50 protein-coding genes and 2 pseudogenes (1 of these 52 running past the window's edge) are annotated in these 57,671 nt (G+C 51.6%); 18 read left to right on the forward strand and 34 right to left on the reverse strand.

The window, feature by feature from the left end:
* Positions 1-92: 92 nt before the first annotated feature.
* Positions 93-209, reverse strand: a pseudogene (locus C8D90_RS18090) (transposase); the annotation flags it as partial.
* An 80-nt stretch (positions 210-289) separates the two neighbouring features.
* Between C8D90_RS18090 and C8D90_RS22280 the strand changes: the two are divergent.
* Positions 290-440 (forward strand): annotated as a pseudogene (locus tag C8D90_RS22280) (tyrosine-type recombinase/integrase); the annotation flags it as partial.
* A 31-nt stretch (positions 441-471) separates the two neighbouring features.
* On the opposite strand, the gene C8D90_RS18100 reads toward C8D90_RS22280, so the two are convergent.
* Together C8D90_RS18100 and C8D90_RS22530 are read right to left on the reverse strand one after the other, a co-directional pair.
* A complete protein-coding gene (locus C8D90_RS18100; protein WP_115459875.1) occupies positions 472-2,238 on the reverse strand; it encodes a DUF262 domain-containing protein in 1,767 nt (588 codons plus the stop codon).
* 446 nt (positions 2,239-2,684) lie between these two features.
* Positions 2,685-3,221, reverse strand: a complete 537-nt coding sequence (locus C8D90_RS22530; protein ID WP_196238524.1) for a phage polarity suppression protein — start codon at positions 3,219-3,221, stop codon at positions 2,685-2,687.
* On the opposite strand from C8D90_RS22530, the gene C8D90_RS18110 reads away from it, so the two are divergent.
* Positions 3,211-4,149, forward strand: a complete 939-nt coding sequence (locus tag C8D90_RS18110) for a hypothetical protein (RefSeq protein ID WP_312026911.1) — start codon at positions 3,211-3,213, stop codon at positions 4,147-4,149. The genes C8D90_RS22530 and C8D90_RS18110 overlap by 11 nt on opposite strands.
* Positions 4,146-4,544, forward strand: coding sequence for a hypothetical protein (locus tag C8D90_RS18115; RefSeq protein WP_115459877.1), 399 nt, complete (start codon positions 4,146-4,148; stop codon positions 4,542-4,544). Before C8D90_RS18110 ends, C8D90_RS18115 begins: the two co-directional genes overlap by 4 nt.
* Positions 4,545-4,561: 17 nt before the next feature.
* Here the strand turns inward: C8D90_RS18115 and C8D90_RS18120 are convergent, their stop codons facing one another.
* Positions 4,562-4,927, reverse strand: a complete 366-nt coding sequence (locus C8D90_RS18120) for a hypothetical protein (protein ID WP_115459878.1) — start codon at positions 4,925-4,927, stop codon at positions 4,562-4,564.
* A 314-nt stretch (positions 4,928-5,241) separates the two neighbouring features.
* Here C8D90_RS18120 and C8D90_RS18125 point away from each other — a divergent pair, with 314 nt between their 5' ends.
* Positions 5,242-6,117, forward strand: a complete 876-nt coding sequence (locus C8D90_RS18125) for a phosphorothioated DNA-binding restriction endonuclease (RefSeq protein WP_115459879.1) — start codon at positions 5,242-5,244, stop codon at positions 6,115-6,117.
* Positions 6,118-6,308: 191 nt separating this feature from the next.
* On the opposite strand, the gene C8D90_RS18130 is transcribed toward C8D90_RS18125, so the two are convergent.
* The 4 genes from C8D90_RS18130 to C8D90_RS18145 all read right to left on the reverse strand — a co-directional run bounded on the left by C8D90_RS18130 (position 6,309) and on the right by C8D90_RS18145 (position 10,929).
* A complete protein-coding gene (locus C8D90_RS18130) occupies positions 6,309-7,598 on the reverse strand; it encodes an anaerobic C4-dicarboxylate transporter family protein (protein WP_115459880.1) in 1,290 nt (429 codons plus the stop codon).
* A 126-nt stretch (positions 7,599-7,724) separates the two neighbouring features.
* Positions 7,725-8,573, reverse strand: a complete 849-nt coding sequence (locus tag C8D90_RS18135; protein WP_115459881.1) for a fumarylacetoacetate hydrolase family protein — start codon at positions 8,571-8,573, stop codon at positions 7,725-7,727.
* A 143-nt stretch (positions 8,574-8,716) separates the two neighbouring features.
* Positions 8,717-9,646, reverse strand: coding sequence for a dihydrodipicolinate synthase family protein (locus C8D90_RS18140; RefSeq protein WP_221810602.1), 930 nt, complete (start codon positions 9,644-9,646; stop codon positions 8,717-8,719).
* A 251-nt stretch (positions 9,647-9,897) separates the two neighbouring features.
* Positions 9,898-10,929, reverse strand: coding sequence for a LacI family DNA-binding transcriptional regulator (locus C8D90_RS18145; RefSeq protein WP_115459966.1), 1,032 nt, complete (start codon positions 10,927-10,929; stop codon positions 9,898-9,900).
* Positions 10,930-11,368: 439 nt separating this feature from the next.
* Here C8D90_RS18145 and C8D90_RS18150 point away from each other — a divergent pair, with 439 nt between their 5' ends.
* Complete coding sequence (locus C8D90_RS18150) at positions 11,369-12,766, forward strand: MFS transporter (protein WP_115459882.1); 1,398 nt, start codon at positions 11,369-11,371, stop codon at positions 12,764-12,766.
* A gap of 114 nt (positions 12,767-12,880) precedes the next feature.
* Positions 12,881-14,221, forward strand: a complete 1,341-nt coding sequence (locus C8D90_RS18155; protein WP_115459967.1) for a carbohydrate porin — start codon at positions 12,881-12,883, stop codon at positions 14,219-14,221.
* 454 nt (positions 14,222-14,675) lie between these two features.
* Here C8D90_RS18155 and C8D90_RS18160 read toward each other — a convergent pair whose 3' ends face one another.
* The 12 genes from C8D90_RS18160 to C8D90_RS18220 all read right to left on the reverse strand — a co-directional run bounded on the left by C8D90_RS18160 (position 14,676) and on the right by C8D90_RS18220 (position 25,322).
* The gene (locus C8D90_RS18160; RefSeq protein WP_115459883.1) at positions 14,676-15,335 is read right to left on the reverse strand and encodes a response regulator transcription factor; all 660 of its coding nucleotides are present in this window, start codon (positions 15,333-15,335) and stop codon (positions 14,676-14,678) included.
* Positions 15,319-15,981, reverse strand: coding sequence for a helix-turn-helix transcriptional regulator (locus C8D90_RS18165; protein WP_115459884.1), 663 nt, complete (start codon positions 15,979-15,981; stop codon positions 15,319-15,321). Before C8D90_RS18165 ends, C8D90_RS18160 begins: the two co-directional genes overlap by 17 nt.
* Positions 15,982-16,037: 56 nt before the next feature.
* Positions 16,038-16,574, reverse strand: coding sequence for a fimbrial protein (locus C8D90_RS18170; protein ID WP_162844421.1), 537 nt, complete (start codon positions 16,572-16,574; stop codon positions 16,038-16,040).
* Positions 16,575-16,603: 29 nt separating this feature from the next.
* Positions 16,604-17,128 (reverse strand): fimbrial protein, encoded by a 525-nt coding sequence (locus C8D90_RS18175; RefSeq protein WP_115459886.1) that lies wholly within the window; start codon positions 17,126-17,128, stop codon positions 16,604-16,606.
* A 45-nt stretch (positions 17,129-17,173) separates the two neighbouring features.
* On the reverse strand, positions 17,174-18,157 hold the full coding sequence (locus C8D90_RS18180; protein WP_147291384.1) for a fimbrial protein: 984 nt from the start codon (positions 18,155-18,157) through the stop codon (positions 17,174-17,176).
* 8 nt (positions 18,158-18,165) lie between these two features.
* A complete protein-coding gene (locus tag C8D90_RS18185) occupies positions 18,166-20,745 on the reverse strand; it encodes a fimbria/pilus outer membrane usher protein (protein ID WP_115459888.1) in 2,580 nt (859 codons plus the stop codon).
* Positions 20,746-20,842: 97 nt separating this feature from the next.
* Positions 20,843-21,523, reverse strand: coding sequence for a fimbrial biogenesis chaperone (locus C8D90_RS18190; protein ID WP_115459968.1), 681 nt, complete (start codon positions 21,521-21,523; stop codon positions 20,843-20,845).
* A gap of 94 nt (positions 21,524-21,617) precedes the next feature.
* Complete coding sequence (locus C8D90_RS18195) at positions 21,618-22,148, reverse strand: fimbrial protein (protein WP_115459889.1); 531 nt, start codon at positions 22,146-22,148, stop codon at positions 21,618-21,620.
* 495 nt (positions 22,149-22,643) lie between these two features.
* Positions 22,644-23,192 carry a tyrosine-type DNA invertase gene (locus C8D90_RS18205; protein ID WP_115459891.1) on the reverse strand — a complete coding sequence of 183 codons (549 nt, stop codon included), beginning with the start codon at positions 23,190-23,192 and terminating at the stop codon, positions 22,644-22,646.
* Positions 23,193-23,697: 505 nt separating this feature from the next.
* On the reverse strand, positions 23,698-23,997 hold the full coding sequence (locus C8D90_RS18210; protein WP_115459892.1) for a bacteriocin immunity protein: 300 nt from the start codon (positions 23,995-23,997) through the stop codon (positions 23,698-23,700).
* A gap of 219 nt (positions 23,998-24,216) precedes the next feature.
* On the reverse strand, positions 24,217-24,963 hold the full coding sequence (locus tag C8D90_RS18215; protein WP_115459893.1) for an SAM-dependent methyltransferase: 747 nt from the start codon (positions 24,961-24,963) through the stop codon (positions 24,217-24,219).
* A gap of 101 nt (positions 24,964-25,064) precedes the next feature.
* A complete protein-coding gene (locus C8D90_RS18220) occupies positions 25,065-25,322 on the reverse strand; it encodes a YjhX family toxin (protein WP_115459894.1) in 258 nt (85 codons plus the stop codon).
* Between the two features lie 448 nt (positions 25,323-25,770).
* On the opposite strand from C8D90_RS18220, the gene C8D90_RS18230 reads away from it, so the two are divergent.
* Positions 25,771-26,241 (forward strand): DUF6795 domain-containing protein, encoded by a 471-nt coding sequence (locus C8D90_RS18230; RefSeq protein ID WP_230473051.1) that lies wholly within the window; start codon positions 25,771-25,773, stop codon positions 26,239-26,241.
* 63 nt (positions 26,242-26,304) lie between these two features.
* On the opposite strand, the gene C8D90_RS18235 is transcribed toward C8D90_RS18230, so the two are convergent.
* From C8D90_RS18235 to ecpA, 5 genes are all read right to left on the reverse strand, one after another.
* Positions 26,305-26,991, reverse strand: a complete 687-nt coding sequence (locus C8D90_RS18235; RefSeq protein WP_115459896.1) for a fimbrial biogenesis chaperone — start codon at positions 26,989-26,991, stop codon at positions 26,305-26,307.
* A 19-nt stretch (positions 26,992-27,010) separates the two neighbouring features.
* On the reverse strand, positions 27,011-28,618 hold the full coding sequence (locus C8D90_RS18240; protein WP_115459897.1) for a fimbrial protein: 1,608 nt from the start codon (positions 28,616-28,618) through the stop codon (positions 27,011-27,013).
* Positions 28,608-31,139 carry a TcfC E-set like domain-containing protein gene (locus tag C8D90_RS18245; protein WP_115459898.1) on the reverse strand — a complete coding sequence of 844 codons (2,532 nt, stop codon included), beginning with the start codon at positions 31,137-31,139 and terminating at the stop codon, positions 28,608-28,610. Before C8D90_RS18245 ends, C8D90_RS18240 begins: the two co-directional genes overlap by 11 nt.
* A 10-nt stretch (positions 31,140-31,149) precedes the next feature.
* Positions 31,150-31,827: an EcpB family pilus assembly chaperone gene (locus C8D90_RS18250; RefSeq protein WP_115459899.1), complete on the reverse strand. Its 678-nt coding sequence runs from the start codon at positions 31,825-31,827 to the stop codon at positions 31,150-31,152.
* Between the two features lie 66 nt (positions 31,828-31,893).
* Positions 31,894-32,472 carry a common pilus major fimbrillin subunit EcpA gene (ecpA, locus tag C8D90_RS18255; protein ID WP_115459900.1) on the reverse strand — a complete coding sequence of 193 codons (579 nt, stop codon included), beginning with the start codon at positions 32,470-32,472 and terminating at the stop codon, positions 31,894-31,896.
* 1,101 nt (positions 32,473-33,573) lie between these two features.
* Here ecpA and C8D90_RS18260 point away from each other — a divergent pair.
* The 9 genes from C8D90_RS18260 (at position 33,574) to C8D90_RS18300 (ending at position 43,965) form a co-directional block, all read left to right on the forward strand.
* On the forward strand, positions 33,574-34,233 hold the full coding sequence (locus C8D90_RS18260) for a helix-turn-helix transcriptional regulator (protein WP_115459901.1): 660 nt from the start codon (positions 33,574-33,576) through the stop codon (positions 34,231-34,233).
* A gap of 624 nt (positions 34,234-34,857) precedes the next feature.
* The gene (locus tag C8D90_RS18265; RefSeq protein ID WP_115459902.1) at positions 34,858-35,913 is read left to right on the forward strand and encodes a TAXI family TRAP transporter solute-binding subunit; all 1,056 of its coding nucleotides are present in this window, start codon (positions 34,858-34,860) and stop codon (positions 35,911-35,913) included.
* A 19-nt stretch (positions 35,914-35,932) separates the two neighbouring features.
* Complete coding sequence (locus C8D90_RS18270; RefSeq protein WP_115459903.1) at positions 35,933-37,903, forward strand: TRAP transporter permease; 1,971 nt, start codon at positions 35,933-35,935, stop codon at positions 37,901-37,903.
* Complete coding sequence (locus C8D90_RS18275) at positions 37,896-38,603, forward strand: FadR/GntR family transcriptional regulator (RefSeq protein WP_115459904.1); 708 nt, start codon at positions 37,896-37,898, stop codon at positions 38,601-38,603. The genes C8D90_RS18270 and C8D90_RS18275 overlap by 8 nt, the downstream gene beginning before the upstream one ends.
* Positions 38,604-38,617: 14 nt before the next feature.
* Positions 38,618-39,802 carry an L-2-hydroxyglutarate oxidase gene (gene lhgO, locus C8D90_RS18280; RefSeq protein WP_115459905.1) on the forward strand — a complete coding sequence of 395 codons (1,185 nt, stop codon included), beginning with the start codon at positions 38,618-38,620 and terminating at the stop codon, positions 39,800-39,802.
* 483 nt (positions 39,803-40,285) lie between these two features.
* Complete coding sequence (locus C8D90_RS18285) at positions 40,286-40,606, forward strand: hypothetical protein (RefSeq protein WP_115459906.1); 321 nt, start codon at positions 40,286-40,288, stop codon at positions 40,604-40,606.
* 371 nt (positions 40,607-40,977) lie between these two features.
* On the forward strand, positions 40,978-42,597 hold the full coding sequence (locus tag C8D90_RS18290) for a methyl-accepting chemotaxis protein (protein WP_115459907.1): 1,620 nt from the start codon (positions 40,978-40,980) through the stop codon (positions 42,595-42,597).
* Positions 42,598-43,410: 813 nt separating this feature from the next.
* Positions 43,411-43,620, forward strand: coding sequence for a hypothetical protein (locus tag C8D90_RS18295; protein WP_115459908.1), 210 nt, complete (start codon positions 43,411-43,413; stop codon positions 43,618-43,620).
* A 27-nt stretch (positions 43,621-43,647) separates the two neighbouring features.
* Positions 43,648-43,965: a hypothetical protein gene (locus tag C8D90_RS18300; protein ID WP_115459909.1), complete on the forward strand. Its 318-nt coding sequence runs from the start codon at positions 43,648-43,650 to the stop codon at positions 43,963-43,965.
* Positions 43,966-44,059: 94 nt separating this feature from the next.
* Here the strand turns inward: C8D90_RS18300 and C8D90_RS18305 are convergent, their stop codons facing one another.
* The 4 genes from C8D90_RS18305 to C8D90_RS18320 form a co-directional block, all read right to left on the reverse strand.
* Positions 44,060-44,905 (reverse strand): 5'-methylthioadenosine/S-adenosylhomocysteine nucleosidase, encoded by an 846-nt coding sequence (locus C8D90_RS18305; protein WP_115459910.1) that lies wholly within the window; start codon positions 44,903-44,905, stop codon positions 44,060-44,062.
* A 175-nt stretch (positions 44,906-45,080) separates the two neighbouring features.
* Positions 45,081-46,664, reverse strand: a complete 1,584-nt coding sequence (locus tag C8D90_RS18310; protein ID WP_162844422.1) for a ShlB/FhaC/HecB family hemolysin secretion/activation protein — start codon at positions 46,662-46,664, stop codon at positions 45,081-45,083.
* Positions 46,665-46,847: 183 nt separating this feature from the next.
* Positions 46,848-48,980, reverse strand: a complete 2,133-nt coding sequence (locus C8D90_RS18315) for a filamentous hemagglutinin N-terminal domain-containing protein (RefSeq protein WP_162844423.1) — start codon at positions 48,978-48,980, stop codon at positions 46,848-46,850.
* A 715-nt stretch (positions 48,981-49,695) separates the two neighbouring features.
* Entirely contained in the window at positions 49,696-49,968 is a 273-nt protein-coding gene (locus C8D90_RS18320; protein ID WP_115459913.1) for a DUF3811 domain-containing protein, read from the reverse strand.
* A 404-nt stretch (positions 49,969-50,372) separates the two neighbouring features.
* Between C8D90_RS18320 and C8D90_RS18325 the strand changes: the two genes are divergently transcribed.
* Positions 50,373-51,293, forward strand: coding sequence for an endonuclease/exonuclease/phosphatase family protein (locus tag C8D90_RS18325; RefSeq protein WP_147291385.1), 921 nt, complete (start codon positions 50,373-50,375; stop codon positions 51,291-51,293).
* A 176-nt stretch (positions 51,294-51,469) separates the two neighbouring features.
* Here C8D90_RS18325 and C8D90_RS18330 read toward each other — a convergent pair whose 3' ends face one another.
* Complete coding sequence (locus C8D90_RS18330) at positions 51,470-51,631, reverse strand: DUF1328 family protein (protein ID WP_115459915.1); 162 nt, start codon at positions 51,629-51,631, stop codon at positions 51,470-51,472.
* Positions 51,632-52,329: 698 nt separating this feature from the next.
* Here C8D90_RS18330 and C8D90_RS18335 point away from each other — a divergent pair.
* A complete protein-coding gene (locus C8D90_RS18335; RefSeq protein WP_115459916.1) occupies positions 52,330-52,539 on the forward strand; it encodes a CsbD family protein in 210 nt (69 codons plus the stop codon).
* 199 nt (positions 52,540-52,738) lie between these two features.
* Here C8D90_RS18335 and C8D90_RS18340 read toward each other — a convergent pair whose 3' ends face one another.
* The 4 genes from C8D90_RS18340 to C8D90_RS18355 all read right to left on the reverse strand — a co-directional run.
* Entirely contained in the window at positions 52,739-53,497 is a 759-nt protein-coding gene (locus C8D90_RS18340) for a fimbrial biogenesis chaperone (protein WP_115459969.1), read from the reverse strand.
* Between the two features lie 11 nt (positions 53,498-53,508).
* Positions 53,509-54,651 carry a fimbrial protein gene (locus tag C8D90_RS18345; protein WP_230473052.1) on the reverse strand — a complete coding sequence of 381 codons (1,143 nt, stop codon included), beginning with the start codon at positions 54,649-54,651 and terminating at the stop codon, positions 53,509-53,511.
* Positions 54,642-57,254, reverse strand: coding sequence for a fimbria/pilus outer membrane usher protein (locus tag C8D90_RS18350; RefSeq protein WP_329955454.1), 2,613 nt, complete (start codon positions 57,252-57,254; stop codon positions 54,642-54,644). Before C8D90_RS18350 ends, C8D90_RS18345 begins: the two co-directional genes overlap by 10 nt.
* A 63-nt stretch (positions 57,255-57,317) precedes the next feature.
* Positions 57,318-57,671, reverse strand: partial view of a fimbrial biogenesis chaperone gene (locus tag C8D90_RS18355; RefSeq protein ID WP_115459918.1) — the final stretch only. It continues 381 nt past the right edge of the window; only the last 354 of its 735 coding nucleotides appear in the window; its start codon lies beyond the right edge, outside the window; its stop codon occupies positions 57,318-57,320.

The raw sequence follows: 57,671 nt of genomic DNA on the forward strand, positions 1-57,671 counted from the left end.
CATTTGGGCACAGGTTTTCCTGATGCCGGATAGATGTAAGCAACAACCCAAAACCAGAATCAGTGCTTGCAAAACGGAGGTAGTCCATAGATGTAATATGAGGCTTCCGATATCCCGGCTTCGCGGCAGACATCTTTGACGGTTCGTCCGGCTTCGACGGATTTCAGAACGGCAATAATCTGGTGTTCGGTGAATCGGGCTTTACGCATGGTGATCTCCTCAGGGAACATAATCAGTATGTCCGGAAGATATCTAAAAGTGAATGGTTCGGTTTAGTGGGATACTTACAAATGTACGTGCTGCATATAATTCATACTTCTGAGCATTTGGATGAGAGACGATTGATGGCTCAATGGTGGGCAGATTATTTAGAACATAATAAATCAGAGTTTATAACGCCCTATGAATATGCATCATTTAAAAAATATTACTGTAAATAGAGGAGGGTGGAACCCTCCTCTATTTATTTGATTAGAAGCGTTGTGCAATTCTTGCAGCTTGGATGCCATTAGCAATTTTCGTATTATCCGCATCACGCCAATACACGTTATCACCAACAGATGATACATTTTGCTGCGGTGGGATAGTTATTATTAATAATCCAAGCCCATAAAAATCATTAAAATCCATAGTGGAAAGCACTTGACCTTTGAGTGGTTCACTAAGGTCTGAGTTTCTAATCGCTGTAGCCCATTTAGCAAAGTAATCCTCCAGACTAATACCCATCTTGGTCGCTTCTCTTTTAACACCCACAACATATCTTGACCCGATTTTTATCGGTTCAATTCGATCTAGTTGCGAAATTAAATCTGCATGCTGTTCTTGATCGGTCACTCCAATTATTATTTTCCCTGTGCTACCTTGTCCATTATTAGCCATGGCGCAAATGGTGTTTATTATTTTTTCTGTAACATCTGGGTTTTCTTCTCTTTGGCCATGTAACTGTAGGATCCCTTGTTTTAACTCATAAGAAGCTAATTCAACTTCGGATCTTCTAATTACACCTTCAATATCAATAGTTGAATGGTTGTTATAGATTGGGAGTGGGTCATTACTCACGACAAAGCAATCACCTATTACCCCTTTAACTGCATTGATATTTGTTCGTCTTCCTGTAGATGAACTGGCTCTTCTGCCGACGGTAATTCGACTTACGATATTGTAAATATTTTGTTTTAACTCGGCATAGTTGCTGATTTTTTTATTATCTTTAACTATTAACTCAAAAAATGCTATGAATAAAATAGTGAATACGGCAGGGAATCCATTTGTGTTAGTTTCTTCAAATATTTGGTCTCGTAATTTTACAAACTCGCCTTCGTTGCAAGTTTTTAATATTTCATCAAGGCAGTACTTAAATTCCTCAGTGAATTTTTTTGGATCATACACATCTAATGCAGTGTTGATTCTTATGCTTTCATCATGACCGCTATCATATATCTTATCTAAAGCATCTTTAGAACGCTCGATTAAGGAGCCTCCAATGATGCAAGCTGCTATATCTGCAACACATTGTTCATCCATACTATCTCTTAGATCGGTCGAGCGTAGTATTCCATGCTTAACCCAAAATGTTTCCTCTGCTTGAATCTCATAACCATGCTTCATAGACGGTAAGTCTATGCTGATTGCGGGCATATCACCTAATAGGATATTATCCTTGGAAACATCACCTCGAATTGAACAGGCAATATTTCGTACCATATTTGAGAAGTTATTCTCTACACCTGCTTGTCTTCTTTCTTGATCACTAAGGCGATGCCCGTAGGAGTTAATTCTGTCAAAGACATCATTTATTTCACCTTCGGTTGCATTTCGCATAATAGATAATGCAAGAGTGTAGTCTAAAATTGTACCTACTTCTCTTTGAGATAATTTTTCTTCAGCTTCGCTAGGTGTAAATCCCCCTTCGTCAGCCCTGGTTTGTGCTGTCGGGAAAAACTGCAAATTAAACAAAGAACCATCTATTGAAGTGTATCTTGTTTCTATGAATGACATGATGGCATGAAGCCTTTGTAAGCCATCTATAATTTCATAAGTGCCGGGTTCGGTTTCTCTTTCTGCAATTAGAATTGCAGGTATTGGATATTTTCGTAATAACGAATCGATAAGTTTTTGTTTTTCCTCTAAAGTCCAAACTAATTTTCTCTGATAACGTCTGTTAACGTATAGTTTGCCTTCAATGAACCAGTTATAGATCGATTGAATTGGTGTTGGTTGTGATGCTAACTCAGCCATGACTTCTCCTTGCTCATGAGATATTATCCAAGCATATTACGTGCTTATAAAATTAGCAATTTCCAGGTTGTATAACTCATGTTGGTCTTTGCAACTATTTAACAAATGATTGCATAGGGGTTTCATGAGACCTTGTTCACTCTATCCAGAGCCCGGTAACAAGCATGACTATCACATATTTTACGTCAGCTAGAAATAACATTGCTTTCATTGAACGCGCGCAATGCTCTCTCCGCCACGCCTGCCCGCTTTATGTAGTGATTTTCATGCAGGTGCATGAGTGCTTCAGGGTGTGCCACTACTGGCCTGAACGGAAACGATGCAGGTACATTTTATCATGCGTTTTCATGCGTCATAGACATGCACTCATGCGCTCTCAGGCCAGCCAGGGAAAAGGCGTAAAAATCCCGGCGCTCAGGCCGGGAAACGAAAGGATTTTAATCATGTTATGCCGGAATCTGCTGGCGATTTGACAACCGGGAGGCAGAGCCATAGCGCCCCAGCGTCTGTGGCTGTCTTCCGGTGGATGCCTCCACCTGAGCTGGCTTCTTCTGCGGCTTCATGATGATATTTTCAACACTCTCCAGTGCTGTGAACGTGCAGGAGCATTCCAGATTCTGACACTGATACCAGGTGCGTTTCACCGTCGGCGCTCCATTCAGGCAGGGTGCCAGCGCACCCGCCAGCGCCGGGCCATTCGCTGTCATAAAGGCTTCCAGCGCATCTTCCACACAGGCATCCAGCACCAGGCGCTGGGTATACAGACTGTCGCGGGCGGTGCAGTTGATTTGCCATTCCAGAACCGCCAGACGCTCCCTGAGCATATCCACCTGCCCGGGATAGTCTTTCGGCTTATCCGCAGAAGCGAGTAAATCCCGGAGCTGCGCACGGGTGCTTTCCCGCTCCTTCCGAAAATCCTGCCAGTTTTGGGAAGCGCTGCGGTACTGCTCAAGGGCTTCTGCGGGCGATGTCATGACGCTCATTCTGCTGTCTCCCTTGCTGCATGTTGCACCTGTCGCTTATGACGGGCTGCCGGACTCAGGGCTTTACGCGCATCATGAGAAGCCCGTTGCTCCGACACCATACCGATTTGGCGCAACAGCGGGTCATTACAGGGGGCTGAGATGTGTGTCCAATAATCGGAGTTATCCGTATATACGTTATGATAACATTAGAAAAAGTTACAAAACAGGGATGTCTTTTATGAGCAGCAAAAACGATATCAGAGAACCCTATGAATGGACTAAAAAAACGAGAACTGGGCTTGTTTATTCTAAAGTTCTCGGTTGGATTGATTTAGGGCATGCTGGCGGCAGAGACATAGAAGAGCTGATCTTATCCTTCAGGATGGGTGAGGCATCACGCAAAGAAAGATATATCGTCACTTACACGCAGTCCATGTATGCGTTCGGAAAGCGCGTAGGTGCTGGAAAGTTTGCCAGATGGGACATTAAGCGTGGAAGGACGCCACAAGAAATTCAAAGCATAGCGTTATCTATGATGTTATCTGTTGCGAGCCGGTTTGAACGTTACCAATCCAGCGCGATGTTTGCATGGTATACGGATAGTGGTTTCAGTGGGGAAGATCTTGTTTCTGACTTACTGGGTTTTTATCGTGCCATATTACCGGCTAATTACCAAAATCAATTACAGTTAGTTAGCAAAGAGAAAGCTATAAAAATATGGGATTATTATGGTGGAATAGGTAAGTATAAGAACACATCTTTCCTGCCTATTATATTTCCTGACCCGGATGACCCATGCGTGATAAAGAGGCCCTATAAAACACAACTTCCTCATTTTCTAAAATGGGTCCAACCGTTTGCTAGATTTAATACTGACATCGTAAAGGTTGGCACCAACAATGGCACGTTTTTGTCATTGCTTGCACCCAATGAGGCGAAAAAATGAAAATAATCATTAGTCTTCTGTTGGTTGTGGTTTTAGGGTGTTTATTTCTGTTTTTCCCTCCGGATCCAACCGACCCATATTATGAATCAGACCATATAAGCTATTGGTACTATACGGACAAGGACATCAAGAATTCGCCCAGGATTACGCAGGATTACTCATTTAGCTATGTCCCTCCTGATGGAGGACAGCGAGAATCAAGTACTATTACCTTTAAAGGTATATCTGATACAAAAGACCTTCAAAAATATTTAGAAGGACTTGGTTATAAGCGCTACAGAGTTACTGATAATGGTCGTAATGAGTCGTGGTTTAGTGAGAAAGGTGGAGTCATTTTTGAAATTTGGCATGACAGAAAACTGAATACGATCATACTTACTAAAACAACCATGTAAAAAGAGCAGTTTTAAAATTAATGGTTATTTTTTGCTGTTCGCTTATGGCGAAAATAATAATATGATGATTTCGCTCCTAAACGGAGCGGGCACTTGTTCAAATAGCTCATTCCCCAAAAGAAGATAAAAAGTAAAATCATATATATGCATATCATAACTGGGATACCCTGAGTGTCTCCAGTGACAGCCATCACAACAACGAGGGCAAGGAAAACACAGCTAAACAGTGTAATCCCACCGGCAATATCTTGTCCCCATTTAGCAACAAAATCAAAGAAGTCACGAGAAACTCCCGTTTCATGCCGTGCCTGCTTGGCGCGTTTAAAAGCTCTGAGCAAAAACATCGTGTCTCTGAAACGAAACCCACTCTTTAAAAAATGCATTCTGGCATCTATATCAATCCCTTATCAACGCCAAAAGTAAACTGCTCTTACTTTAGCCAATCTGATGAATTCAATACAAGGAGCATTTTTCTTGAAGCAGTAGTTTCGATACGGATAAACCCGCTCAGCGTGATTCATCTATAAGATAGATACACGACAAAATGTTGAGTAATTACCGTCGTTACCAAGGTATGTATTTACTAATCAATGGGGAGCTGGTCAGACAAACAAAAAAGATGCCTGCAATAATGCCTTGAATGTACATATAGTTACGAGCATCATCACAAATATGTGCTCATGGATTCTTCAACGTGATGATTTCCGACAAAACCCTAAAGCAAGCGATATCCAAAATTACTATCTGGCGCAAAGGCGAACAGCGTGCGCCACATAAGCCATTATTGCTGCTGTACGTCCTCTCACACTATCGGCAGGGTCATGGTCGTTTGTTTAACTATGGCTCTGAAATCTACGGGCCCCTCTTGGATCTCCTGGAACGTTATGGACCGCAGCGCCGTGACCCGCGCCCGGACATGCCGTTCTGGCGTCTGAAGGGAGATGGCTTCTGGGAACTGCAAAACGCGGAACTGTGCTCAACCCGTGGCAGCCGTCAGCCGCCCCGGCGTGAACTCTCCGAATATAATGTCGCGGGTGGGTTTGATGCCGACAATTTTGCTCTGGTAGCAAAAAATCACAGGTTAATTGATACGCTGGCACAGCAACTTCTGGAGGCTCATTTTCCGGCCAGTATTCAGGAGGACATCGCTGACGAGATGGGGTTTGATATTCGCACCTCTCTTCGTCAACGCGACCCGAAGTTCCGCCAGATGGTGCTCCGTGCTTACAATTATCAGTGTGCGATCTGCGGCTTCAATATGCGCCACGACAATGCGCCGATTGCGCTGGAAGCCGCACATATCAGGTGGAAGCAACATAATGGCCCCTGTGAAGTACCTAATGGCCTGGCGTTGTGTGCGATCCATCATAAAGCGTTTGATCGTGGTTCGATTGGCCTGGATGAAAATATGCGTGTGATGGTTTCCGACGCGGTGAATGGTGGTGGGGTGGTACAGCGGCTGTTCTGGGATTTTGCGGGAAAGGCGATTGCGTTGCCGCCGGTTAAAGAAAATTATCCGGGGGAGCGGTTTGTGGAATGGCATAGGGAAGAGGTGTTCAGAGGAGAGCATTGAGCTGGAGTAGGGCGTATACCAACCATTTTTATAACGCGCATTTCCGAAGGGCTGTTCCTGGCTGTGACCGGGGCTACCGGAGAATATTCCCCCCCTTCCGGCGTGCGACGCAACGTGCCGCAGGCCGGATTGGGGTAAACCGTGTACTGCTCGTATCAGTTTCTCATAGCAACGTGAAAGATAGCGGTGATTTACTGAATCAAAAAAGCCAGCCCCGCAGCAAAGAGAATTGAAAGTAGCACCGATGCCAGGCCAGGCAGCAAAAAAGGATGATCGATAATATGCCGTCCCAGTTTGGTGGAGCCGGTATCATCCAATTCTACCGCTGCCAGTAACGTCGGATAGTTTGGCAAAATAAAAAGGGAAGCCGTTGCCGGGAAGCAGGCAACCAAAATACCGGGGGCAACGCCTATACTCAGCGCGGCAGGGAATAAAATTTTTGTTGAAGCCGCCTGTGAATACAAGAAGCATGATGCCGCCATAATAATAAAGGCCAACACAATGGGCGAATCCAATAAGTGCGAAGAGACCGTGCTTTGCAGCCACTGTTGATTGCTGTCCATAAACGTTGAACCCAGCCAGGCAACGCCGAGAATGCAAATGCAGGAGGTCATCCCGGTTTTAAACACCGAGCCGGACGGGATCTTTTGTACATTAACCCGGCAGCACACCAGAATCAGCAGCGCAACGCCCATCATCACCCCCACCCGCGCCTGCCCGCTGCTCATGACCGGATTGGCAATCAGCCCTAATTTGGGACTGGTGACAATCGCATAGGCCAGAACCACAACCAGCCCAATGATAAAGATCAGCACCGAACGACCGGCATAGGGCGGGATTGCCCGCTCCGTCCTTGCCTTCATCTCAACCGGATTGCCATATAACCGATCCTGCTGGCGGATTCTGTCCCAGAACAGGTAAAAGAGAGACGTGACCAGCAGCGCAAGGAAGGTGGACGGGATTGATACCGCAATGAGCTCAATATAGCTCCAGCCATAATGACCTTTTTCCAGTATCCCCGAGAAGAAAATCACCGCGGCAGAAATGGGCGACGCGACAATGCCAAGCAAAGACGCGCTGACGGAGAGCGCAAGAGCCCGGGTGGGTTTTATATTGTTCTCTTTCGCGACGCCGACAATAACCGGCATACAGGCAAAGGAGACCTGCCCGGTGCTGGCCATCATGGTTAATAACCAGGTGGAAAGCGGCGCGGTTATTACTAACAATCGCGGATAGCGGCGCAGCAGGCGCTCGGTGAGGTCAACAAGATATTCAATACCGCCGGCTTCCTGCATGGCAGCAATCGCCACGATCACGACCATGATAAACACGATAACCAGCATCGGCATATCACCCGGCGTGGCGCCGAGCGCGCTGAGGGCAATTACGCCGGCACCGCCGGCAAAACCCACGCCGATACCCCCGACCCGCATACCGATGTAAAGAAACAGCAGCACCACTAGAAACTGAACCAATACCATAAATCGCCTCCACGGCTCCCTGTCCGGCATTAATCCTTCGAATGATTAAATGGCCTGCAAGTTCTGGCCGCCGGGCAAACGCTCTCTTACAATTCCTCTGGATATAAACTGCCTGCGAACGACAACTTATCGCGATACAGCGGCATCACTGCACACGGTGTTAATCAGGCATCCGATCTGTTCAATCTCTACTTCAACCCTATCTCCCGGGCGCATAAAAAGCGGCGGCGTACGTTTTTTTCCGATGCCGCCGGGTGTGCCGGTCAGGATCACATCTCCCGGAGAAAGCGGGCTGAACGTGCTGATATACGCGATCAGCTCTGCAATTGAGTGCACCATACTGCCCGTATTATCCTGCTGCACCGTCCGGCCATTAAGCCGGGTGGTAATATTCAGATTTTGCGGGTCGGGGATGTCATCCGCAGTCACCAGCCAGGGGCCGAACCCCCCGGTCGCGGGCCAGTTTTTCCCGCCGGTAAACCAGGTGTGCTGCCAGTCGCGCACGGAGCCATCCATGTAGCAGCTATAGCCGGCAACATGATGCAGCGCCTCCTGCTCAGGTATATTGCGTCCTCCGCGGCCGATCACCAGCGCCATTTCACCTTCATAGTCAAACTCATTGCTGAGCTCCGGCTTTAATAGCGGCGCCAGATGACTGGTCTGTGAATCAGCAAAGCGGATGAATAGCACAGGATTAGAGGGCTTCTCGTTACACGCAACGTTTTTATCGCGATAATTCACGCCAGCGCAGATTATTTTTTTCGGTTCAGTAATGACCGGCAGGAAAGCGATCTCATCGAAGAAATAATTCGTTTGTTTAGCGGACGGCGGTAGATTATCAAGAAGATGAAGGTGGGGTATAAATTCAAGCAGGCTGTCATATTGAGGGAACAGCGCCTGCAGGTCAATGACGCCGTCAGCGGTCGCCAGACCATATTTATTTTTATCATTAACGCGAAAGCTTAACAGTTTCATAAATCACCTTGGAAATATACAGAGGTGAAAGCCCCGGCGTTATTATGAAGAATATTAAATGATACCGGGGCGAAGTAATATATTATCCGCAATACAGTAAGACATATTTCTGTATTGCGGATTAACAGCATAATCAGAATAAATTAACAGACGCGGCCCAGTTCAGCGGCGCGCATTGCGTCGTGGATCTCTTTCTCCGCGCCATTTTCGAGCGGCAGCAACGGAGAGCGAACGGTAGCATGTTCAAGGATCCCCCGCGCAACCAATGCATGTTTAAGGGCAACGGTGCCTTCCATGTGAGAACCGCGGTGGTACACGCTCTTGGTAACCGGCAGCAGACGATCGTGCAGCTGACGCGCTTTAACGTAATCACCCGCTTTACCCGCCTTAATCATTTCAATTAACGGCTCAGGCGCGATATTACCGTAGCCGACCAGGAAGCCATCCACATCAAAGGCGGTATGCAGCAGATATTCATCATGGCAGCTTAAGATTTGCAGATCCGGACGCTCGCGACGAATCACCGGAATTTCTGTATCCCAGCGGCGCATATTACGCACGCCGTTCTTCATGGCAAATACGCCCGGCTGCGCAGAGATATCCAGCAGCGTCTTCAGATTGTAGGTAGCTTTGGTGACATCCGGATACTGGAAAAGAATCAGCGGCAGGCCACTTTCTTCATAAACAACGCGGTAGCGATCCTGAGGCGCGCCATCCTGATAGCCAAAGCGCAGCCAACCGTGAGAAGGGTAGAGCAAACCAGCGGATGCACCGGCGGCAACCGCACGCTTGGCCTCCAGCGCAGCCACTTCAGTCCCTTCACCGGTGATACCGGCGATGATAGGAAGCTTATTATCCACAGACTTCACAAATGCGCGGATCACATTCGCCTGCTCTTCCTGGGTAAGAAAAGTACCTTCCCCTGCGTGTCCCAGAACCACCAGACCTTTCACGCCGTCGATGCTGCCCAGCCAGCTGCCGAGGCGCTGAATGGCGTCATAGTCTACGCGTCCATCGCGAGTGAATGGTGTAACCGGAGCCGGAGTCAAACCTCTCAGATCGATGTTAATCATAAATATCCCCTTGATGAGTAAGCATATGTTTGCGGTTAAGCGATCATTTGAAACGAAAGTGAAATCGTTTCTGCAATCGTTTTCACGTGATTGACATTGAACCTCAAAACCGAAACCGTCAACGGCATGTTGGTTAAAAATGCAACGCAGATCACAAACTAAACAGCAATCTGCATCCGGGATGAGATCCGTGAGACAAAATTCGGCCCTCCCGGCTTTCTGTGGGAAAGCCTGGGAGGATCTCAGGAGGATTATTTACGCGGGGACGAGGTAGACTTACGGGGAATAAGGGAAGGGGTGGTAACCCGCATATTATTATTTATCTCTGGATTCAATAACATATCAACCGCATTGCTGGCGATATGCTCCAGCGGCGTTCTGACCGAAGTCAGCGCCACGGGCAGTCTGCTTACCAGGGGAATATCATTGTAGCCCACCAGGGAGAGGTCTTCTCCAATCATCAGGCCCTGCTGGTGCGCGGCAGCGAGGACGCCAATCGCCAGCTCGTCATTGACGGCAAACAGCGCGCTTGGGCGATGAGGCTGGCTGAGAATTTTCGTTCCCTGCTGCTCTCCCGACGCGATATTAAAATCAGAATGGCAGCACCATTCCGCGTCGATCCTGAGCCCGGCTTCCTGCATTGCCCGCTCAAAGCCCTTACGTCGGTTGCGCGCGTTGGAGGCAAAATCAGGGCCGCCAATCAGGCCAATATCACGGTGGCCTAAATCAATCAGGTGCCGGGTCGCCAGATAACCGCCAAGCTCATCGTCCCCGACCGATGAGGGGCTAAAACCGTCGGTACGCAGCGCCAGAACATGGGGAACATCCCGTTCACGCAGGGCTTGCGGCAAAGGATCGTCCAGCCGGCAGGTGGACATGATCAACCCATCCACCCGGCGATCCAGCAGCGATTCAACGGCGTTTTTTTCCTGATCCTGGCTGTCGCCGCAGGTAGCTACAATCGCGAAATACCCTCTCCTGGCCGCAGCCCTGGCTATCTCTTCGAAAAGCATGGCGGTGACGGCGTCGGTCAGCCTCGGAACCAGGACGCCAAGCGTCCCGGTATCGCCACGCCGCAGGCTGGAAGCAACATAGTCCCGACGGTAGCCGAGCTCCCGGGCAACCTGGCGGATTTTATCTGCCGAAGCGCTGCGCGAGGCGGGTAATCTTTCATCGAGTACCCGCGAAACGGTCGAGACGCTAACGCCCGCAGCGCGAGCAACATCCCGCATTGTCGCCAGCTTTTTTTCCGGCGCATCGTTCAGTTCACTTTCTTGATCCATTTGCTGCTCCAACTCATCAATGCGGGTAAAAATCCGTGTTGCCCGCTCAACGGATACCATCGTGCAAACCATGGAGGTTAAAGGATCTTACGTCAAACCTCGCCAGGACAAAAGGAATGGTACTTCACTTTGCCAGGGTATGCCCGGCGGGTTGTTAATTCACTCTTCTTATTCACTTTACTCTGCGTTCACCGCTTAGCTTTTTTATTCGTTAGTTTTTTCAGATTGTGAACTGCTCGGCATTTATACAACTGGCGTAATTGACTTAGCGGCGAATCCGGCAAAGGATGGACTGAAAGTGAAATCGATTGCAGTAACGTTATCATAAATGAGTTCAAACAGCATTATATGCAGCACGTCTTTGGATAAGGGTTCGTTGCCCTGTTGTTATTCAGAACCTTACGTGTATGCCCCAGACAACGTTTAACAGGGTAATACTATGTCAACTCAGGCTATTGCTTCAGATTACGCAGTTGCCGGCGGAACTGCGTCAACACCAGACGCGCTGCTGGCAAGGCTGGAACGTCTGCCCATCACCCGGCGGCTGAAGGCGATCCGCGTTATCGTCGGCTTATCTACTTTTTTCGATGCCTATACCATTATTGCTATCGCTTTTGCTCTCCCCCAGCTCACCCAGGAGTGGGGGCTTACGCCGGCATTTGTCGGTCTTATTATTGCGGCCAGCTACGTGGGCCAACTGTGCGGCGCACTATTTTTTGGCTCGCTGGCGGAAAAAATAGGCCGTATCGGCGTATTACGTATCACCATCATCATGTTCGTTCTGATGGATGCGGCCTGCCTTTTTGCCTGGAACGGCTGGTCAATTCTTATTATTCGCTTTTTACAGGGGGTGGGTATCGGTGCGGAGGTTCCCGTTGCCAGCGCCTATATCAATGAATTTGTAGGAGCAAAGAAGCGCGGGCGTTTCTTTTTGCTGTATGAGGTGATTTTCCCAATCGGAATGATGTTTGCAGGGCTGGTGGGGTATTTTCTTGTGCCCATCTATGGATGGAAGGTCATGTTTTTAATCGGTTTAGTTCCCTCAGCGCTGACCGTCCCGCTGCGCTGGCTGATGCCTGAATCACCGCGCTGGTTGGCCTCAAAAGGTCGGTTGAAGGAAGCGGACAGCGTTGTATCCACGCTGGAGTCTGAGGTCATCAGGCGTGGGATGACGTTAACCGAACCTGAAATTACAGCGCCCGCGGTTCAAAAGGCGGCTCCGGAAGGGGTTAAAGCCCTCTTCGGCGGTATCTATAAATCCCGGACCTTTATGCTGTGGGGGCTGTGGCTGACGGTTTACAGCGTTAACAACGGCATGATCACCTGGTTCCCGACCCTCTACAAAACCTGGTTTAACCTCTCCCTCGATACCAGTCTGGCCTATGGCTGGATCACTTCCTCCTGCGGCGTCGTCGCGTCGGTGATCTGCGCTTTGATGATCGACCGTGTCGGGCGCAAACGCTGGTACACATGGGCCTTTTTACTGGCCATCGTTCCGCTGATTACCCTTTCTGTTCTGGGCGCAAAATCTGCCGTTGAAATTCTGATTCTGGGAAGCCTGACCTACGCCATTCTTCAGACCATCGCCTTCTCGCTTTATCTGTATGCGGCTGAGCTTTATCCCACCCGACTGCGCGCTATTGGCACCGCGTACTCCAGCGCATGGCTGCGCGCGGGCTCATCCATTGGCCCATTGATGGTTGGTTTTATCGTAAGCGGCTTCGGGATCCGCTTTGTGTTTGTCATTTTCGCGGTCATTGCGCTGATTGGCGGCTTAATTACCTGGTTTTTTGCCATTGAAACCAAAGGAAAATCGTTAGAAGAGCTGTCGCCATAGACGGCCTGTGGCTCCGGGAGCCACATCTGACAGGAGGTCGGCGCAGCCGGCTAATTCAGCTGAGCCTTACCGGGAATAATTCATAGACCTGGATAATCTATGGGCGGTGAAAACATGAACAAACTCATTAAACGCGGCACGATGCTGCTGGTTTTACTACACCCTTTACTGGCGCTGGCCAACGATACGTTTTTTTCTCCAACAGCAAAAAATATGACCGGAGACTGGGGCGGCGTACGTACGGATCTACGTCATCATGGGTATGATTTTACGCTGGAATATAGCTCGATGACTGCCACGAATGTTTCCGGCGGTTACGATCGCGATAAAACGGTGCGCTACAGCGACCAGTATATTCTTGGCGTAGATCTGGATCTGGAAAAGATTTTTGGCATTCGCGAGGGTGAATTCAGAGCGTCGGTGAATAATCGTAACGGCAGAGATCTGACTCAGGATCGCCTTCAGGATCCGCGCGCTCCGGTCATCGGTTCCGGCGTACAGAGTAACTATGGGCGGGGGCAAACATGGCACGCAACGCAGTTTTGGTTCAAAAAATCCTGGTGGGATAAAAAGCTGGATCTCAAGGTGGGCCTGATGCCGCCAGGAGAGGATTTTGATAACAGCGGCTGCTTTTTTCAAAACCTGTCGCTGTGCGGTTCTTTAGCCGGGCACGGCAGCGGCGTCTGGTATAACACCCCCATCGGCCAGTGGGGTAGCCGCGTTAAATACAGTCCTGCCCCGGCGTTTTACGTCCAGGCGGGGGCGTTTCAGTACAATCCTAACTACGCCACCCGCCACGGAAGCTTCGAGCTGGATGGAACCGGGCATCTGGGGTACATGTACCTTGTTGAACTGGGATACTTACCCACTCTCGGCGCGGCAAAACTCCCTGGCGTCTGGAAAATCGGGGGGTGGTATAACACGGCGGACGCGAATGATGTGCTGGATGACGACAATGGCGATCCCTATGTCCTCACTCGCCAGGCCGCCCGGCGACACGGAGGCCGCTACGGAGGTTATCTCTATGTCGGCCAGCAGATTACCCGTTCGGGCAGCCATCGGCAAAATGGTCTCAGCCTTTTCGGGCATCTGGCAATGAATGATAAAGATACGGCGACAATGGACTATCAGATACAGGCCGGCGCCATCTATAAAGGCCCTTTCGCCGGTCGTCCGCAGGACTTTATCAGCTTCGGCGTAAGTAAAATGCATGCCAACGACAGAGTCGCCCGCCGGGCGCAGCTCCTGAACCAGATGCGGGGGATCGATGATTACGATAATCCCCTGTATGTCCCGGTTCGCAAAGCCGAGTATGCCGCTGAGTTGCATTACAGTTTGCGCATTACGCCATGGCTGGCTGTGCGTCCTAACCTGCAGCTACTCGCTCATCCGGGAGGAAGTGAGGAGATTAAAGACGCGTGGGTGGTCGGCAATCAGGTGACGATCAAGTTCTGATAAAACGGGCCGCCACCGTCTGGCCGGCTGTAGTCAGCAATACGCGGCTTATTCGCGCGTTATCACACCTTAATCAACGGCCCGAATCATTTCTTTTCGCGGGGAGAGGGATTATCTCCCCCTTTATTCCCACGCCCGGGGCGCTTCATAAAACTCCGGCGTTCCCCATAATATATTGGGTGAAGCGGCTTTTTTATCGGCAGCCAGTGGCTGAATAAACTTTAGGTTTACTATGTTCTTCCTGAGGGTGGACAGCGCGAGTCAGCTACTATCACCTTTAAAGGTACGTCCAATAAAAAAGACCCTACAATATATTCAGAAGGGCTTGGTTATGTGCATGTAAATTAATCAGGGTGAAAATACCCACGGATTGCTATTTATAGAGCAGGAGCGTCTGCCGGTGGGCATTTCTCTTGCTGCTGCACGCTATTATTCTCAACAGAAAGTCTTTTCCTTACTTCTGTTCACCTGTATCTGAATGGTAATTACACGCCGGCAATCGTGAAAATAGCTCCACCTCCGTGCGTACATTTAATTTAGCCATTATGCGGCGTTTATGAGTACTTATTGTCTTTACACTGAGGCGCAGCTGTCTGGCAATCTGGGAGACCCCATAGCCTGATTGCAGCAGGTGATAGACCCGCTGCTCCGCCGCTGTCAGCGACACTAAAGGGGGCTGCGTTTTTTGCTGCTGTTGATTACTGTTGCTGATAACGCGCTGACCATTCAATACGTTGGTAATTATTCTGAGCAATGTGTCTCGTTGCTCCCGTAGGGAAATTAATGAGGTGCCGGGGGCATTCAATAACATCGGTAATACCGGCGTATTTTCATTTTCCGTCAATATCAGCAATGGCTTGCCTTTACGGACTTGCTGCAACCAGGCAAACCAGGCGATGCTGTTTTCCGGTTTTTCATTCGCATCACACAGCGTGCTGACAATCAGATCGGCATGTAGCACTGTCGGGCTGCTGCGCACTGCCGCCAGCGAGCCAACACAGGTGAAAGATGTATGGGGCAGCAACTGATTCAATAAGTACTCCAGTCCAATCAGTGTTAGAGGGCAGGGATGCATAATCACCGCCTGACCAGTGAAGTCAGACTGCTTGCTCATACTCCTCCCCCTGTTCCGTTGTCATCAGCCGTCCACCCAACACCTGTAATTCACCGGCATTAGACATATTAAGTTTGTGGATCACCGATCTCTTCTGCGCACTGACGGTACGCACATCTTTGCCAAGCATACGTGCCAGGCGGGTGACGCTGTAGCCGCTGAGTAATGCTTTTGCCACATTTCGTTCGTTCAGGCTCAACTGTACGCCTCTGCTTTTTGATGCCGGGTGTGCAGGCGTAGTCAAGATGTCCGCCAATTCTTCTAAAGGCGGAGACTGCATCAAGACTGTCGTCACGCCGAACGCCATCAGCAACTCAGCCAGGTAAGGGATGCTTTGTTTTAGAAGGGCGGTGACAGGTAAAGATGGGTAGCGCAGTGTAATTTCAGAGAGCCGCTGCACCAAAGGCAAAATCTCGTCCCGGTAGCTGACAGAGGTTAATAACAACATATCCGGCGCATAACAACTGATGTATTGCTCCAGTGAATCAGCGGATGCTACCCGCATTAATGCAATCTCTTTCTTGCCCGACGTTTCAATCAGGCGGCACAGGCCCAGCCAGGTTATATCGGCGGGTTCCAGAACCAAAATGCGGCGTGAGCAGTGACTAAACTGTATAAAATCAGAGGGTAAGGTTGAACATGGCATAGGCAATCTCCTTACAGGGTTGACGGGAAGCCTGATGAAGGCGTCTTCCACAGAAATTACTGGTATGTGAAGTTCACCATAACGGAACCAGAAACCTGCCCGGCACGCACGCTGCCTGCGGGGGTAATCATTCGCGCTGAGAGAGGAAAAACGATGTTTCTTCCGCTGTCTACAGAGGCTTCCCAGCTGCTGTTGTTGGACAATATTGCGTTACGGTCGTTACCTTTGGTCATCTGTATGGCAATGTGGGTAGCCGCGCTCTCAGTGGGCTCGGAGTTGGCGAACAGCGTGGCGTCGTCACTGTCCGGATTACCGGTGAAGGTGACGGTACTTTTGGTTGTTCCGGGTGGGCAATTGCTCAGATTCAGGGTGAAATCCACCCAGTCGCCCGCCTCTCCGGAGTGCTTGAATTTCGTGCGCCCAAAGGTGCCGAGATCGACGGTTTTACCACCGGCCAGCCCGGTTTCAACCGTGCAGGCGGAAGCGACCACTTTTCCTTTAACAAACATAAAAACGTCGATGGCCATCACCTCCGTCCCCGGAAAAATGGCAAGGCCGGAAAGCAGCATGATTAAAAGATGACGTTTCAACATGGTCATTCTCCTACCGGGTGATGCCGGCCTCAGTTGTAATTAAATTCAGCGACTATAAGCCCTTCTATTGCGCCAATAGTCGCGCTGCCATCTATGCTGTATGGCCGCAGACGTAACGCGAAGGTGGCATTTCTGTTGCCGTCAACGGGAACGGTCAGGCTGCTGTTAACGCCGAGATCGGTTTTTGTGCCGGCGGCGTCCTGTAGCTGCAGGACAACGTTGTTGGTGTAGCCGGTACCAACAGCGATGGTATGTTTATTTCTGTCGCCCATAGCGGCGGTGCCGCCAAATGTCGCCGTAACCTGGGTGGTGCCAACCGGGCAGGCGCTTAAGGTCACGTTAACGGTTGTCCATTCGCCATACGAGCCGGCGGAGGCCAGTGTGACGCTGGGCACATCGGGTAACTCAATTTGATATATGCCGTTGTTGTCTACGGTGCAGGCGGCGGCGGTGATCTTGCCGGTGAGGTTGATGGTGGTATCTGCAGCCAGGGTGACGAAAGGACATCCCATGGCGATCACCACAACCATCACGCCTTTGATAACGTTGTTCATACAGTAACTCCTGTAGCATGGCCCAAATACTGTTTTATAAATCAACTAGTTGTATACAATGGTCGCATAGGCGACGGCATTGACGTCTCCTGACGGCACACTGCTTTGCAGCGCATAGTAGCGGGCTGTAAAGGAGGGGTTAGCCCCCGAAGAACCCACCGTACCTATATTGATAGCGTTTCCGCTTCCTATAGGGATCGGGGTACCGCCCCTGAGTATTTGGATGCCGACCGCGGTGGCGTTACTGCTTTGAGTATTTTGAAAAACGGCATTGGCACTGTCGGCCATTTCACCGCTGAAAAAGAGCGAAAGACTGACATCGGACTTGCATTGCAGGGGGATAATAAAAGAGGTCTCCCCGGTGGTTTTGCCCACGGCATTGAGGGTTGCCTGGTTGCCATCCGGCAATGATACATCGATGGTCGATTGGGTGATGGTGCAAGAGGGGGTCTCCGGCGCCAGAACGAGAGTGCCGTCCATATAAAATTGCCGGAACTCAGTACCATTAACGTAAATACTCCCCACTTTCTGGGGGCCGAAACGCCCGCCCGCCGACAGCGCGCCTGTCTTAATAAACTCGAGGGTGAAATAACCACCGCCCTTATCCTGGCCTTCCGCGTTCATTATCCACTGAATTGGTGCCGATACGGGCCAGTACACGTTGTTGAACGGGGGGAGCGGGGTCCAATTACCGCCACTTGACAGTTTGGCCCGGTAGGCCACGCCGGGGATGGTGGTTGGATACAGATTGCCGTTGGGGATGCCTTCTCCCTGAACGACCTGAGTAACCGTTTGTCCGCTTAATATGGCAAGCTCCGGGCAGTAGCCGGTTGTCGCTTCAGTCTGCATCCCTACTGAGCCAATCACCGACCCGATGGGCAAGGTCGGATCTACATTCAGCGTGGCCGGAGGATGGACCGGCTTTATGATGGGACAAGCCGCCTGCGCCGGTGTAGCGGCCAGCGCCATCAGTCCGGCCAGTATGGTTATTCCCGGGAGCAATCTGCATATCTGTTTTATATTCATCATCTGTTTCCTCACCGGCACTGTCCGTTCAAATTCGCTATTGCGTTGGTACCTTTCGGTACGCTGTAGTCCACATTGCACTGTTCGCCCGGCCCATTGCCCCACTTCACGCTTAACGTTCCGCGCTCGCTTAACCCGGTCAGGTATGTCTGACCACCATCGCCGACGATAAAACCCTGAGCGTCTTTACTGCCTGATTCCGTTACCGCCGCGCCGAACGGCACCGGCCGCCCGTCCGCCTGCGTCAGCACCATCAGCACCCGGTAGCCCACGCTGGTTTGGAAGTTGGCCCGCACAATGGCGCCGCGCGTCGGGATAACCGTTTGTGAGTTGATGGTGACTTCGGCGTTATCACCCAGTGTTGCGGTATTGAGCGTGACGTCATTCTTGCGGTACGGGCTGGCGTAGGGCACCAGGGTGTAACCGCGGAAATCGGTCTTCACGCCGGTTTGGCCCTGTATCGCCACGCTTTTTGCGCCGGGAGCGGCAACAAGTACGGCTGTCTCGCCTGCCGGTTGACCAAGGGTGATACCGTTCCTGTGGGCCACGATGCTGCCCTGCAGGCCGTAGTTCAGGCGCTGACTGTATCTGTCATAGCTGTAGCCGCCGTTTACCTCGCCGTAACCGGCGCGCCAGTTGGCGTTAACGTTGCCGCTGTTGCCCTGGCCCTGCGAACCGTAACCCTGCATAACGTTCCAGTTCAGGTTGTTGTCTGCTAACGCCGTTCCGTTGATGCTGACGCTGTTACTGGTGTTGCCGTTCTTGCTGGTATTCACCCTGTAGCTGATGTAGGTCCGGCGGCTGCCAAACAGCTTGTCCAGCGGCATGCTGATGTTAAATGAGAACAACTGGTCGTTGTTGTACTGCCGCCCGCTGCCACCGCCGCTGCTGGTGGTGGCATAGGAGTTGCGGTTATAGGTGTAATTCAGGTTGTAGCTGATGCCGTTATACGAGTTGCTGTAGCTGGCTCCGTATGACGCCATGCGCTTGTTGTTGTTCCAGTAATCCTCGCGTACCGCGTTCAGTGACAGGCTGCCTGCGCCTTCCCATAGATTTTGGGAGAGGGTCATTTCCGCCCGGTTGCGGCGGCGCTCCTGCAATGGGTAGCTGCGTTCATCACGGTAGGTCTCCAGCACTTCCTGCATGCCCCAGTAGCCGTCGGTGGCGTAGCGGTAGCCGGCGATAGCAAAGTTGGTGCCGGTCTCGACGAAGTTCTTGCTGTAGCGCACCCGCCACGACTGCCCGTTCTCCCGTTGTTGATCTTTCTGGCGCGACCAGGCCTGGGTGACGTCCGCCGATATCGCACCAAACCTGCCCAGGTTCTTACCGGCGCCAAAGGCCGTCGCCTGGTATTTGCTGCTGGCCTGAAAGCCGCCGTAGAGCGTGAACCCGGCGGGAAGGCCATAAATTGCGGTACCCTGCGTGACCGGAGTTTCTTCTACGCTGTTGTCGTAGGCACGGTAAACGCCGCTGGTAAGGCTGTATTTGAAGCGCCCTTCGCGCTGCAACACCGGCAATGAGGCGTAGGGGATAACCAGCTGCTGTTCGCTGCCGTCGGATTCCTGAATCGTGACATGCAGGTCGCCGGAACCACCGGTAGGGTACATGTCGGTGATCTCAAAACTGCCCGGAGATACGTAAGTCTGGTAAATCACATAGCCGTTCTGGCGAATGACCACCTGGGCGCTGGTGCGGGCAATGCCGCGCACCACCGGCGCATAGCCGCGCAGGCTTTCCGGCAGCATCTCGTCATCCGAGGCCAGCTGGCCGCCGCGAAACGGAATGCTGTCAAACACGTCCGACAGCGTGGTGCTGTCGCCGAGCGTCAGCTGACTTTTCAGCACTTTGATATCGCGCTGAATATAGGTGTAGATGGTGTCCCACTTGTCGTGCGTTTCTCCCCCTGAACTGGAGCGGTTCCAGGTGGTGTAGTTGCGCAGCCGCCAGGGGCCGATGTTGATGCCGGGGCGCAGGTTCGCGTATTGGTTGTTGCTGTCCGCGCCATTACCTTTCTTCGCCCAGTTATTGGCGCCGCTTACGCTGTAGTTAAGGAGAACCGCCGTAATGCCATCGTCCCACTGCCGGGGATCAACCCAGCCACGTACCGCGTTGTTAACCGCCGACTGCGGAAAACTCAGCAGCAACTGCTGTTCACTGAAACGGAACGTCGCACTGGCCTGGGGAATGGCGGCCAGGTTGGCACAGGCGTCACCGGGCTTGCCCAGTGCAGGAAAGCGCGAGATCATCACGCCCCATCCGGCCAGATCGTCTACCGGCAGGCACGGTTGTAACGTCTGTTTACCGGCGCTGTCTGCCGCCATGCTGAATGTGACGCTGCGGGTTTCCATCCGGTCATTGTTGAGATAGACATCCACGTGGTAGATACCCGGCACCTGACCACCGGCTTCCCCGAAGACCGACAAATCGACCGGGACCTGCCCTGGCGTGCCCATCTCCAGCAGCGCAGGGTTGAAGTAGTCCCGCGCCTGCACGTTCATTATCATTCCGGCGGGTAAAGCTATCTGGGCAGCGATAAGGCAGGCTACCCGGGTTAAGCGCGGCCTGATGCGGCGGTTATTTTTATTGTCCATCTTCGTGCTCCGTTGCCAGCGGGAAGCGGTTTGCCTCCCGTGTTCCCTGACGGTCTGCACTCCTGACAGCCCGCCGACAATACTGCTTCTCAGCGTTTTATTGCTTATTTAGATACGTTTCGCTGACGCCGCCGTAGTCGGTAATGATCTTCCAGGTGACCGCCCCGGTGACACCTGACGGTACGGTAAACGAGGTTGACCCCATTGGGGCGACGAAGGTGGCATCGTTGAGTTGGTGCTTGCCTACGTTGATCTGATGAAAGTTCATGTAAAACGGCGTTGGGTTGTTAACCGTGAGACGGTTGCCAGTCTGCGACCAGGTGAGCTTATCGGCGACGTCAAGCGGCGTGCTCTTGAGCCCGGCGGGGCGGAAAATCAGTTTGATGCGGGTCTTGACCGCAATCTGCAGCGTGTTGACGTTCTCCCGTTTTTCACCGGAGGGAACGGATTTGATATTGATCCAGTAAAGCGATTCACGATCTTCCGGCAGGTTGCCGCCGGTGCGTATGACACGCAGCAGGTTCTTCTGCCCGGCTTCGAGGCGGAACAACGGCGGCGTGATGATAAAGGGCGCTTTCTCTGCGCCGCCGTTCTGGGTTTCTATCCAGGACTGGATCAGATAGGGGCCGGTATCCGAGTTGGTAACGCTCAGCGAGGCCTCTTTTTTGCCGCCGTCGTAAATCAGGCGGGTGCCGCCAACGGTAATTCCGCCAGCATCGGCCGCCTGCGCCAGCGGAACACACAGCGACAGTAACAATACTTTGAGCCAGATATTCATAACGTTCATCATGCTCCGCGAAAAAAACGGGCTGGCCGCAGCCGGCCCGTAAGTACTCCACCCGACACGGGCGAGTAGAGAAGGGTGACAATCTTTAGTTGTAGATAATGTTAAAGGTGGCCGTGGAGTTGGCCGGACCGGCTGTAATTGCAGCGTTGTTCGCCGTTGCGTAGTAACGCGCAACGAAGTCCAGGGTGTTATCGCCGGTTTTCAGTGCGTAGGCCGATGAAGGCTCAAACAGCGAAACGACGGCATTGGTGCTGTCGGAGAGCTGGATCCCCACGTTTTTAGCCACACCGGCTTCCTGCGTCAGGGCCAGCACTTTGTTGTCACCGTCCAGAGCCAACCCATCAAATTTCACCTGAGCGGTTTTTCCGTTCAGCGCAGCCGGGCAGCCGGTCAGTTTAATAGTGAATTGGGTGGGAGAAGCCGTATCGCCGGAGCTGGTGAATGAGCTGCGGGATACGGTTCCCAGAGTGACGGTGAGCGGGGTGCCGACCGGGTTAACAACGGTGCAGGCATCGTCGGTGATTGCGCCGACGAACTTGATTTCTCCATCATCCGCCATTGCGGCGGTAGAGCAAATGCCGGCGACCAGAGCAACAGCAATCAGATTCTTTTTCATATATATCTCTCCTTAAAAATGCGTCTGACGACGCATTTGATTCCATTGGCTTCAAGCTGTTTTTAGGCCGCAAGAGCCATACTTTTGGGGGGGGGGCAATTTGGCGGCAAAATGAACACATAACTGAACAAAATGTTCCAAATTGACCAGTTTGGTTGTTGGTCTCGTTTATATGCGGATTTTTTGTTTTTTTTGGTTTTTTAGGTTGGGTTTTTATTCATTGGCAGAATAAAAAAACAATTTATTCCACAACAAAATAGTAATAAGAAGTGTCTTATATGAGTTTAAAATTGAAATGAAATTGTTAATTTTCTTTCGTATAAGAAAATTCGGCTTATAATTTATTGATTGGTATAGGTAAATTCTTAGGAGGTGTATGAAAAGAGGGGTGCATTGACAGGCTGAATATTGATTATTAGTATCATGGTCAATTTGGAACAAAATGTCCATATAGTTACATTTCGTTACATATATTTTGTGGTCTTTCCTTGAATATTACCAGATGCGGGTAAAACGATGCGCATTCGTTGCGGTATAAAGCACCGTATGTTGGATGCTTCGATGCCCCAGATAGTCCTGGATTAGTCGTGTATCCACCCCCTTGTCTGCCAGGGCAAAGCCGCATGCGTGGCGTAACATATGCGGGTGCGCATCAACCTTAAGCTGAGCTTTCCGCCCATAATTACGCAGTAATTCATAAATTTGCTGGCGCGAGAGGCGGTTGCCTTTTTGGGATAAGAAAAGCCACTCTTTCCCTGCATGCTTATGCCGGGAGCGGGTTTTGAGCCAGGCATAAAGTGCATTACGCTCAAGGTCGTAAAGGGGATGAATGGTAGACAACCCATTTTTTAATCTCCTGATAAATATGCTGTTATTAGATAAATCAATATCTGCAAGCCGCCAGCTGTTAATTTCACTGACCCTGCAACCATGGATGAAACACATCCATATAAGACAGGTGTCTCGTTCTGGGTTATTCCCCTGACTTGCAGCCTCAATCAGCTTTTTTATTTCCGGTTCAGTAAGGTATTTCCTATTTTTCATGGTTTCCTCTTGTCAAGAAAATATGCATTGCACTGTATTTCAGGCATTCTATATCAGTAACTGAAGGCTACAAGGATGACTCGGTAAATTTTAAATGCACATTTTTTGTGTAATGATCTTTTTCAAAGAAGAGGCATTTGCCCTCTTTTTGTCACAAATTAATAATGTCTTTGTTTTATAAGGTGTTTCTCTTCGCTCAACGCCCATTGCAAAGTGGGGCGGCAACAGAAATTGGCTATACAAAGAGTCCTGCATCAATTTATGCCGGGCTCATTTTTTGGGTAATCGAAGACGGCGGGTTCTCCCGGGCATAAATTTTATTATCTAAGATAATACCCCCCACCTTGAAATACAGGGTTCTATATTATCACTGCTATGAGAGAGGCTAATATTCAGAGCCAGTATCAGCCCCTCTGAAAATAATTTCTGTTTACGTTGTTAGACTGCCTGCAAGTGCTATTCCGAATCAGTGGTTAAACAGATTTTTGGCGTGAGCGTTCTGTTTTCAGTGTGGCAACTCACCCTGAAATCTGCCCTGGTCAAAATGTTCCACTTTAAAGCCGGGTAGTCCATGCGTGGAACGCCACGCTTTTATTACTTCAACGACACCTTCCGGAGAGTCATCTTGCCCTGGTTTAGGGTAGTAGATTACATCCATGCCATCAGGGTGCTGTGAAAGTCTTTCAAATTCATGGACAGCGGCTGTATGCGCCTCCTCGCTTTCATAATCAGCATTGAAGATTTTCCTTAAGAACGCGATAAACTCTTGCTCGGTATAGTCAGAGATACAATTCTTATCGTTCATTTTGGGATTGCCCTAAATTGAGTGTCCAATGGATGAATTAATAATGGGGTTGCCCGCCGGAAACGCCGATACTTCTGTTACACGTAATTTGATGAGCGCCGGGCTCAGCATATTTGATTGTATGTTACCGGAATGACACAGAATTTCTAACTCTCCCCTTTAACAACAGACGCCCAGCCAATACCATCAACTGAAGCGTCTGTATGTAAGCTACAACTCTCACCTACCCATTAACACAAACACCCCCCATCCAAAATACTCCCGCGTGTAGGCAACATGCCGCTTAGGCGACACCGTCAACGTTTTCCTGACTTCCCCGGCAAACTCATCATCCGGATTTTCCTCCAGCCACCGGCGCATAGTCAGCCATTTAGCCGCCTCATACCTGTCCCAGCCTTCCTGGTCCGCCAAAACCATCTCCACCACGTCATAACCCAGGGTAGTGAAAGAATCGACCAACGCAGGAAGGGTAAGAAAGTCCGCGACAGAATCCACGCCACACGCTTTAGCGACATCGTCCGTTGGCGGCAACTGACGCCAATAAGGCTCGCCGATAAGCAGCATCCCTCCGGGCTTAAGGCTCTTGGTCAACAGCGCAATCGTCCCGGCAGCGCCTCCGCCGATCCAGGTGGCGCCAACACACGCCGCCACATCACATTTTTCTTCGGCTACGTAACCAGCAGCATCGTTATGAATAAACTCAACGCGGTCAGCAACGCCAAGCTCCTTGGCGCGCATCTTCGCCTGCGTACTGAACAACAGGCTCATATCTACGCCGGTGCCGGTAATGCCATGGTCGCGTGCCCAGGTGCAGAGCATCTCGCCCGAGCCGCTGCCGAGGTCGAGTATGTGCGTACCCGGCTTCATGCGTAACACGCTGCCGAGCGTCGCGTACTTCTCCGGCGTGAACGGGTTATGAATGCGGTGCGCGCTTTCGCTGATCGTAAAAATACGTGGGATATCCAATTCAGAATTCCTTTTTATTAGTGAGTGAGTCAGAGGGCCATCCCTCTGACTTCTTTTCCGCCGGGCATCAGCCGCGTTACACCGCGGCTGATGCCATTTCTTCAACGGTTATCCGGCTGAGACCGGACGTTATTCAGCCCGGTCGTGTTGATGCGATACGGTTGGCCGTTGACGGACTTAATCAGTTTTTTGGTTTGGAGTTTTTTGAAGACGGCGAGCGTGCAGTCGCTGAGCAGCAGCCCTTCGCGGCTGTAGCATTCAACGGAGGTGACGCGGCCAGAGGCGTCGCGGATGTGCGTAATGCGTCCACCTTTGGCGAGAACGTGTAAGGTACGTTGTTCCTGACGGGATAAATTCATACTGAAAACCTGTTAATCATCATGTGCAAAACGTGCAAACACACAGCGGTGTCCGCATTCGATTTCGGCGCATTGATAATCAGTCCGGCCTGAAAAGGTCGGGAATCTGATTATCTGATGATTACATTCTCCAGCATCAAAGCCTCGGTACGAGTTGAAAGGTATTTACGGAGAGAATGATAACACGTGTTTTTTATATGGGAATAGGCGGGGCGGAAAAATGTGATCGCGGAATGGCGCCCGGATAGCTTCATTTCTCACCGGGAGCGCGCCGGCATCAAGCGCCTTTTTTAACGCGGCAGGCACCACCGGTGGCGAAGGTGAGTTCAAAAGCAGGGCGCTGACAGCGCCACCTGCCTTTTTCTGTCGCGCCCCAATATGAAGTAAGGGATAATCCGTGGATTGCGAAACCCGCATCGGGCTATTTGTCGCTCTGAGGGAGAAGTGTGTGGCACGGAATATTTCATCAATGGTGTGGGTTGTTTTGGGCTGCGCGCTTTTAAGCGGATGTGTGTTTTACGATCACAACTTCCCGCCCCGTATTGAGGGCGTTGTCACGGAGCAGGGGCAAGCATTAGCCGGCGTGCAGGTTTCGCTGAAGCAATTCAACCAAATCGTTAAAACAACGCACAGCGATGAAAAGGGCTGCTTTTCATTTGAAACTCCGGGGGAATGGCGCGTCTTTATTCCCATTGGCCCGATAGATCGTGTTACGGAGTGGTCTATCGTTATCGGGCAACCCCCGCAGAGCATCGTGGGTTATCAATACCGCCGGTTTGGTGGCGTTTTATCGGGACACACCGGTGACGATCATATCGTTCTGGATTGCGATCTTTCTTTGGAGAACAAGGAAAAGGTGCGCTCTGAGTATGATTCTTTGTGCACAGAGAAAATGAGGCGTTTTCGCTACCGGCAATGATGCGGCTGCCGGGCAGGCACGCCATCGTCATGGCATATACACGGCGAATGGCATGAACCGGCCTTATTTACTGAAACAGCCGTTCCCCAGCTGATGGTAGCGACCGAGCGCGACGATATACTTTTTGTTGTTCCCGCCGGCGATGGCGTTCTGGTAAGACTCTCCGGGCAGCATATAGAACTGCGTCGAGCTTTCATCATCGCCGTGACAGCCTTTCTGAATAATGACCCGGAAAAAGGTATTTCCGGTATTCCGGATGGTTCCCGTGCGCTCATCAACCTCAAACTTCAACGTGGTTTTGCGCGGGCGTACCACCAGGATAGTGCTCATTGCCACAACGGGAAGGACATCCGAGTACTTATTCTGTGTTTTCAGCGGGAACATCCGTACCGGCGACTCCCTGAAAATCACGCGATAATAGCGTTCAACGCCGTCTTCCGGGCCGCGGTAGAACAGTTTAAAGTACTCTTGCCCGCCGGCCTGAACGGTAAATTTCAGCGGCGAGTAAACCACCTCCATCGGGCCGCCGATAATACGGTTTTCTCCGCCTGCTCCCGGTTTGTCGATTTTATACGCCGATATCGTATACAGGTTGGTTCGGGGAGTATCGTTGACCATCGGGCGGGAGATAAAACGTTGATCCGGCCCCATGTCATAAATCAGGGCGTTAAAATAGGCCGCGCCGGCGGAAGGGCCAAACATCGCCGCCGCCAGGCCGAGCGCCAGGTTGATCCTGCGTAACGTCGCCATACGTTTCTCCCTCATTGGTTTACTTCACGCCCACCCAGGTTGCCGTGACCCTGACTTCCCCGCTGGCATTCACCGTCCCCATCCAGTCATGCCCTGTGGTGGTGAACAATGAGCGTGAGTCATTCATCGGAAACAGCAGGTTGAGCGTCGTGGTGAAAAAGAACCCGTCGTCGACAGCGGCGTTCCAGGTGGTCTGTACCCAGTTGGCGGATGTCATGTTGATCGGCGCTTCCGAACAACTGTTGCGCTCCGTGACGGTGGCGCCGGATTGCGCGGTATAGGACAGATACGCCGGTATGGGAACGCTCAGGCCGCCGTCCGCTGAGGTGAATAGGCAGTATGGCACATTGCCGATCGTCGTGGCGTCCCCGACGACCTGCGCCATGATACTGTCCGCCTGCCGTGAGGCGGAGGTGGTGACCCGGTATTCGAACGTAATCGGCTCTTCGTTGCCGATCATACCGGACTGCTTCGGATGTGAATTCCCGTCCGTTGACTGAATGCTGATCCCGTACTCTTTGGGAATGATGTTAAGCATGCTTGACGCGGTGAACTGGTAATAGCCGGACTGCGGCGTATTCGTGTTATCGAAGTAGAACGTGAACAGGGAATCCTTATTGGTTAAGTCCGTACCGGCATTCAGCGTTTTAAGGAAGAAGTCGTTAGACAGGAAAACGTACACGTAATTTCCGCTGGTGGAAAACACCTTGTCGTAGGTTGTGTCGGTAGAGTAACGGGTCCAGTCCACGCCGTTTCCGCTGTACATGACTTCTCTGGCCGCGGGTTTAAAGCCCAGCGCATCGGTGTCGAGCACCATTTCGAATTTCAGGGAGGAGGTGACGCGTTCCGTTTCCTGTAAGGTGTAGGAAACCATTTTACAGACGATGCCGGTCGTGCTGTTGACCACGGCAATCTCGCACAGATCGCCGCCATTGCTGATGCTGGGCGTGCCGTCGCTGGCGACCCAGATTTCGGCCATCGACCCGGTGCTTTTCAGTGAGAGGTGACCGACTTTGGTCAGGTTAATCGTGTAATAGCGCCAGTTGGCGCCGGATTCCAGATCCTTACAGCGTGTGCTTGGCGAATAGTTATAGTCGGTGGTGGTGTAGCACAGGTTTAACTCCAGCGAATCAACGCTGCCCACTGGCCGGTTACGGAAATATTCAAAGGCCGACGGGGTTAATGAGCCTAATCCGTCGTTGCCGTTTGCCGTGCTGCCGCCGGACATCGTGTGGTAGATGCCTTCGCGATCGGTATACTCCGCGGGGATGAAACCGGTTGGCGGGCAGGTACTGCCGGAGATCATGCAGCGGATACCGGCAAAGGGCTCAGTGATCGGCGAGTTGGTCAGCCACAGGTCAAAGTAACGGTTGCTGTAACTCCAACTGGAGTAACCGAGATAGCCCAGGCTGCGCTGATTGGTGGAATAACGCGTCCAGACGTTCGAGCCGGAAAAGCGCGGATTAAGTGAACCGGGCGTAATAAAGTATTCATTATCCACGTTGTTCTCAATGAACAGATACGTGTTCGAACCCGAACCGCTGTTCGTCGGATTCACGGCCTGCGCCGGATCGACGACAAGCCATCCGCCGAGCGCCAAAAACGCGGCGCGCCAGTTAATAGACATCTTTGTTCCTCCCTCCCGTGCGGGACGCGATCTGTTTTTGTACGTCGCACTGAATATCGCCAATCCACACCGCGCCGCGGGCGTTGCGCAGGTCCAGATCGGCCTCGCACACGCCGCCGTTGGTATCTACCAGCGTGATGACCGGATAACGTTTGTCGACGTCCATGGCGAATTCGCCATACTCGTCGGTCCTGGCCTTACCGATATGGTTATGAATGTCCGTATTGGCATAAATACTGCCGTTGGTTCTTTTCGCCCGCCCGAATACCGTTACCAGTTGTTTAATTTCGGGGGTGATCACGCCGACGTTGCCCGGATACAGCACCACCTGGCTGCGGCGTCCGCTGACGATATCCACGCTGTCTTCCGCGTTCTTGTCATTCATCAGCTCAACCTTATATTCGGCATAAGGCGGCAGGCTGATGTAATTGCGTTTTCCGGTCAGCGGGTAGTTGCGGCCGTTAATCTGCGCCACCATTCTCCCTTGTTCGCTGAAGTTAGTGTGCACGACCAGACCGGCGCTTTGGTTGCCTTTGCCGGCGGCAAAGCTATCTTTGGTCCAGGCGACGCTGCCCTGTGAACTGAAGCTGACGTTTGAGTTATGATCGGAGGTTTGGGTGACGGAAACCGTGCCTGCGTTATATTTGGTGTCATAAGAAACGTAGCCGTTCGCCGCATAGTTATCAGCGCGGTAACTGCTGTCATTCTTACTCTTGATACGCTTGGAGATCGCCGCGCCTACCTGGGTGATCACGCTGTCGTCAAAGCTTTTGCGCAGCGTGGCGTTGGCCAGCATATTGCCGTTTTCATTGGAGACGCCGGCGCTGAACCAGGTGGCAAGCGGCAGCGAAACGTCGATATTGACGTATTTATCGTTGACGCCGCTGCGATCGTCGTAATAGTAGCGCTGAACCCCGGTGCGCAGGGAAACGGTGGCGTAGCGGTTGGAAAACAGCGACTGACTGTAATCGACGGTGGTGTATTTATTGCCAAAATATTTGTTTTCCGTTCTGCTGACGGAGAGTGACCCCAGATACGGCGTAAACGTCTTCAGGTTGGTGGTTGCGCCTATGGAAAAATAGTCGCCTTTGCGCATCGGCAGGTTATTGCCGATATGGCTGTATTCGCGCGATCCCCAAAAAGAGCCGTAACCGCCCGGTACCGTCACGTTAAGCGTTGAAATGCTCTGCCAGCTTTGGTCTGTAGCCAGCAGCATTTGCTGGTTAGCCGTCACCAGGTCATTGAAGGCGACGTTAACCTCCGTCTCGTTGACGCCGTTTTTGTCGAATCCGTACAGCGTGGATTTCAGGCTTACGCCGGATAACCAGGGCTGACGTGTTGACATCGCCACGCCGGAAATCCAGGTTTCTTTCTTCCCGTGATTGATGTTGTTGTGGTCGCGGTAGTCCATTTTGTTGTATTCCAGCATGCCGCCAAACATCTGCCAGGAGAAATCGCCGGTGACGCTGGATTTGCGCGCGAACGTTTTATTGACCTGCGCCGTGCGTGAACTCACAACCTTGCCATTGACCACCACCTGAACATCGACGGCATACACGCCGAACGGTAAGCGGGAAGTATCGATCTCATAGCTCCCCATCGAAAAGTTCTGAATGCTGAGCAGCTTGCCGTCGCGGTAAACATAAACTTCGCCGGCGGCGGGCAGGAACACGGTAATCGGTACCAGGGAAAGACGGGTGTCTTCTATCTGGGTACTGCTTTTGTTGCCGTAGGTCATGCCATAAATACGGCTGGAATTAAGCGCGCTCATGCTGGCGATGGATTGCAGGTTCCAGGTGTCGACCATACCGGCCGCGGCGCGGTATCCCTGAAAGTCACGCTCATACATCGCCCGGTACAGCTCGCCGTTACGGTCGGAGGTGCCAATGCCGTACACGGAGCCGTTCAGGTTGAGGTGATGCTCCTTCCATGCGGTGGTGTTGTCCAGCGTGATATAGCTGCTGGCGTTGTTCGCGCCGCTGAATTTGTTGTAATAGCTGCCGACCGTATAATTCAATACGTTAGAGACGTTTTCAGCCGAAGAGTTACCCAGCATATTGGTGCGGGGAATGATCGCCGCGGCCATCGCCTCACGGCTGACGGTCAGTTCCAGGTAGAAGGAGCGGGTATCCAGCGAAATAGAGGCATTGTTGCCTAAACGAATCTGCGTTCCGGTACCGAAGCTTTTCTCTTTCAGCCCGGCCAGCAGCGTTTTCAATTGCGCAGACAGTTCGGTTCTGTCCGGCAATTCATCCAGCGTTATCTGATTGATCTGAAAGGCGCCGTCTTTGATGGCGAGAACGGCGTCCGCAATTTTCTGCTGACTGCGGTTCAGCGCCTGATCGCCGTCATAACGGATAAATACGGGGACATTCATGCCCTGCTGGAGCGCATTTGCAAAAACGGCGGGGATAACATAATTGTTTACCTGAACGGGCATATTGCCTGCCGGGAGTACATCACCGGCGCCAAGCAACAGGCCGAATAAAATCGTCCCTTTTACGTACTCCAACTTATCCATAAGTTTTTCTCTAATTTACATTAATGTATTTCTTGTCGTGCCATATCCCGATGCGCGTTTTGCTATTAGAGAGGTCCGTATGCTTTATTTTCACGTCGATGCCCGGCATTAAGTAATATCTCTCCCGGCACCCTTGTCCTGTGTCTTTCGTTTTATCGCGGCAAGGGCCATAAGAAATCACCCTGAAGCTGGCATTTCCTGTGTTCGTCACGGTTCCGTTCTGGTATTTGAACTCAAAGCGTTCCTTGCGCGGCGCAACGACCAGGATGGTGCTGATAATGGCGGAGGTGGTCGCTTGTCCGAGGCGCGCGTTCTTGTTCGCGTCATATTCCATTACCGGCTCGTCGGTCCAGGAGAGGCGGTAATAGCGCTCTTTGTCGTCTTCCGGACCTCTATAGAAAAAGCGGACATTTTCTTTCGCACTTCCCGGCAGAATCAGGCTGGCCGGCGTGGAAAGCAGTTCAGACTTGCTTTCCATCGGAATCACCACGCCTCCCGCCATCGGCGATGAGATCCGCTCAACGCTGATGCTGACATAACGTGCCATGTCCGTCGTATTACTGATTTCTTTCGCCAGGTTGCTGCTGCCCGGAGACATCATTGAGGTGACATCACCCACATTAATTGCCTGCGCGGAAAAAGGGGCCAGCAGGGGAATTAATACGGTAAGAAGGGATTTAATTTTCATGATGTGTCCTTAAAAGGAGGTCATGAGACCTCCTTTTTTACTGAAGAATGGTCTGTCCTGAGAAAATCAAACGGTCCAAACGGCAGTAAACTGAACTTTCACGTCACCGCTCCAGTAACCATCCGTCAGATCTTTGAACTCTGAGGGCGTCGTGCCGTCAGCGGTTGCGGAGTCAATGGAGAAGGTGAAGTTACCCTGGGCGCTGCTACGTTCGGTACCTGCGTAAGCGGAGCTGACAGCCAGAGCATCCAGACCGGCGGAGATGTTGTTCTGTACGTCAATCATGGTAGTCGGCGTACTTTTGCTCAGTGCAGAACCGTTCCAGGCAACGCCTACGTCCAGTGTTGAGGCGTCGTTGCTGCGGGTCAGCGTGTTGCTGACGAGCTGGGAGGTCAGTACGAAGTCAGTTGCGCCGGACTGGCCCTGAATGGTGACGTCAAAAGCACCAACCTGGGTGTTAAAGGCTTCGATGCCCTCAGCATATTGGAACGTCAGGGATTTCAGCGGAGTAACAACCAGCGCGCTTTTGGTGTCTTTGGTTGCCGTTGCATCCCAGGTTGCTGTTGCAGATGCGGTAATATCATCAGCCAGAGCGTTGGAACATACAAATGCAGCGGCGCAAACAGCCAATACTAACTTTTTCATCTTATATCCTTAAAAATTGAAATTAACTATCCTTAATAAACAACGTGCTTTTTACAGCGGTACTATAAGTGTATGTGGGCACCTCCACCTTGGCGTTATGTTGTTTTTAAACAATAGGCAAAGAATAAGCTTTACCTATATGAATAACCTGCTCTTTTATAGCGATTTTTCTTTATTGGAATAAGTGCGTGGCTTATTTTTCAAAATGAAATTACTTTCCCTTGTTTCAGGAAGGGAACGTTATTTCGGATATATGCGTTTTGCTTAACCTATGTGGGCGAACCGGGTTTTACTCAGCGAACGAAGCCCAGGCTGGTTATATATGCAGGATTAATCTGTTTTAGCTTGATTGGTGAAAAAGGCAGCATGGCATTCTGTCTGATGCCTCGCCGCTCTCATCCTCGTTGTGGTATAAGCCTCTCATAATCCATTATGACCTTTAAGCTTTATCTTGTTGTTTATTAGGTTACAGTGAGGATTATTCTTAATCAATGGGTAATTCGCTCTTAGAGATTAACTAAGAATTTTCAAGACAAATGAAAGTCAAGCCTGCGTTGTAAAATCACTTATTTATCATGTTGATGCTGATCGGCTTGTGAAGTGATTATGAAAATTTAAGAAAAATCCATACGGCAAAATTTTCGATTTAAGTGTTTTATTCAAAAAATTTATGTTTTTTTATATAATGTCGGCATTTGTGCTTGAATAATTTTCCTAGGAAAAGTATCTTCTCCTTAAGAAAGTAGGGGCTTAGGAAAATTCATTCTCATAGATATTTTTTTACTTACAGTAATAAGTTTAAACAAAGCCTAAACGGCTGTAGTAATAATTTTGTTGACTATGAAGAATGATTTTACAAATTTTTAAAATGTTTTTGGCCTGAATAATAAAGTCAAAAATGTCTTAATATCAATCAGGTTCGGAGTTAGCAAATGTTTTATATTTACAAGTCTGTGCTAAGGGTTAGTTAAAGTTTTGGCCTGTCCTGTCCAAAGCGTTAGCTTATCTTTTGGTAAAAGTTAAATTATTACCTGAATGGATTCAAAAACGTTATGAACTGGTTGATTAATTTAGTAGGGGATAATTTCAAAAGGAGTTGTTATGGTGAGATATTATTTTATTTCTGATAATAGATACTTCTTAGCGGGTATCGAATCAATATGCAAAGATACCGGGCTGATGTTTACCTCTGTCTATATTGAGACGATGACGCACGATGTCAATATTTCCGTGCATCGGGAAGATGTCGCCATAGTGTATCTTTCGGCGATGATGCAATACCAGGATTTATTATCAAAGGTATATCGGTTGTTTAAGACGGTGCTCTTCATTATTGATGGAGAAATAGAGGAAACGGCAGATTCGTCTACCCTGATTCCCGCCTCTATGTCCGGGTCTGAACTGATCGTCACGTTACTTAAAGCGAGCGTGGTCAGGCAGCATATCCCGCAGATTACCGACAGGGGAAGAGTCATTCTTGAAGGACTTTATCGGGGAAAATCCGTTTTTGACATCAGTCAGCGTGCTCAGATCAGGGAGAAAAGCGTTTATGCCCTGAAAAGAAACCTTTTGAAACAGTTGGGGCTGGGGAAGATGAACAGCGCCTGTGGGTTGGCTATCGCTTATAACACGCTGGTTTTGCAGATAAAAAACAAAAATATGTTCGCAGAGCGCCGACCTGTTGATGAGCCAGTGGAAAACCTGCCCGTGCCGTCGCGCGGTTCATCTTCGGCGGTGTTCAATTATATTCTTACCATGTAGCGTATCCACGCCGGTAAATTCAGGGCAGCCCCAGTCAGTTATCTTGTTCCGGAACAGGAGGCTGTGAGAGTGCGTCCTGTCCGCCGTGGCCCGTTGAGAAGCCATCCATTGAAAAACACGCCATCCTGCACTTTAATGTGCAGCCTGCCTGGTTTCGGAAAAACAGCGCCGGCTGAGCGACCGGAGAAGAAATGCGGGCTATTCGCTTTTCCCCTGTGACGCGTGGAGGTATGCCCCCGGATTCAGCTTCAGTGACGAAGCAGCCCGAAGCCGCGTTGAAGAATTGCAATGGCATGCGGCCCGCCACTGGCGACATCGCCACTCCCCCGGCGGGTCTGTGAAGTTTTCCTCTATTGATACCCCCTCAGCTAAACCCCTCATTGCGCCTTCGTGCCCGGTATCCGTTCATAAATACCGTGGTAATGCATATTACAGAATTAAAATTCATTTGTGCTATTAATTGCGATTTTTAATGCCATATTTTGATTTCATTAATAAAGGTAAATTTTTTGTTAATTCTGATCACATTTTTTAAACGATAGGGTAGGGCCGAAAGTGGTCATGTTGTATACAAGTCTACCTGCAGATTTTATGCACATGTAAAAACACCCTACAGAGGTCTGAATGAAGACGAATAAAATTAAGGTGTTAGCCCTTATCTTTGGAATGATCCTCGTGGCCGTGATGGCGATAGCCGGAAAGAAAACAAATGAAAATAAAACGTTTCTCTCCGTGGCGACGGCGTCGACGGGGGGAACTTACTATCCAATCGGCGTGGGGCTGGCGAATGTCTGGACGCACGCGCTGAAGGCCGACAACGTTCAGGTGACCGGTCAGTCCTCGGCCGGCTCGGTTGAGAATATCGACCTGATGCAGAAAGACGAAGCACAGCTGTCTATCCTGCAAAGCCTGATGGCGGTAGAAGCCTATGAAGGCGTACGTAATTTTGCCGGGCGTCCTTATACCGATCTGCGTTCCATTTCGATGCTGTGGCCGAATGTGGAACATTTTGTCCTGATGAACGGTAAAGCCAAAAACGGCACCCTGGATGATATTGACGGAACACGGTTTTCTGTCGGCCCGCAGGCCAGCGGCACCGAGCAGTCCACGCTGATCATTTTGCAGGGCGTGGATCTTTCCAAGGCGAAGATCGATCCGGAATATCTCGGGTACGGCGACACCATTGCGGCAATGCGTGACGGGCGTCTCGACGGCGGCGCGCTGCCGGCCGGCGTACCCGCTTCCGCCGTAACCGACATGTACGCCAGCGGCGTGGCGGCGCGCGTACTGGACGTGACGGACGCACAGCTGGAACAGATCAACGCGGTGGCGAACTCCTGGTTTCGCTTTGTCATCAAGCCGGATACCTATCCGGGGCAAAGCAAAGCCATCAATACCATCGCGCAGCCCAACATCCTGACTACCACCCGTTTTATTGATGAGAAGACCATCTACACGCTGACCAAGACGATGTTCGAGAACCTGCCCGACGTCCATCAGGTTCACAGCTCGGCGAAATATATCTCGCTGGAAAATGCCCTCAAAGGCGTCTCGGTTCCGCTGCATATCGGCGCCTATAAGTATTACCGGGAAGCCGGGCTGACGATCCCGGCCTACCTGATACCGCCCGAAGCAAAAGCTGCCGCCGGCGTTGACCCGACATCCTCCGCTAACCTCTGATTACGCTGAGCGAGGCCTTATGATGATTGAAAAACTGGATCCGCAAACCGGCGACTGGGATAAAGAAGCCGGTGGCGGAAGCCGCCCTCTGACGGGCATTTACTTAACCATCGCCACGGTACTGGCGATCGTGATTTCGCTGTATGCCATCTACGCCAACGTGCTGTCCAATACTCAGGAGTTTTACCGCAATACGGTGTTTCTGATCGGCATATTGGTGCTGGGATTTATTCTGTTTCCGTTCAGCAAACGCTATGCGACTTCCCGGTTTAATGCCCTGGATTATCTGTTCATTTTTCTGGCGCTGCTGAGCTACGGCTACTTCTATTTTTTCTATTTTGACTTACACGTCGTCAGGAAAAGCATTCCCAACGTCACTGACTATGTGATGGCAACCATCGGCATCGCCGTGCTGTTTGAGGCTGCCAGGCGCACCACCGGCTACTTCATTCCGGGGTTGGCGACGTTTGCGATTATCTACGCGCTGTTCGGCCAGTATTTTCTCGGCATCTTCGGCCACGCAGGCTTTTCGGCGGAGCGCCTGCTTTACCGGTTGTTTATGACCGGCGAAGGGATTTTCGGCATTACGCTTTCTACGGCCTCTACCGCGATCGTGGTGTTTATCCTGTTCGGCGCGTTTCTCAGCGTCAGCGGCGCCACCGCGTTGTTTAACGATCTGGCGATGGCGATTGCCGGCACGCGGCGCGGCGGCCCGGCCCAGGTGGCGGTGATCTCTTCCGCGCTGACCGGCTCGCTGAGCGGCAGTGCGGTCGCCAACGTCGCCACCACCGGTACATTCACCATTCCGCTGATGAAGGCGATCGGGCTTTCGCCGCGTTTCTCCGGCGCCGTGGAAGCGGCCGCCTCCACCGGCGGTATGATTATGCCGCCGATCATGGGCGCCGCCGCGTTTATCATGGCGGGCTTTTTGGGGATCTCCTACACCGCCATTGTGGTTGCCGCGATCATTCCGGCGCTGCTTTACTATGCGGCGCTGATTATTGCCATCGACGTGGAAGCGAAAAAGCAGGGGCTGAAGGGCATTCGCAAAGAGAACATTCCGCAGGTCGGGCAGGTGCTGAAACGGCGGGGGCTGTTGCTGTTGCCGTTGGTCATCGTCATTGCCACCCTGTTAGCGGGAAGAACGCCGATTTACGCCGGTTTTCTGGGCATTGTCACGATTATCGCCGCCAGCTGGCTGTCGCTGGATACCTCGGTGAGGATGACGCCGAAGAAAATCGCACAGGCGCTGAACGAGGCGGCGCGCGGCGCGATTCAGGTGACGCTGGCCTGCGCCGCGATCGGTGTGATTATCTGCGTAGTAACCATGACCGGTATCGGCTCCACCCTGGCGTTCAACATCGTTTCGATGACCGGCGGCGTTCTGTGGCTGATCCTGCTGGTGGTTATGGTGGTCTGCATCGTTCTGAGTATGGGGCTGCCTTCCACCGCGCTGTATATCGTGGTGGCGGTCACGGCGTCGCCGATCCTGATTCAGGCCGGGGTGAATCCGCTGGCGGCGCATTTCTTCGTGTTCTGGTTCGGCGCGCTTTCCAACATTACGCCGCCGGTCGCCCTTGCCAGCTATACCGCGGCCAGCATCGCGAAAGCAGATCCGATGCAAACCTCCTGGATGGCGGTAAAGCTGGCGCTGCCCGGTTTTATCATCCCGTTTATTCTGGTGTACAACCCGATGCTGTTGATCCTGGGAGAGGGCGTTAACGCGCTGTCCATACTTCACATGATCGTTTCGGCATTGGCAGGGATTTACGCCTTGTCCGTCGCGACCGGCCGTTTCTGGATCATCAAAACCAACTGGCTGGAAAACAGTCTATTGGCCGTTGCCGCCATCATGCTGATCAAGCCGGGATTATTTACCGATATTGCCGGTATCGGGCTTATCGCCATTGGGGCGGTAAGTCATATCGCCCGCAGCCGCCGGATAAAAATGCGGGTAACGTCGTTTCAGCAGGGTGAACTCGGTGATTAAAAAGGTTATGCGCCAAAAAGCGGCACATCAGATTTTGGCGCAACTCAAAGAGAAAATTCATGACGGCACGTATCGGGTCGGGGAGCGGCTTCCGTCGGAGAATCAGCTGGCGCAGGCTTTCGGCGTCAGCCGGGTCCCGATTCGTGAGGCGCTCAGTATGCTGGCGCTGAGCGGGATCGTCTCATCCCGCCAGGGCGGCGGCCACACGGTTGAGAACCACTCGCTGCTCAGCAAGTATGAGCCGCTGGAGATGGAGGTGATCGGCCGGGAGGAGGCGTATGCCCTGCTGGAGATGCGGGAGATCCTGGAGAAAGAGGCTGCGGCGCTGGCCGCAGTGCGCCGCAGCGAGGAGGATCTGGCCCGTATCGAGCTGGCGCTGGAGGATTTCAAACGCACGGCGGAAGAGCAGGATCTTATCGGCCACGAGCAGGATTACCTGTTTCACCGTGCCATCATGCTGGCCTCGCATAATCCTTTTTTAGTGCAGGTCCTCGATAACATGCATGAACTCTATCTCGGGGTATTAACTTATTCGCTGAAAAAGAACCTGGGAAATCCGGAGGAACGCCAGCGCGTTATCGATGAGCATGAGCAGATCGTCAACGCGATCCGGCAAGGCGAGGAGCAGTTGGCGGGCATCAATATGCGCCGTCATCTCAGTAACGTAAAAGAAAAACTCGATCGATTAAATAAGCAGTAACTAAGGAACCTGATATGTATGACTACATTATTGTGGGCGCCGGTATCGTAGGATTGGGCGTGGCGAACGCATTGCAGGAACGCAGTCCGCAAACGCGGGTGTTGGTGCTGGAGAAAGCGTCCGGCCCCGCGATGCATCAGAGCGGCCATAACAGCAACGTCGTACATTCGGGCATTTATTATAAACCGGGCAGCCTGAAAGCCAGGCTGGCTAAAAAGGGCAATGACACGCTGTATGCCTTCTGCCGGCAACACGAACTTTATTACGATCGCTGCGGTAAGGTGATTGTCGCCACCAGAGAGAGTGAGTTGGCGCAGCTGGAAAATCTTTACCAGCGCGGCATGGAGAACGGCCTTGATGTCAGCCGGCTAACGCCGGAACAACTGAAGGCGCGTGAACCGTATGTGAACGGCATCAGCGCGTTGCTGGTTCCTGCCGCGGGGATCGTTAACTACCGTCAGATAGCGCAAACGCTGGCACAGCTTATCCGCCAGCGCCAGGGAAACATTCTTTATCATCAACCCGTGACACAGATCCGGGAAAAGAGCGATCGCGTAGAGGTCGCCACCGCTTCTGAAACCTTTCAGGGCAAATGGCTGATTAACTGTGCGGGCCTGTTCTGCGATCGTATCGCCAGGCTCGCCGGTTATAACGTCGACATGAAGATCATCCCGTTTCGCGGGGAGTATTACGTGCTTAACGCCGATAAAAATTATCTGGTCAATCACCTGATTTATCCGGTGCCTAATCCGGACTTTCCGTTTCTGGGCGTTCACTTTACCCGGATGTATGACGGCAAGCGCGATGTGGGGCCTAACGCGGTGCTGGCGTTTAAGCGCGAGGGGTACAAAAAGTCTGACGTGAGCCTGAGAGATTCGCTGGAGACGCTGACGTATCCCGGATTCTGGAAAATCGCCGGAAACTACCTGGGCGAAGGCTGGGCGGAAATGCGCCGCTCCTGGTCAAAAAAGCGATTTGTGGAGAATGCCCGCCAGCTACTCCCCGCTTTGCAGGCGGACGACATCCGCCCCGGTCCGGCCGGCGTAAGAGCGCAGGCGTTAACGCTCGACGGCAGGTTGGTGGATGACTTTCATATTATTAAAGGCGCGCGTTCGCTGCATGTCTGTAATGCGCCTTCACCGGCGGCGACCGCATCAATAGCGATCGGTCATGAAATCGTGACGTCGTTTCTGCGCTAGCGGGTAGCCGGGATATAACCTGACGGGGCTGAACCATATCGGTGATTAATCCCGTCACGTTATTTCAGAATATCTTTGAGTAAATATACGATATGTCCAATCATTATCCGGCGCCTTATTTGGGGGATTATTTGCGTTAGTTTCACTCACGATGCTTTACGGTAAAAAATTCATATTAAAAATCTGCTTGAGAGTAAGTAGGTTATCTCTTTTATTAGTGGGGCTAATGCTTTACTAATTGTATTCTGATTGCTGATGAACTAAATAAGTATTGTGCCAGTGAATGTACCTGCATTACTGCACGATTGTTGTTTATATTCTCTGTCAGGCCATCATACAGCGTGAAATTGAAAGCATCACCGGCATGGCCGTGGAGCAGATATTCAGCAACGCCTGAGTTCAGGTGATCTATTTTCAACGTATTGAATCTAAAGCCGGTAATATTCAGGCTGATAACCCTGGTTATTTATCAAGAGGTTTCACATGAGAGAGTTAACGGTATATGAAGTTCAGGATGTCAGCGGCGCTGGCATTATTCAGGATGCGCTGACCCGGGGTGGAAGTATTCTGGGTGGCCTGGTCGGGAATGCCATAGGCAGCACGGTATTAGGTGTTGCCGGCGGCGTCATCGGAACTGTCGTACCGGTGCTCGGGAATGCTATCGGCGGGACGGTCGGCGCCGGTATCGGCGGGACGATTGGCGGCAGCATCGGCGGTGGCGTCGGTAACATCATTGGCCACACGGCAGGCGCTGCAATTGAAGGCGGCATCTCCGGTTTCTTTAGTCAGGTGTGGAACCGGTAGCCTCTTTTATTGGCGGCAGGGAATGCGCCCGGGTAATTATCCTCCCCGTTCTTCATCCGGGGAGGATATTGCACAATTTCCTGTGGTATAAATTTTCTCCGCATACCTGTTTTTGGTGAAAATAATTCCACAATTTATTTATGGGAATGGTCTGGAATTAACGCAAGCCATATTAAATAACACATGATGATATGATGTGTTAGGTATTGAAATAAATGAAAATAACGCAGCCTGAAGCGGCTGAAATAGTGTGCCATCCTAAATTAATATCACATCACGTATAAACAATTTGCACATGCTGCCGATAATAGCTCACCTCGTGGTACATGCTATCGATTACTGTTTCTCCTTAGACCTGAGAATTTCGTTTTATGTTAAAGAAAGTCAAAATATCCACAAGTTTGCTGTTGGTACTTATCCTGTTTGGCGTATTACAAGTAAGCTCAAATATTACTGCTTATATGTATCTCAAAGGCAACAATGAAAATATTGAGGACATCACTGCTATTGCTGATGAACTCACCCTGTTGCGCGATACCCGCTATCAGCTTCTCGAAACACAATTCATCATTAATAACTCTTTAATTGATATGCTCATCGGCGATCTGGATGAACAGCAATCCAAGATTGCCAGGGCGCGCAAAGGAAAAGAAACCGCCAAGGCGCTGTTTCAAAAATTCTGGGACATTCCGGGGCTGACGGAAGACAGCACACGTTGGGAGAAGCTGAAGCAGGCCTACAATGGCATGGACGACGTGCTTGACCGCCAGATCAGCGTGCTGGAAAAGAACCAAAACGCCGATACGATCATCAAAACGCTGAGCGGAATGCGCCAGATACGCTACCAGCGGCTGGAAAGCTTTATGACGGAGTTCGAAGCTTACAACAAGGTGGCAAACGCCACGTACACCGACGTTCAGAGCCATGCCAGTGAGAGTTATCAGAGCTTTTTTACCATTTTCATCTCATCGTTGGTTGCCATTCTGATCGTGATTCTGCTGGTACATCTGATGATGAAGTACATTCTGATCAAACCGCTGGCGAACATTACTGCGCATTTCGATCTGATAGAAAAAGGGGATTTACGCTCGCTGATCGCCATCGACAGCAAAAATGAGATCGGCCAGCTGTGCATCGGGCTGAACAAAATGCAAATGGGTCTGAGCTCGACGGTGGCGAATGTGCGCCAGGGCGTTGAGTCGATCAATCTGGGGAGCCGGGAGATTGCGGCAGGCAACATCGATCTCTCCAGCCGCACTGAAGAACAGGCTGCTGCGCTGACGGAAACCGCCGCCAGCATGGAACAGATCAGCGCCACGGTTCATCAGAATACGGAAAATACCAAGCATGCTTACAGCATGATCGACGCCACCGCCCAGGCCGCCCGCCAGGGGGAAACGTTGATGCAGAACGTTGCGGAGAAAATGCAGGCGATTACCGTTCACTCACAGCGTATCGGTGAAATCGTCGGCATGATCGAAAGTATCTCCTTCCAGACCAACATTCTGGCGCTCAACGCCGCGGTGGAGGCGGCCAGAGCCGGGGAGCAGGGGCGCGGGTTTGCCGTCGTCGCCAGTGAGGTTCGCAACCTGGCCCAGCGCTGCGCGACCTTTGCCAAGGAAATCAGCGTGCTGATTGCCAATTCGGAAGTCGATATTAAGGATGGCGTTCAGTGGGTGGAAAAAACCGGGGCCAGCATCAACGACATCGTGGTTTCCGTGAACAACGTGGCGCGCATTATGGAAAGCATCTCCCAGGCTTCCGGTGAGCAGAGTCGCGGCGTTGAGCAGGTTCATGCCGCGCTTACGCAGATGGATCAGGTGACGCAGCATAACGCCGCGCTGGTCGAGGAAATCGCCACCACGTCTGCCAACGTGGAAGCGCAGACACAGACGCTGGCGGAAGCGGTCGCGGCGTTCAGGGTAAACCGTGCAGATCAGGGCAGAGAAGAAGACGCTGCGCAAGCCCTGTTGCTGGACGCGCCGGCCTAACAGAATAACAGCGCCTTGGCCTTGCCCGTGGCAGGCAAGATTGCCACCGGATTTCAGCCGCAGGCGCTGATAAAGAAACCATCAGCATGAGCATTAATAAGGCGATTAATGCTCATGCTGTGTGCCAGGGATAATAGTGTCATCCGAAAGACACCGGAATCTGAATGTGCGAGAATTAACTGCGCGCAAATGGATATAAATTGTTGAAAGTTCTGATGCTTAAACAGAGAGTGGGTCAAGGCTGTAATTCACCGTTATTTATTCGGCGTGGCATCTTTGGTTAAGTATGCTGGTGACAATGCTGACATAATTGAATTATTGGTTTTTCTACAGCGTTGACTGTCGTTAATAACCGATAAACAGCCGTCCACTTTTCTGAATTTTCCTCCCGCGCTCTCCATCCGCATAATTGAATATAGCATGCGAAACGATTATCCGGGGGGCGTTAGCCGGTAAAGCCAGCACTGTCTCTACCCGCCTGAGACTACGGCCAAACGCCGTTGGCAAGCCGCTTCATCCGGTTTCCCATATTGTTTTTATACCTCTGGCAGAAAGTAAATTTGGTGAGCTAATTATTAGCTATACATTATTTTTAAAATATATTTAGTCCTGTGCTGATAGACAAATTTATATTGCGAAAAAAAATAACCTATGAAAATATGCACGAGAGTGGATTGGTTTAAAAAGGAACTTCTTTACTAATTCACTTTTATTTCTGATGAGCGATATCAGTGCCATGGTCATGATTATGCCCGTGACGCTGCTCATCTATCATTGGTTTTTTATATTATTATCTGGCGGAGAGCATTAGCTATGAGAGAACTTACGCACAGTGAAATTGAAAGTGTCAGCGGCGCAGGCGTTGTTGCTGACTTTATTAATAATATAGTTGATGCACCAGCTCGTGGGATCGGTAGCCAAATCGGTGATTTTGCCGGTGCGGTCGTTTCACAGGTCATCAGTGGCGCTAAAGGCGTGTTTGAGCAAATCTTTAATAAAATCGGCGGCCTTTTCGGGCGGTAATCCGAATCATTTGACAGGAGGTTTATTATGAGAGAATTAACGGAATCTGAAATTCAGGATGTAAGCGGCGCCGGTTTTATTCAGGACGCGCTCACCCAGGGTGGCAGCATGGTCGGTAACGTTGTCGGCAGCGCCATTGGCAGCACTGTGTTCGGCGTTATCGGCGGCGCTCTCGGAACAATCCTTCCGGGTCTGGGTAACATCATCGGCGGTTCAGCCGGTGCCGGTATCGGTGGGAAGGTTGGCGGCAATATCGGCAGCGAAGTCGGTAACGTCGTTGGTCATACCGCGGGTGCGGTCATTGAAAGCGGACTGTCTGCTTTCTTTAAGCGTCTTGGATTCTAATCAGGATCTGAAACGTTAAGTTGGTATCCTCCCCGCCTTTCGGGACGGGGAGGATACCAATCCATGAACGTGGTTAAATGGTGGTTCAGCCCCGTTATTTGGCGTTCATGTTGGCGATATAGGCTTTTACCACCTGATAAACATAATCCTGGCTTGCCTGAGCGGTTTGCGGATTGTACTTGCCCTGGTTGGTGATGTTATTCGACAGCACGCGAATGCCGACGAACGGAATATTAAACGTGGCGGCAATCTGCGCGGCGGAGGCCGTTTCCATCTCTTCCGCCGAGGTGTGGTAGCTGTCGCGGAAATAGCGAATGCGGTCTAACTCGCTGTTCCAGACATCAGCGGAGCCAATCACCCCTTCCACGACGTTGCCCTGCTTGTAGCTATTTTTTACGCCGGCGGCGATGGCCAGCAGTTTGGCATCGGCCGGGAATTGACGGATGCTGTGGGCGTTCTTGTCCTCACCGGCGCTGCCTTTGGAAGCCAGCAAATCCATCGGTTTCCACTGGAGCGAGTCACTGCCTTCGCCCTGGCGCTTATGCGGGGTTTTAAATGCGCCCAGGTTGACCGAATATTTGCCCAGTACGATGTCGTACACTTTCAGCGCCGGGTCATGACCACCGGCCGTTCCCTGATTGATAATCGCCACCGGACGGAACTGCGTAGCCGCGATCGCCGTAGCCGCCGCGACGTTGGACATCCCCTTCAGCGTTTCCGAAACCACCACCGGGTAGCCGTCGACGGTTCCCTGCCAGAAACGCCAGCCGCCCACCTGATCTTCACGCGGGTTTTCAAGCTTTTGGGCGAAGTGTTCCACCTCAATCGGCATTGCGCCCTGGACCACAATAGGCGGGAGCGTTTGTTGCTGAGCAATGCTCAACGCGGAAAATGACATGCTGTAAACGGCCAGGGCCGCAACGATCGTTTTTTTATTCATCATTACTCTATCCAAAGGAACGCAAACGATTACTTTAACTGAAAACGACCGCTGCGAATATGACTTCGGCTAGGATAAATCAGTAGGCTTGTATAAAAAACAGGCGTTCGCATCACTAAGACCGGCACGGTGTGCCGGTCTGTCGGTGTGGCCGCCGTTGCGCAAGGCGCCCGCGTTAAAATTGCCACTGAAGGGTAAAGCCCAGGCTGACGGAACTGGTGTTGAAGTTATCGGGTTTGGACAACGGTACGCCGGCAAAGGCGTCGTAGCTGATCGGCCCCAGCAGGCCCCGGACGCCGATGACGCCGCCGGCAAGGTGCCCGGTGGCGAAGCCGCTGTTGCCGCCGCCGCTGACTTTGCCGTAGTCGACGCCAACATAAGCCTGCTGTTTCAGCTTGGGCAGATTCAGGTTGATGTCGTTACGCAGGTAATAGCCTTTATTGGCGGACAGGTTGGTTTCGCCGTCAAATCCGCGCACCGTCCAACGGTTGCCGATGCTGAACTGATCCTGCGTCGCGAGCCGGTCCGGGGTGTATTGTTGCTGGTAGCGCGGCTGATAACTCATGGATTGCCCCAGCAGGGTAAAAGGGATGGTGGCGCTGACGTCCAGGCTGACGATGCGGTTTTGCGAGCTGGTGCCCGCCTGCTGTTTAGCGCCGAACCAGGAGGTATTGCGCTGGTAGCCCACCATGGCATCCACGATGGAACGCCCGATGTAGCGGCGGTGATTCAGCCGGGTGATGAAGTGGGTGACTTCGCGCTTCTGCAACTGAATTTCCGTGTCGTTCAGGTAGTAGTTGGACTGGTTGTTCAGTAACTGCACGCTGGCGGTCGTTTTCTGATTGGCGTTGCGATAGAGCAGACGATTGAGCTTCAGGCTGAGGTTTTTGCTTTTCCCGCGGTACTGAAAATCTGTCCAGATGCCGGAAATACGCTGCAAATATTCGCTGCGGCTGGCATACATGTCGAGCGACCAGAAGCCGTAAGGTACCGAGTAATAGACGGAGCCGTTTTTCGAATTGCGCCAGTCCTGGAAATGCAGATCGCGCCCGGCGGAAACGTAAAACAGATCGTTGAGCGAGGCCGGGTTGTCGAGATACAGCGCGACGCCGCTCTGATAGCGGCCGGTATACTTACTGCCGGCGTCGTCAAACCAGCCGCCCACGCGCCAGAAAGAGGGCTGTACGCGCGTAATTTCAATATTGGTTTCCCCGTCTTCCTCACCCGGTCGCAGCATCACGTTCGCATCGGCGCCGGGAATGCGCTGGATGTTCTCCAGCCCCTGCTCGATGGCGCGCAGGTCAAGAATGTCGCCTTTATGGCCGGGAAAAGTGGAGTACAGGTTGACGTATTTGTCGCTGTCTTCGCTGAGCGTGATATTGCCGATCACGCCTGAAACCACGGTCAGCGTCAGTACGCCCTGGTTCAGATCCTGACGCGGAACCCCGACGCGGGTAGTGATGTAGCCGTGGCCGATAAGTTTATTCTGCACTGCGGTTACCAGGGTGCGGATGCCTTCAATGCCGATGCAGCGGCCTTCTGCCTGGGTGGTGAGCTTATGCAGCGGGATCCAGTGGGGGATCTTGTCGTCTTTCTCCAGAACCACCTGATGGATGTCAAAGCAACTGGCTTCCGCAGGGAATTTGATCGTCGAGCTTTGCAGTTCAGCGCCGGAGGCGCGTACGTCCTTACCCTGCGTTTCCAACTGGTTATAACGGGCCTTTTCCTGCTCCTGCTGGTGGGTCGACTGTCGTTCCATCAATTGGCTATTTTCTGCGCCTAGTGCGACCGGAGCCAAAAATATCAACAGCAAAGGGGCTGGGAAGCGGAGCTGCATAGCAATGTCCTTATTTTAATTTTCCGTTGAGTGTGTCAATTGCGTGTGTCGTATAAAGAAAATCAGGCGGCTTCACGGGAAGCCGCCTGTGTCACTTAATAAAAATTAAGGATAGAGCTTGATATCACCCTTGATGGTGCCGTAGTTGCTGAAGCTACCCGGGGAGCCCAGTACGACCTGAACACCGGCCGGGCTGTCGATCACTGCATTTCTCTGGTTGGAGAAGTTACGGGCGCTGATGGTTGTCGTACCCGCGGAAGACGCCAGCGTGCCGTAGTTGTAGACCGTCCCTTTATCAGCCAGGATGTTAACGCCATCTTTGCCGCTCAGGGTGCCGTAGTGAGAGTACGAACCAGACATTGCCAGCGTCGCCTGACCCAGTGCGTTAATGTTGCCGCCGGAGTTGCTGACCGAACTGGCGTTGATCACGGTGTCATGGGCTGACATGATCTTGCCGTTGTTACGGTTATCCAGGCTGCGGGTGGTGATAACGACGTTATCCTTCTCGCTTTCAATGATACCGTTGTAGTTATTCAGGCTGGACGAGGTGTTGGCCACGACGTTGCCCACGGAGGTGATCTGCCCGCCGTTGTTGTTGATGGTGCTGGCCACCAGGGTCATGCCGCCAGTACCGCTGAACAGGCCGGCATCCTGGGTGTCCGTGATGCGGCCGGTGTTGGTGATGGTGCCGCCGTTGGTGTTGACGTCCAGGTAGTTCAGCGCCTGGATGCGACCGGAGGCGTTATTCAACGAGCCACTGTTGATGGTGACGTTGTTTTCCGCACGGATAGCGCCCTTGTTGTTGTTCAGGGTGTTGCGGTTGGTGGTGATATTGATATCGCCCATCGACTGGATCAACCCGGAGGTGTTGGTCAGCGTGCCGCCTTCAATGTTGATGTCGCAGCAGCCTTCAATCGTGCCCTTAGTGTTGTTCAGCTGATAGCCGTAGGTTTTGATATCAACGCCGCCGGTTTTGGAGCGAATGACGCCGCTGGTGTTGTCGAGGTTGTAAGACGACAGTACGACACCCTTGGAGCCTTCGATCAGGCCGCCGGCGTTACTCAGCGTTCTGCCGTAACCGTAGTAGTAAGGGTCACGACGCAGGTCGACGATGCCTTTGGCCTGAATGATACCGGATCTGTTGTCTACATCGCCGCTCACAACGTTGATGTCGTTGTTAGCAACCAGGGAGCCGCCGCCGTTGCTCAGCTTGTTTTTGGCGATATCGATATTGATATTTTTCCCTGCGGAGATTACGCCGTTCGCGGAGTTGTTCAGCGCGTAGCCATTACCGTAGTAGTAGTAATAGCTGTACATGCCTTTACGACCGTAGGTGGTTTCGATGTTGACATCATTGGCGGCGCGCAGCGTGCCCTTGTTCTCCACCATACCGTCGGTGGTGATGCTGACGTCACCCGCAGCGGCGGCGATGGTGCCTGAGTTACGTACGCCGACGCCGCGATCGGTGCTCACCAGCGTGATTTTGTTCGCGTACATGCCGCCCAGCTTGGCAACGTCCAGCCCGACGCTCGGCGTGCTGCCGGACGGGGTCAGGGCGCTGATCTGGGTGTTGGTGGCATTTACGTTATTGCGGCCGAGGGTCACTTTCAGATCCTGCGCCTTGATTTCACCGGTGATCTGCGCGGAGCGGGAGATGATGTCGGTGTAATTGGCGTTGGAACTTTCCAAACCGTTGCCGTTGATGATAATCACGCCTTTTTCAACGGTATAGCCCAGCAGGGAACCGTTGGCGACCTGGGCTTTACCGGTGGTCAGCGTAGCGCGGCTGGTGTTGATGAAGCCGCAACCGCTACAGGTGATGCCTGCCGGGTTAGCGACGATCACCTGGGCTTGCTGACCGGCAACTTCCATCATTCCGCTCAGTTGGCTGGCCTTGTTGGAGTTAACTTCGTTCAGAATGATTGAGGCGGAACCGCCGGCCAGGTTGGCGTTGCCATTGATGGCGCCAGCCAGGGAGGTGTTTACGCCGACGCCGCTGTTGTTCAGCACCACACCGTTTTTGTCTACGTTGAACTGTGTATAAATGTTGTGTGATACGCCGCCATTACCGGCCTTATTAATATCGACAACCTGAACACCATTTACGGTATTTACGGAAGGTCCGCCGATAACGGAAGTTGTGGGAACAACGGCAGCGTGAGATACCGCTCCCCAGGCAACCAAGCTGAAAAAACAGATCGGCGTTAATTTAGCAATAAGCTGTGATTTTTTCTTCATTAAGAAGTTTCCTTGTTTTTTTAAAGTAAGTCCGTAATCCGATATTTTATTTATAGAGTGATGACTCTTAGAGGAAAGAGTTAATAAACCAAATATGGATTTGTTGAATATCAGCATGCTGGCAGTTGGGGATATTATCATTAATTATTCATTAGTCAATAATTTGGAAATATATTATTGTTTTTTTTAATTGATTGATCTGATTGAATTTTTACGCTTTTATCGGATAATTCCATTTCATTTTTTATTACCCGGGATAGGGTTCAAATTCGTTTTTCAGGAATATATGTTAGGATAGTAAGTATGTTCTTTATTTCGCGATTTTAAAATTAAACAAAAGGAGTGGCATTAATATAAATAAGTCGTGTAAATATAAAATAACAGAATTATTCTCTCCGTGAATTGCAATGAATTTATGCTTGGCTTTTCTCTGAAGAGAAAGGGATATATCTCTGGCAAAAGGAATGTGGTTGAGGAGATCAGCGATAGGAGGATTCTATGACAGCGTATTTATTGCCTGATTGTAATCGGCCATTTCAAATTAACCCGGCGTGAATGAATAAGAAATCAATGCCGTCAGGAGAAGGATGTCCTCTCCTGTCGTCAGTATGGCATCAATCACACATTTGATGCGCCGCAGGTTCTCCCGGCGCTTACTTCTGGTTAGCGCTGAGACGCGTCAGCGTCCATGAAAACGGACTGCCGGTCAGATCCCTTAGCGCCTGCCGCGCACGGGCGTATTGGCTGACCAGGAAAACGACGCTTCCTCGTCCGATTTGTAAGCCTGCTTCTTTTTTAACTGGCGCGCTTTCCTGGCTTCGGTTTCGCGCAGCGCCATCAGCTTGTCGATGTACTCTTTTTTCACCTTATTGGCTTCGCTGTTCGTTAGCGGGCGACCATGGGCAATACGTTCGCGGTCCAGCAACGTTTTGAGTTCGCGCTGCTCGCGTTCGGTCATGTCTTTTTGCGTAATGCGGGGAAGTGCCATAGCGTACCTCTGTCGGTCGGTTAGCATTGTGTGGCTATGCTACATCCTGCATCATTGCCGGGATATAAGTAAACATCGTTCGGCAGAACAATTTATATTCATTGTCGCGAATGAATGGCGGCGCTGATACGCAGGATGACCCTTTCGATTTTCACGAGTTTCCCGCCGGGATAATATTCAGTGGGAACTATTTAATTTTTTATCTATCTGCGATACGCCATTTTTTTATCCAGAGAAATTTAACGGCGTGTGTTTTTTGGGGTGGTTTATAAAGCGTTTCCTTTATTTAATGGTGATTTATGGTGTTAACAAGGTATTGTGTGATAAATGTCGCAATAAGTACTTTTAAAGATTAATTTCAAGGCGTGAAATAATTAGTATCAAGGGGCATTAGTTAAAAACGTGTGAGGAATAATATGAAATCTATAATTAGCACAGCTATTTTTTTAGGCGCATTAGGGCTTTCATTTTCTTCTTATGCGACTGAGTCGCTTGAGAATAAAAAAGAGCTGAAAATTATTAGCTACAATGCTTACTGGGGAATGAAGTCTGACACCTCTGAAGGTAAACAGAAATTTGCTGAGTGGGCCAAGCAACAGGACGCGGATATCATTGCCTGGCAAGAAATGAACCATTTTACGCGTGAGAAGCTGGAAGCCTTCGCGCAGAGCTATGGGCACAATTACGCGGTACTGCTTAAAGAGCCTAAGGTGCCGGGGGATGACGAGTTCTTCCCGACGGCCATCACGTCAAAGTATCCGATCGTAAACGTCAACAAGGTCGTGGATAACCTCTGGCATGGCGCGTTGTTTGCGGACGTAGGGAAATATCACTTTGTTGTTACCCATATGAACCCGTTCCGTACCGCCCAGCGTATTGATGAAATGAACTTAATCCTGGATTCCATCAAATACAGTAACGATCCGGACGGAAAATGGATCATTGCCGGCGATCTCAACTCATTCTCTCCTCTGGACAAAAAAGGCTATAACGAGAGTGAGATGGTTAATGACCTGAAAGAGAAGGAAGCAAAACGCCCGGTGCTTAAAAACCTGGTGGACGGCAAAATGGATTATACTGTGCAGCAGAATATTTTATCCCGTGGTTTCATCGATGTGCTGAAACAGAAATATCCTGATGAATTTGTTGCGACCGCGCCGACCAAAATTTTCTATGATCAGGCAAAAACGCCGCTGCGTTATGACTATATCTATGTTTCTCCGGTAATGAAGAGTGATGTGGTGGACGTAAAAGTGCTGAAGGATGACTTTACGGATACATATTCTGACCATTATCCGGTACAGATGATTATTAAAAATCAGTAAGGCCTGGCAGGGGGCCGGCACAGTATCCGGCCCCGGCTGACCGGCAGGGTATGGCACTCTGTTTATTGCCCGTACCCGATAATTCAAAACCCGCTTTTTCAGACATGGCTGTCTTTAAAAAGCGGGTTATCGGTGATGATATTGCCCCAGGGGCGGGTTATGTCAGCGAATAAACGTCACGGGCGCCGGCGGCCGGTAAACAGGCTGACCAGAAACAGAATGATCCCGACGATAAAGACGATCTTCGCTGCCCATGCAGCCGTACCTGCCAGGGCGCCAAAGCCCAATGCCGCTGCAATCAGCGCAATAATCAAGAAAATGATACCCCAACGAAACATAGTGCTCTCCTCATCTTGAATCAATTAAGGTAAAAACCCGTCGTTGTACTTGGGTCGGGCTAACTTTTACCGGTTGGATTTTTCAACGATTCTCCCATCGATAACGATACAGCCGGATTGTTTTCCCTCTTTTTACTCCGCTCCTCTCCGGGTGGCATTCTGAACATGTTAATCCCGGCGGTTGGGCCGCGCGTCGTTTTACATTACGGGACGGAGCTGTGTGGCAGATAATTATCTGGCTTTGATTTTGCCGGTTATATTACTGTCACTGAAAATAACTATAGACCAGCTAAAAAAAATTGCAGTGCAGATCAGATAATTGTTATTGAATGAGTCAGAAGACGTCATGGATTAAGATAAATCTGGAGTCATCATAATGATAAGGGGGTTTACGGGTTAATTACGCGGTATTCGGGAGTGAATGCTGAATGTACCCTGCGCCTCATCGTTATAAACGGGCGCTGACCCTGTCAATAATTTGTATTGGCGCTGTCCTTGTTATTCATATTTTGTTACATCCCCGCGCGCGTATTAATTCCTCCTGTTTTTCTGTAAGTTAAGCCGACTTTTTCTGATTTTAAATGCTGTATTTTTTAGTGAATTTAGCGATAAATTTCATTCGCGCTAGAATTAATCGTTGTAGGTACTGCTTGAACATGGCATTCGGCTATGTCGTATATTTACCGACCGGAGGTATTATGAATCAAGATCAAGCCAGCGGTAACTGGAAGCAATTCAAAGGGAAAGCGAAAGAGAAATGGGGCAAGCTGACCGATGATGACCTGATGGTGATCGAAGGAAAACGCGATCAGCTGGTCGGGAAGATTCAGGAACGGTATGGCTACCAGAAAGAAGCCGCCGAAAAAGAAGTTAAAGCCTGGGAAGACCACAATCACTACAAGTGGTAGTGATTAACGGCGACGGAATATGCGGTTGTCGCCCGGTCATGTTTCGCATGCCGTACGGAGAGAAAATGGACGGCATGCGTAACAATGACTGCATCCTCACGCGTAACACAGGAAAAAGGCAGCAGGGCTGATGTTGATTCAGTCCTGCTGCCTTTAATTCGTTAAACACCCCGGCCTGTTCTGAATACCGCCAAAAGCCTTAAAGCGTCTTCTCGTATTTTACCGTTGAGCCAAAGTCATCGATGATGGAATACACCACGCGGGTGCCTGTCGTGGCCGCTTTTTTCGCTGGCGGAACAGGGATAGTTACCGTCGTCAGCGGAGCGATCATATCGTTGGGGGCTACGGTCAGCGACGTGCCGTCAATTTCCAGCGTCATGAACGTGATGTGAAAGGGCGTAGGGTTAGTGATTTGTAACCCGTTCGAAGGCAGACGGGTAAAAATAAGCTGTGAGCCAATCTCCTGGGCCTGGGCGGGAATACCGTGCGGACGGTAAAACAGCTTTATACGCGAATGAAAGGCGATTTGGACTGAATTAGTATCAGGCCGGGCCTCCCTGTTCTTGGGGGGGACTTCCAGGACGTTAAGCCAGAACATCGATTCCCGGTCGCTGGGTAAGGAACGCCCTTTACCGGTATAAAAAATGCGTATCCGGCGGTTGTCGCGCCCTTCCAGGCGAAATACCGGCGTATTGATAACGAACGGCACCTGAATCTCTTCCGGCGTTTTGCTCATTTCATCAATGCCGTTGTCTATCCAGACCTGAATCAGGGCAGGATACCTGCCTTCATTCAAAATCTGTACGCTTCCGGCATTGTTGTCGCCGGTAACGATAGCGCGCGTCAGGCCAATGGCGATGCTGGCCTGCAGGTTCAGGCTGGTTAACAGGACAAGCGCTGCCAGTATGGCTTTCAGGCAATGGCGCGGGCGGAGAATGGCGTGAAGTAGCGATAGCATCATCATCATTATTATTTATAAATCAGTGTGAAGGTAAAAGCGCCCTTGACGGAGCCGCTCTGTACGTTGTTTTCCGTTTGGTAGATCCCGGCCTGCATCGGAACGGTGTAGCTGTTGGTTCCGCTGGCGTCATAATCGGGCAGGGAATACTCCGTATTCATCTCTATAGGGGTGTTGCTGTTGCTGCGCAGCAACACGCCGACGCCTTTGGCATCGGAGCCGGCTACCAGCGCCGTGACGCCGTTAGCCTGATCCAAGATTGCCGTTGTTGCGCCAAATTTGTAGTTAATCCCCGATAGCCCGCCCGGACAGTTATTAAAGCTAAGCTTAAACGGCGTCAGCCCTCTCACCGTGCCTACCGACTTCAGTTCCCGGACGCCGACGTCCGGCAACGTGACGTTTACGTCCGGCGTCACGCAGGTCTGGGTCATTACCTGTACCTTTACCGCACTGCCGGGGAACTGCATGATGCGGTATCGCCCGACCTCCGTCTGTTCGCTGCTGCCGGCGTTATAGGTCCGGTAGGTATACATGTAGGTGGGATCAAATGCCGAAGCAGATCCCGTCGTTAGCCCGGTGGCGGTTTTCACAAAGTGAATCTGTAATTCATAGCCCAGCGTGAAGTAGTTGCCGTTATTGTAAGGAATCGGTCCGAGCAGCGGATAAGCGACGACGCGATTGCTGGACGACGTGCCTGTCACCGGGGTCCAGTCGGTGCTGAAACCCGCGCCGGTTGCCCGGAAGCGGGCGACGTAGCCCAGCCCGGCTTTGACTACCGAGTTGAATACGGTGTAGCTGTCGCCGTCGATAGTCACCGTTCCTATTCCTGCAATGGCATAGGGCGAAAAAGTGGCAACCGAGCCGCGTACGTCATCATTCTGATAGCCGCTTGTCACCTGGCAACGCCAGTCGTTGGGCGCCGTGGCGGTAACCCACGATCCGATCGGCTCGCCGACCGGCGTGTTCGGCTTGACATAGATCGTGGTGGACGGTCCGTAAATGTAGAGCGAGCCGGTATAGTTACAGTCTAAGGCCGTGCCTGCGGCCTGCGCCTGCCGGCTGGGGCCGGCCATCAGCAGCAGCGCCAGCAATACGCCAAACAGCGCCTGTGCCGCGGCGTAAGTGTGTTTATGGCTGGTTGGGCTTATTTGCATATGACCTCCAGGCGTCTGTAGTCGCCTTTTTCCGGTGCTGCGGTTTGCGGCAGCTGATATCTGAAGCGGCAGCTTTCCCCCGGGCCTTCTCCCCAGGTTGCCCGCAGTTGGCCTTTGTGGTGCGTGACGCGGATCAGGGCCTGGCCGCCCTGGGCGACGTAACCGACGGCGTTGCCGTCCTCTTCTTCCAGCGCCGCGCCGAAGGGCAGCGGTTTGCCGTTTGTTTGCTTGCCATCCAGCAAGACGGAATAACCGGATGTGGTCTCAAAGACCATCAGCGCCACCGAGCCGGCCGTAGGCGCTGTATTCTGGCTGGTGCTTTTCAGCTCAGTATCGGTAGAAAGCCCTTTGGGATCGATCTCCACCTCATTCATCCGGTAGGGATTCAGGTAAGGCACCACGGCGCGGCCGCTGCCGTTCAGATGTACCCCGGTATAGTTGGTGACGCGCGCCCCGGCGGCGTTGCGGGCCTCGACCACGGCGATGGTTTCGCCCAGCTCCGGCGACAGCACCACGCCATCGTGATAAGCGACGATACCGCCGGAAAGTGAAGCGCCATACTGATCATAGTCGCTGCTTTTGGTGTAGCTTCCGCCCACCGTGGCATAGGGCGATAACCAGGTTGCGTTCAGGCTCAGGGTGTTGTTGCGGCCGCTGTTGTCGGCGCGTTCACTGGAGACATAAGCGCCGTAATTATACTGGTTGTTTTCCCCTGCCGAGCCGGAAAGCCCCGTTTGCAGCGAATGGGTGTGCCTTTTCTGAGTATATGACGTGCTCAGGCGCGGCGAACTGCTGGCCGAACTGAGCGGTACTGAGAAAGAGAGGGTAATCTGGTTATCCCAGTTGCCTGAGGAAGTATTACGCATCCGGTTAGCAGAGATATTGTAGCTGACGGATTTGTACTGATTATTGTAGCCCAGCTGGAAATCCGTATCACGCTTCTGGGTTCCCCAGTAATTTTGGGTATTGGCGCTGGCGTAGAAGGAGCCGTACCCTTCCGGCAATCCCTGGGTAATGGTGATTTGCGCCCGGTTACGCCGGTGCTGCATACCGCGAAGGTATGAATAATTCGCCGTCCCGTCATCCAGGACGGCGCTGTCGTCGTAGAACGCCCCTGCGTTGTTCCCGTATTTCAGGTAGTCGCGGGCGCGCATTGCTTCAGCCGGCGAATAGTAACCGCGGGTTGAGTAGTGATAGCTGGCCAGCGTCAGGTTGGTATTGGTCTGCGGCACGGTTTTGGCATAGGTCAGGCGAATGCTCTGGCCCTGTTCAGCCCCTTTCCCGGGCAGGCGGGTGTGCGCCTGGGTGATATCCGTCGCCAGCGCGCCGACGGGGGTGTTGAACGCCAGTCCCATCGCCGCCGCGTAGTAGCCTTCGGCAGCGGTCAGCCCACTGTATCCGGTGATGATGTTGGAAAATCCGTGACGTAACGTCCCCAGCGCGATAGCCGGTTTATCGTGCATGCTGTTGTCGCGGAATTGCCCGGCCATCAGCGTATAGCGCGTCATGCCGGGGCGTAACAGCTCAGCGATGGTGGCGTAAGAGACGGTAAAACTGCTTTCCGTGCCGTCGGCTTCGGTAATGGTGACGTAAAGATCGCCGCCCTGACCGGTGGGATACAGATCGTCGATGGCGAAAGGGCCGGGCGGAACCGTGGTTTCGTAAATCGTCCGCCCCATTTGATTAATCGTCACCCGGGCGTTAGATTTGGCTACGCCGCGCACTACCGGGGCATAGCCGCGTAACGAGTCGGCATACATACGATCGTCTGACGTCAGTGCCACGCCTCTGTAACTGACGCTGTCGAACACCTGGCCGTCGGTGGTTGATTCTCCCACGGTAAGTTTGCTGTTCAGCGGCGGAATGGCGCGTTCGACATAGGTGGCAATCTTTTGATAGCGGGTGCCGTTGTCGCCGCTGTGATTCAGCGAACTGCGGTAACGCAGGCGCCATTCCTGCCAGTTAAAACCGCCCAGCAGGCTGAGATAGTGATACGTTTCGCCCGCGCTGCCGTGGGAGGCGCTGTGATAGCCGGTATAGTCGTATTTGAGGGTGGCCGCCGTGATGCCGTTATCCCAGTATTTGGGATCGACGGAGCCGCGGGCCCGGCGTTTGAGGCTGGCCTGCGGGACATTAAAATCGATGCGTTGTTGCCCGCCATCGTAGACGGCTTCGCCTGTGCCGATAATCTCGGTCAGAGGCGCGCAGATCCCTTCGCCTTGCAGCGCCCGCAGGGTTTGTTCAGAAACGTTGTCGCTTTTGATGCCCAGATAGTCCAGCAGCGTCAGGTCAATACAGGGCAGGGCGGTGCGGGAAAGCGCGTTGGGCAGGGCAAAGCGCATCTCCTGGCGGCCAATCCAGCGATTGTTCAGATAAATATCAAGGCGGTAGGTGCCGGGATCGATCGGGTTACCCTGGCTGTAACGTGTCGCATCGACCTGAAAGCGCATGAACGTATCATTAAATTCGACGGTTTCAGCTTCCTGTGCAGCCGAACAGGGCGCAAGGGATAAACCGCCTGCACCGCAGCCGACAAGAGTCAGCAACGGCCACAACCGTAATTGCCTGCTCTTAGAGTTACACATGGCGTTCGTTAGTCTCATCCTGAGTCGTCAAAAGCGTGATATTCCTGACTGCGGTGATGCCCGCAGGGCGCTTTGTCCCGATTAATCTAATTGCTGAGTGCCGGGCGTATTCCCGCCAAAGTCATTAATAATGGTGTAGGTGACGAAGGTTCCGCTGTTCAGGGTGCGCTTGCCTGGCAATGTCAGCGCAAGCTCTGCGAACGGCGCGATCATTTTCCCTTTCTGCGCATTCAGGTTAGTCAGTTCGGGGCCGGTTTCCGTGGCGCGAAACGCCAGTTTTCCCAGCGTCAGGTAATAGGGGGACGCATTGCGCACCACTATTTGCGTTCCTTTGCGGGTAAACGTCAGATGCTTGTAGGCCTGCTCCACGGACATCGGCAATTTCTCCGGCCGGTAGAACAGCTTGATGCGGGTACGAAACGCCAGCTGCATCAG

The sequence above is a fragment of the Enterobacillus tribolii genome (genome assembly GCF_003363015.1).
In the GTDB taxonomy this organism is placed as follows: Bacteria; Pseudomonadota; Gammaproteobacteria; order Enterobacterales; family Enterobacteriaceae; genus Enterobacillus; species Enterobacillus tribolii.

Coding starts and splice junctions, on each gene's coding strand:
- C8D90_RS18100 (WP_115459875.1), bottom strand. CDS start 2,238: ATGGCTGAGTTAGCATCACAACCAACACCAATTCAATCGATCTATAAC.
- C8D90_RS18110 (WP_312026911.1), top strand. CDS start 3,211: ATGACGCTCATTCTGCTGTCTCCCTTGCTGCATGTTGCACCTGTCGCT.
- C8D90_RS22530 (WP_196238524.1), bottom strand. CDS start 3,221: ATGAGCGTCATGACATCGCCCGCAGAAGCCCTTGAGCAGTACCGCAGC.
- C8D90_RS18115 (WP_115459877.1), top strand. CDS start 4,146: ATGAAAATAATCATTAGTCTTCTGTTGGTTGTGGTTTTAGGGTGTTTA.
- C8D90_RS18120 (WP_115459878.1), bottom strand. CDS start 4,927: ATGCATTTTTTAAAGAGTGGGTTTCGTTTCAGAGACACGATGTTTTTG.
- C8D90_RS18125 (WP_115459879.1), top strand. CDS start 5,242: ATGATTTCCGACAAAACCCTAAAGCAAGCGATATCCAAAATTACTATC.
- C8D90_RS18130 (WP_115459880.1), bottom strand. CDS start 7,598: ATGGTATTGGTTCAGTTTCTAGTGGTGCTGCTGTTTCTTTACATCGGT.
- C8D90_RS18135 (WP_115459881.1), bottom strand. CDS start 8,573: ATGAAACTGTTAAGCTTTCGCGTTAATGATAAAAATAAATATGGTCTG.
- C8D90_RS18140 (WP_221810602.1), bottom strand. CDS start 9,646: ATGATTAACATCGATCTGAGAGGTTTGACTCCGGCTCCGGTTACACCA.
- C8D90_RS18145 (WP_115459966.1), bottom strand. CDS start 10,929: ATGGATCAAGAAAGTGAACTGAACGATGCGCCGGAAAAAAAGCTGGCG.
- C8D90_RS18150 (WP_115459882.1), top strand. CDS start 11,369: ATGTCAACTCAGGCTATTGCTTCAGATTACGCAGTTGCCGGCGGAACT.
- C8D90_RS18155 (WP_115459967.1), top strand. CDS start 12,881: ATGAACAAACTCATTAAACGCGGCACGATGCTGCTGGTTTTACTACAC.
- C8D90_RS18160 (WP_115459883.1), bottom strand. CDS start 15,335: ATGAGCAAGCAGTCTGACTTCACTGGTCAGGCGGTGATTATGCATCCC.
- C8D90_RS18165 (WP_115459884.1), bottom strand. CDS start 15,981: ATGCCATGTTCAACCTTACCCTCTGATTTTATACAGTTTAGTCACTGC.
- C8D90_RS18170 (WP_162844421.1), bottom strand. CDS start 16,574: ATGTTGAAACGTCATCTTTTAATCATGCTGCTTTCCGGCCTTGCCATT.
- C8D90_RS18175 (WP_115459886.1), bottom strand. CDS start 17,128: ATGAACAACGTTATCAAAGGCGTGATGGTTGTGGTGATCGCCATGGGA.
- C8D90_RS18180 (WP_147291384.1), bottom strand. CDS start 18,157: ATGATGAATATAAAACAGATATGCAGATTGCTCCCGGGAATAACCATA.
- C8D90_RS18185 (WP_115459888.1), bottom strand. CDS start 20,745: ATGGACAATAAAAATAACCGCCGCATCAGGCCGCGCTTAACCCGGGTA.
- C8D90_RS18190 (WP_115459968.1), bottom strand. CDS start 21,523: ATGAATATCTGGCTCAAAGTATTGTTACTGTCGCTGTGTGTTCCGCTG.
- C8D90_RS18195 (WP_115459889.1), bottom strand. CDS start 22,148: ATGAAAAAGAATCTGATTGCTGTTGCTCTGGTCGCCGGCATTTGCTCT.
- C8D90_RS18205 (WP_115459891.1), bottom strand. CDS start 23,192: ATGAAAAATAGGAAATACCTTACTGAACCGGAAATAAAAAAGCTGATT.
- C8D90_RS18210 (WP_115459892.1), bottom strand. CDS start 23,997: ATGAACGATAAGAATTGTATCTCTGACTATACCGAGCAAGAGTTTATC.
- C8D90_RS18220 (WP_115459894.1), bottom strand. CDS start 25,322: ATGAATTTATCCCGTCAGGAACAACGTACCTTACACGTTCTCGCCAAA.
- C8D90_RS18235 (WP_115459896.1), bottom strand. CDS start 26,991: ATGGCGACGTTACGCAGGATCAACCTGGCGCTCGGCCTGGCGGCGGCG.
- C8D90_RS18240 (WP_115459897.1), bottom strand. CDS start 28,618: ATGTCTATTAACTGGCGCGCCGCGTTTTTGGCGCTCGGCGGATGGCTT.
- C8D90_RS18245 (WP_115459898.1), bottom strand. CDS start 31,139: ATGGATAAGTTGGAGTACGTAAAAGGGACGATTTTATTCGGCCTGTTG.
- C8D90_RS18250 (WP_115459899.1), bottom strand. CDS start 31,827: ATGAAAATTAAATCCCTTCTTACCGTATTAATTCCCCTGCTGGCCCCT.
- ecpA (WP_115459900.1), bottom strand. CDS start 32,472: ATGAAAAAGTTAGTATTGGCTGTTTGCGCCGCTGCATTTGTATGTTCC.
- C8D90_RS18260 (WP_115459901.1), top strand. CDS start 33,574: ATGGTGAGATATTATTTTATTTCTGATAATAGATACTTCTTAGCGGGT.
- C8D90_RS18265 (WP_115459902.1), top strand. CDS start 34,858: ATGAAGACGAATAAAATTAAGGTGTTAGCCCTTATCTTTGGAATGATC.
- C8D90_RS18270 (WP_115459903.1), top strand. CDS start 35,933: ATGATGATTGAAAAACTGGATCCGCAAACCGGCGACTGGGATAAAGAA.
- lhgO (WP_115459905.1), top strand. CDS start 38,618: ATGTATGACTACATTATTGTGGGCGCCGGTATCGTAGGATTGGGCGTG.
- C8D90_RS18285 (WP_115459906.1), top strand. CDS start 40,286: ATGAGAGAGTTAACGGTATATGAAGTTCAGGATGTCAGCGGCGCTGGC.
- C8D90_RS18290 (WP_115459907.1), top strand. CDS start 40,978: ATGTTAAAGAAAGTCAAAATATCCACAAGTTTGCTGTTGGTACTTATC.
- C8D90_RS18295 (WP_115459908.1), top strand. CDS start 43,411: ATGAGAGAACTTACGCACAGTGAAATTGAAAGTGTCAGCGGCGCAGGC.
- C8D90_RS18300 (WP_115459909.1), top strand. CDS start 43,648: ATGAGAGAATTAACGGAATCTGAAATTCAGGATGTAAGCGGCGCCGGT.
- C8D90_RS18305 (WP_115459910.1), bottom strand. CDS start 44,905: ATGAATAAAAAAACGATCGTTGCGGCCCTGGCCGTTTACAGCATGTCA.
- C8D90_RS18310 (WP_162844422.1), bottom strand. CDS start 46,664: ATGGAACGACAGTCGACCCACCAGCAGGAGCAGGAAAAGGCCCGTTAT.
- C8D90_RS18315 (WP_162844423.1), bottom strand. CDS start 48,980: ATGAAGAAAAAATCACAGCTTATTGCTAAATTAACGCCGATCTGTTTT.
- C8D90_RS18320 (WP_115459913.1), bottom strand. CDS start 49,968: ATGGCACTTCCCCGCATTACGCAAAAAGACATGACCGAACGCGAGCAG.
- C8D90_RS18330 (WP_115459915.1), bottom strand. CDS start 51,631: ATGTTTCGTTGGGGTATCATTTTCTTGATTATTGCGCTGATTGCAGCG.
- C8D90_RS18335 (WP_115459916.1), top strand. CDS start 52,330: ATGAATCAAGATCAAGCCAGCGGTAACTGGAAGCAATTCAAAGGGAAA.
- C8D90_RS18340 (WP_115459969.1), bottom strand. CDS start 53,497: ATGCTATCGCTACTTCACGCCATTCTCCGCCCGCGCCATTGCCTGAAA.
- C8D90_RS18345 (WP_230473052.1), bottom strand. CDS start 54,651: ATGCAAATAAGCCCAACCAGCCATAAACACACTTACGCCGCGGCACAG.
- C8D90_RS18350 (WP_329955454.1), bottom strand. CDS start 57,254: ATGAGACTAACGAACGCCATGTGTAACTCTAAGAGCAGGCAATTACGG.